Origin of the sequence: Enterococcus sp. AZ011, from assembly GCF_050548355.1 — a bacterium.
Classification (GTDB): Bacteria; Bacillota; Bacilli; order Lactobacillales; family Enterococcaceae; genus Enterococcus; species Enterococcus faecalis.
The window spans coordinates 2,335,001-2,392,671 of the sequence record NZ_CP172959.1 but is presented as its reverse complement, the minus strand read 5'-3'; the positions used below and the strand labels follow the sequence as shown (position 1 = coordinate 2,392,671).

Sequence of the window (57,671 nt, the reverse complement as noted above, 5' to 3'; positions counted from 1 at the left end):
AACAACCACTGTCACACCAAAAGACCCGTCTATCGCGAAGAAAATCCTTGAAGGCGATAAAGAAGTGGATTTGACCAGTGCCAAAGTGGGCGATGAAGTGACATTCAAATTAGATGTGCAAGTACCAAACACCAAAGATATGACTTCTTTAGTCATTCAAGATGATTTAGAAGATGTTTTAGAAGCGAATAAAGAAGTGAAAGTTACTCTTTCAGATGGGACAGATATTACGGATCAAGGAAAAATTAGTGTTGATGAAAAAACACAAAAAGTTTCTTGGGCTGCCAATGAACCAAACAAATTAAAAGAAAAACAATTGTTTGTGTACATTAAAGGGAAATTGAAAGACGCAGATTTTTCTCAATATGTCGATGATAAAGGGAATATTATGATTCCAAACGTGGCACAATTGGTGATTAATGATGAACCGACAGATTCTAACAAAGTGAATGTTACAACTCCACAAGAAAAACCAAAAGTATTGCCAAATACTAATATGGATTTTGGAACAAGTGCAGGTGTAGCTACAGTGATTGCAATTTCATTAATTGGTGTGGTCGTAGCAGTGAAACGACAAAAAGATAGCAAAGAGGGCTAATTAATGAAAAAATGGATTGAAAAAAACAAATATTTTGTTGGAGCAATTGGAGTTATTCTCATTGCTCTTTTTTCATTCCTTCTTTTTGAAAACCAACAAAAAGAAGAAGTGAAAGAAGCTATAAATACAGTGGTATCAAGTGGATTAGAGGAAGCGGAGAAGCCAAAAAAACATGTAGAGACAAAATCTAGTGAAACTGTTCAAAGTAATCAAGTAGATGTTATTACTGGTACGGAAGCACAAGAAGAAACACCTATTCCAACAGTGATTTCTTTAACCGAAGGCGAACGTCCGTCTGTTAAAACGATTCAAAATGCCCAAGAAAATTTTAATGAAGTGTCGGATTCTGTTTTAGGGTCTATTGAAATTGATTCTATTCAATTAAAATTACCTATTTTAATGGGTGATAGTTTTGACAATATGCTTTATGGAGCGTGTACTGTTTTATCAAAACAAACGATGGGAAAAGGAAATTATGCTTTAGCTTCTCACAATGCTGGGTATGAAGGATTACTTTTTACCTCGTTAAATAAAGTTTCTGTAGGAGATTTGGTCAAACTTAATGATCGTGAAGGACATTCGTTCATATATAAGGTAAAAGAGCAAAAGCATGTTGATATGACTGATACAACTATGTTGAATCTAACAAGAAAGCCAACATTAACTTTAATAACTTGTGACCAAGCCACAAAAACAACAGGAAGAATTATTGTGATTGCGGAATTAGTTTAGAGGAGGGAAAAAGTTGGTTGAAAAAATAAGGGAATTGTCAAAAGAAGAATTTGTCAATCAGTATATGTTTGATTTTAAGTCATTAATTTTCAAATCCAATAATCCTGAAAAAATAACAGCTAAACAAGAAAAACTCTTGGAATGTGAAAAGAAAATTGCTGTATTATTTTATGAAACATATAAACGAATGAAGGGGTATCCGCCTGATGAGAAAGAACTGGGTAGGATTGTTCAAAGAAATTTCCTTGACCGTTTAAAGTTATTTCGAGTGGAATATGATGTGATTAGTGAAGAAAAATTTTGTGGTCTACACGTAAAAATGGTCAAACAGCAAATGCCATTAGAAAAGTATCGATCCGATGATTTATCTTATATTTTAGGACGAGAAAAGAAGATAGCTATTAATTATTTTATCGCACATGATGATTTTCCTATGGGTTATGAAGAACTAATGATAAGTCGTTCTAAACAAGCAGTTACCCAAGGCTTGGAAGAGTTAAGGGGAGAATTTATGGAAAGATACCATAAATATTACAGAAAAATGGAAAGGAGTTGTATTTTATGAATCAACATATTATGCCAATTTTTAGAGAGCATAGTAAATTTTACCAAAGGTATTCAAATGTACCAGTTCCTGAAATGCTTCGCTTGCATGGATTCATAGTTGATGAAATGCCAATTGATGAAGCAGATATTGTTTATATGGAAAAATATAAAAATTCTTTATTTAAAATGGGGATTATTATTGATGAAGCGCCTTTTAAAAAGGAATTTGTTGCGCAATACGTTTTTCATGGTGGTATAACTAGTTTGATTGCAGAAGGTCAATACTTGAGAAAGCCTAACGGGGATAAAATGTACAATTCGTATTATTTTTATTTGTATAAAGAAGGCTTTCAAACACATAAGGGGCATGTTAGAGAGAGAGTTTATGTTGAAAAGGCGATTAAATCTACTTTTTTAAAAACGTTTGAAAGTTGTTTGGGCTTATTAAGAGTAGGAGGGGAATATGAATTTAAAGAAAATTAAAAAGAAAGAGAAGAAAGAAAAAACACCAAAGGTTAAAACTTTTTCTCAAAAGAAAGCGAATCGGGTTGTGTTAATTGGCGCTAGCGTTTTACTGGTGATGTCAGGAGTTGGTGCGCTTCGAGCCAATGTGATGGCAAGTAATGTAGATAATTTGTATTCAAAAGTGGATACATTAAGTGAACAATCAAAAAAGAATAAAGTTGATAGAGAGGAGCTTGATTATTCAGCCCTCTCTTTTTATGTCGAAAATTTTGCGAAAGAGTATTTGAATTATAACTCGAAAGCTAGTGATGAAGCGAAAAAGGCTCGTATTGATCGATTATCTAAATATTTATCATTAGATGTAAAAAATGTTGATGAAACAGAAAATCTACAAGGGAATGTCTTACGTACGTTTAAAAATACGTCTTTATCACGTATAGAGAAAATGGAAGATTGTTATTTGGTTTATCTAAATGTGAATTATGAATTAGAGAAAGATAAAAAGACTGAAAATGTGACACAGAATATGGTTTTACCAATTCAAGTAAAAGACAATTTGTTTTCAATTGTAGGACGTCCTTATTTTGTAGCAAGTAGTTTATCACAAGGAAAAACAGTACCTCTAAAACAGACAGAAAATTCAATAGATGTTGATGGGAAAGAAAAACAATCTATAGAGAAATTTTTAAAGATGTTTTTTACAAAATATTCAGTTGGGAACAAACAAGAATTAATGTTGTTAATGAAAAATCCAACAACGACAGCAGGTCAAGACTCATTTGTTTCAATAGATTCTGGTGATATGAAATTTTTTGATACAAAGCAGAAAGACGTAACAGGGGTTCAAGTATCGGTTACTTTTTCAGATAAAACAACAAAATTAACGCATACAGAGGATTTTTCGCTTTGGTTATCTAAAACGGAGAATTCTTATTTTATTAATACGATGAAACATTACTTTACAGAGAAAGAAGGAAATGACTAATGAATACAGGAAATTTGAGTAATTTTTTAAGTACAAGTTTTATTACAATTATGGCGGCTGGTGTAATTATTTTGATTCTAAAACACTGGAAAGGTGCTGAATGGGCAAAAATTGGTTCAGTAATTGTCATTGCCTTAATCTTACAGGATTTTGCGACGAATCAAGGAAAAAATATTTTTGCAGTTGTTAAATGGTTCCTAAGTTTAGTTGGAATTAAGATGTAGGTGAGTATATGAAATATTACGATTATTCGAGGGGCTTAAAAGCCCCTTATTCAATGCAAGTTATTAAGTCGCCTAAAGGACAAGTGGTGTGGGTATTTGCACAACCTGTTAGCCTATCCTATCTCCTAATTCTATTCTTAGGGATTGTGTTAACTGGCTTGTTTTGGAAAGAAGTACCATTACCACAAATTTTAGGAATTAACTTAAATTTGTTAATCATGGTGTTGGTGCCGAATAAAGTTGCTCGTTGGTATTCCGAAAAGGAATTCGAAGGAAAAACAGGCTTTGGTTTTTTAAAAGATGGTTTTGTCTATGTGAAAAATTATGTGTTAGATAGTAGACCAATTGTAGCTTTCGAACGAGTAAAAGAAATAGAAGAGTTTTCGTTTAAACGATAAAAAATAAAAAGGAGTGTGAATATGCAATTAGAATATCCATTAACGAATCATATGAAAGGAAATATTGTTTTAACACAAGAAAAAACAGCGATAGCTTACTATCGTGTTCGCTCTGAAACCGTAATGTTGACTGATGTTGAAAAGAAATTAAAAACGAAAAGGAAAGTTGCTCGTGCGTTAAATCGTTTAAAAGCAAATGATGGATTTGAAATTAACCTTTTGCCAGTTAATGCCGACATTCGAGGGAAAATGGGTGCTATGCGTTCTTTAATTGATTCTAGTAATTATGAAGTAGGCGTAGATAAATTGATGAAAACGGCAATGGTTTTAGAACAAGAAATGGGCATGGTTTACGAATATACATGGGTAATTGGTGTACCTTTAATCAAAAAAGACTTGGCTGTTGATTTAAAAGAAACCGTTACTAACTCAATTAGTAACGTATCGGAAAAGTTTGTCAAAGGCTTAGGTTTTGATGTAGAACTAGCAGAAGATTGGGAAAAAGATTATCGAGAGCAAGAATTAGAAGTTTACCAAAATCTATCTGAATTGTTAGTTGAACGATTAACAGAAGATGAATTGTATTATTACCAAGCGTACCAATTCTTGAAAAATATTCCTCATGAGCGACAAGATGTTCTTTCTAGTCAAAATTTAGATAATTTAATGGCAACAAAAATTAAACCATTATTTGGCGGGGGGCTTCATTTAAATTGTGATTATGGCGAAAGCTATATATCCTACCTTCCAATGGGAGATGTAGGTGTTTTTCTTGATGGTAATCATTTTTTAGAGGTCGTTCAAAAAATGCCTTTCCCAGTTGAAGTGAAGATTCAAGCGACTTTTGCAGAAAGTAAAGGGCAATTGGCACTGTCTGGGCGTTCGTCACGTGCAAGAACTCGCACTAAGAATATCATGCAGGAAGCACACTTAGCTGGTTCTAAACAAAAACGAAAGATTGTTGAAGGTCAATTATCACTAGACGATTTAGACCAAAAAATTGATGATGGTGTGGATATTATTGACTGGAAAGCAGTGGTTGTTGTTAGTGGTAGTACAAAAAAACAAATGCGTGCAAGAAAAAAATATTTAATCAATCGTTTTGATAGTTTAGATATTCCACTTATTAAAGCAACGTTTGATAATCCTTATTTATTTCAATCCACTTTGTTTGGTAATTTTATCCGCATGCAGACTTCTCGTTGGCAACACACGTCAACGATTGAATCGTTTGCCGAGTTGAATTTCTTTACTTCACTTCATGCAGATACGAAGTTAGGCTTTTACCTTGGACGAGTGGATACAACTTTGGAAGAAAAAGAAGATAGAAAATCTATTATTTCTAGTTCAAAAAATCTAATTTTTATGAACATGCTATTAGCGAATAAACAAAATGTTGATGGGAAGAAAACAAATAATCCCCACTGGGCTTTAACTGGCGATACTGGGAACGGAAAATCGGTTACAGCTAAAACATTGTTTATGCAAATGGCACTTTTAAAAGACAGAGTGTTATACATTGATCCGAAAAAAGAAATGCGAAAGCAATTTATGTATACAATCAATGCCCCTGAATATCAAAAGAAATATCCTTTAGATGTTGATTTTGTGAAGTCCTTTAATTTCGTCACTTTAGATGTTCGTGATACGAAAAATCATGGGGTACTGGACCCGATTGTTTTGTTTGATGAAACAGAAGCGATTGCAACAACTAAAGCAATGTTAACCAATATATACGAAGGAACATGGAACTTAAAGCAAAAAACAGAAATTAATGAAGCGATTGCGAAAGTTGTTTCGGAACGGAAAGAAGGAAAAAAGGTTGGATTTTGGCATGTAATTGAGCGATTAGTGGAAAGTGAAATTTCTGACGTGAAAGATATGGGTAGATTTATTTTGTCGACTGTTAAAGGTTCAGTTTTAGAATTGGCGTTTTCTCATGGAGAAGTGGAAGGTTTGTCATTCGATAGAAAAGTAACCATTTTGGAAATCGAGGACTTAGATTTACCAACTGATAAAAATGAAAAGTTAGATGAAAATAAACGTCTTTCTGTTACATTGATGTTTGCTTTAGGAACATTTTGTTCGAAGTTTGGTTCAAGAAATCCAAAAGAAGAAACAGTGACGTTCTTTGATGAATCTTGGATTTTTCAATCTTCGCCAGAAGGTAAAGCGATTTTAAAATCAATGAAACGTATTGGTCGTTCGTTTAATAATTTCTTAGTATTGATTACACAATCAACAAATGATTTGGATGATAGTGAAGATGGTACTGGTTTTGGTACAGTGATTTGTTTTGATGAATTTCAAAATCGAGAAGGGGTTTTGAAATATCTCAATTTACCAGTGAACGAAATTAACATGAAATGGGTCTCAAATATGGTTCAAGGTCAGTGTTTAATGAAGGATATGTTTGGTCAGACTAATCGAATTGTTGTTCATGTAATTTTTGAGGAATGGTTGGAACTGTTCAAAACCGTTGATGATACAGAAGCTTCTAAAATGGAGAACCGCTTTGTTGCATAGGAAGGAAGTGAGAAGATGCAGTATCTAATTGACAGTTATAGTGCGTATACGGTTGATGGTGGTTTGTTGGATAAAGGATGGCAAGTAGTGAATTGGTTCTTTGTAGATATATCATTCTTTATCTTACGAATGTTTGCTTCTTTTTTCCTTTTTTGTGAGAATGTCTTAAACCAATCTGGTTTCTTTGAAGGAAAACAAGAAACGGTATTGAATATGTCAAAAGATGTTTTAAGTGGCTTTGGTGGCAAGGGATTTAGAGGTGGTTCTTTACTTGCATTAGCGATTCTTATTAGTGCATATTATCTGCTTTATCATTTCTTTTCCAGTCGTAGAAGCTTTTCAAAAGTATTCCTTCATTATTTAGCAGTTGTTGTTTTGTTTGGTTTTTGGTTTGGCTCTGTATCAACGTCAACAGGCACAACAAGTGGCTCAACGTTCTTGATTCAATCAACTAACGCAATTGCTAAAGGAGTACAAAGTACATTTACTTCAAGTGCTAATTTAGGAACAGAAGGATCTAAAGATGGAGAAGTATATCAAAGTCCAATTTTTGATGCCACAGTAAAACAAACATTTAATTTTGTAAATAGTGGTTCACTTGATGGGAAAATGGAAAATGGTAAAAAGTTAGACGAAAGTAAACTACTAGAAAAACCTAAATTGTCTAAAAAAGAAAAAGCAAAGTTTGAGGATGAAAGAAGTACCTATATAAAAAATAATGAGAAAGATAATCCATACTTCGCACAGGACGGAGCAAAAACAATGGAAAAAGCTTTTGGCGTTGGTGTGGGTGTAGTCAATTTAGCAGTCTTAGCAGTGCCTGTCACGTATATTAATATTATGCTTAATGTAATTCAAATCATTGTTGATTTACTCATTCTTGTTTTTCCGATTATTGCGTTGGTGTCTTTCTTCCCTCGGTGTCAAATGATGATGTTTAAATTTTTTAAATCATTAATTGGCATTTTATTTTTACCTGTAGTTTTCGGTATCTTTTTGTCTGTGTTATTTTGGGTCAATAAGTTAATTGACCAAGCGTTTTTAGGATTGATGGATAAAGTAAGTAGTAGTTTATTAATGGTGATGTCTGGTGGTGTTTTTCTTTTAGGCACATTAATTGTTACTGCATTGGTGAAAATTATTTTGTATCGGAAAATTTGGAAAAGCAGATATAAAATATTATCATTCTTTTCTGATGGTCAAGTTCAACAACCTTCTTTTGAATCAAAAATGAATGAAAAAACAAAAGAAACGGTTGAACGTACAGGTGAAATTGGTGTTGGAGCAGTAAAAGCAGGAATAGGTGCTTCCGCTGGGAATTTAGCGTTGGCTGCTGATGGTGCTAGTCATTTAATGCCAAAACATGACAAGGCATTGAACTTAGCCAAAGACCATTTTATTGACGATAATGGGCAATTTGCTGGTGTTAAAACAGGATTGCATTCATTATTGAATCGTTTTACTCAAGAAGAACAACAACCATTTAAAGACGATATGTTGCCCGAAGAAGAAATTGCGGAAGTAGAAGAGCCAACCAATGTTGATAATGAGGAATTAGAAGAAATAGAAGATAAAGCTTTAACTGATGAAGTGGACAATTTTGAAGATTTAACAGATGATGAAGCGGATAATTCTTTAGAAGAAATTGATGTTCCGGTCTTAGATGAAACTGTATCTGATTCTGATACTTCTTTAGCTGATGAAAGTAATATTGAGTTAGAGAATGAACTTGATAGTTTAGATTCAAGTGTAGAATCAAGTGAAAATGATAGAGAGGTATTAAATCAAGAACTTGATAAGCAAGAAATAGCAGACAATTTGAATGTTAGGGTCGATAATTTCGATGAGCTGGCATTTGCTCGTGAAGAACGTGCATTTTTTGATGGTGGAGAAGATAGCGAATTAATCACAAACAACAATGATTCATTAAATAACGTTTATTCATTTTACCAAACAGAAGAAAACTTCAATAATTTAGAACAAACAGAGGAACAATTTTTTGGAAGTGTGGACACGGAAGAATATAATGTTGAGGTTGTAGAGGGCTGATGAAATGTTTATCAGTCTTCTTTTTTATTGAAAGGAGAGACCATGAAGAAATCAAATAAGGTTTTAATTGCTAGTTGCTTTGTCTTTATTCTTCCTTTTTTATTATTTTTAGGTGTATTTTCTTCTAGTGAAAGCGGAGATTCTTCCCAGTTTCAGCCTGCTACACCACAGGAAAAAGTAGCATTAGAAGTTTCTAACTACGTGACGTCACACGGTGGAACGTTGCAGTTTGCTTCCGCTTGGATTGGCAATATGGAACATGAAAGTGGATTAAATCCTGCTAGAATTCAAAGTGATTTGGCTTTTAATCCTTCTATTGCTTATAACGCTAGTTTAGGCGGTTATGGAATTGGATTAGGACAATGGGATTCAGGACGAAGAGTTAATTTATTAAATTTTGCAAAAAGTCAAAAAAAGGAATGGGAATCAGTAGCTTTACAAATGGATTTTGCGTGGAATAAGGATGGTTCTGATAGTGACTTACTTAAAAGAATGTCTAAATCAGAAGATGTGAATACACTTGCGGTAGATATTTTGAAGCTGTGGGAACGAGCTGGAACAAAAGATGATCCTGTAGAACAAGCAAAAAGAAAAACTAGTGCTAATAATTGGTATAAGCGACTTTCTACAGGTTCCATGGGCGGGGGTTCAGCCAATATTGGTGGAGGAGAAATTGATATTTTAGAAAAAGTACTAGGACAAACTATTAATGGTGGTCAATGTTATGGCTTATCTGCTTTTTTTGTTGAAAAACAAGGAGGTCTACAAATGATGGGTACGGGGCACATGTTTGCGAGTGAAATTGGTAATGATTATCCTTGGAGTTCAATTGGTTGGACAGTCATAAAGAATCCAAATTATTCAGATATTAAAGCAGGAGATGTCATTAATTTTGGTCAAGGTGGTGTGGCTACTAGTATTTATGGGCATACTGGTGTAGTGGCAAGTGTTGAAGGTAAAAACAAGTTTACTACTTATGAGCAAAACGCTGAACAAGGTCAAATTGTTGCTAAGTATTCTCGGACTTGGGGATTAGATTTTCCACATGTGACCAGCATAGTAAGGAAATAGGAGGAATTATGAATGACTTTGAGTAAGAAAAGTGGTTTAACTAATCGTCAGATAAAAGAAATCTGTTCGAAATTTAACTGTAGAAAAAATGAATTTGCAGTTCAAAAGTACCAAGATAGTTTTTTATTAGCTGTGAATAATAAAGAGTATCGTGTTAAATTTTCTGAGGGGATTTTTTCAAAGATTATGTATATTAAAGAAGTGCAACGCATTTCAAAGAAAGTAGGTAGAAAATGAAAAAGTTAAGTTTAGTAGTTTTAGTATTAGGTGTTGGATTAATATTTTCTGCTTGTAGAGGAAACACCAAAGGTCATGAAACGGAGGCTTCGTCAACAACTGAATTGGTGACTATGAAACCAGTTGATAATATAAATACTACGAAAAGAAGTGAAGTAACTGAAAAAAGTAGTACCAAGTCTATACAGAGTAAGGATAAATCAACGGAAGAAAAGGTATCTAACACTTACCAGTTGGTAGAGGACTTTGGAAATGCTTATGCTAATTTTTCTAGTATCAATGATCGTAACGAAAAATTGAAGAAATTAATGACTGCTGAATGTATAAAGAAAAATGGTATTGATGTGAAAACTGGTGCAAAATTGGAAAGTAAAGGTGAAGTAAGTTCAATATATCAAAATGATAAAAAGGAATACGCAGTCGTGCTTGATTGTGAACAAAACGGAACAAAAACAAGGGTACTTTTACTGGCAAAAGTGAAAGGGAATAAGATAGCAGAAATTACCTATAACTCAATGAAACAAGAGTATTAATTTTGATATACAATTTTTTGCTTTATTTAATAGTGTTACGTTTATATAAGTTAGGAGATGATAAAATGAAAAAGGCAGCTTCAATTGTGTTGATGGTTGTTGCAATTTTTATGATATCTGCCTGTGGTTCTAAATTAGATAAAACAGGTGAAGAATTTAAAGACTCTATAATTAAAGATTCTGCATATGGTGATGAGTATTCAGAAGATAGTTTTAGTTTTTTGATGTATAAAGATAAAGACACTAATCGTTATTTGGCTGATATTTGGGTTCCTGTTAAAGATGAGCCTAGTGCATTGGAGTATTTTTATTATTATGATGAAGATAAGCAGTTAGATAGTACAAAAAGCAAAGTAACTTTTGATGATATGAAAGCTAGTGGTAACTATGAAGTTATCTACAAGTCGGGTAAGTTTAAATAGAAATTCAATTTTAATGAACATTTGACATAGGGTAGTGCTAATTAAGTACTGCTTTTTTTTATGTAATTAAATAGAAGGAGATGGTATTATTAATGTTAAGTACTGTGACAAAAAAAGACATTATTAGCCTTGGATTTTCTCCATACCAATCACAACGTGTTATTCGTGAAGCCAAAGCTTTACTAGTAGAAAGAGGTTGCCACTTCTATAGTGGTAAGAAAATCTCTTGTGTTCCTGTGAGTGTAGTTGAAGAAATTTTAGGAATAGAGGTTAATAAAGGTGGCAAAGACATCAAATGTTTATAAAGACAAAAAGACAGGTAAGTATTATTTTGTTGCAAGTTTGGGTTTTGATTTAAAAGGGAAAAGAATACAAAAATTTAAGCGTGGATTTAAGACAGCAAAGGAGGCAAAAAAAGCTTATAATCAGTTTATGATTGATTATCAAGAAAAACGTGAAAAGATTACATTTGGTAATTTTTACGAAGAATATTATAAATGCTGGTACAAAAATCATGTTAAGGAAGGTACTTTTAAGACCAATACAGGTATAATTGAAAATCATTTATCTATCTTTAATGAGGTACAGATAAATGCTATTGAAACGGTTGATTTACAAAAATTGATTAATTATTTATCTGGTGAGTATAAAACTAAAACAGGTGAAAGTTTATCTCCAGAGTATATTAATTTAATCATTTGTAATATTCAATCCGTATTCGAGCGAGCTTTTATTTTTGGATTTATTGATGAAGATATATCAAAAAAAGTAAGTAGAGTTCGAGTTGAAGAGAAAGAAGTTAACATTTGGACTATAGATGATATGCAAAAAGTAATGCTGCTTAGTGATGAAAGCGATAGTTTATTGTTCTTTAAAAAAATGTTTTTTAGATTTTTATTCATGACAGGTCTTCGGCTAGGTGAAGCCTTAGCTTTGAATTGGGAAGATGTTGATTTTGACAGTAAAGTTGTTTATATTAATAAGACGATGCTTGTTAAAAATAAAAGAGAGTTTAGAACTACAACGCCAAAAACAAAAAGTAGTATTAGAACGGTATCTCTTGACGATGAAACGCTACGGCTTTTTGAAATATGGAGAGAACAGCAATCTCCTTTAAAAATAAACCTTATATTTTCTATAGATGGTGGAACATTGGCTAAGTCTACAACGCATGGCTGGCTTAAAAAACTTTGTGACTTAGCAGATGTGCCAGTGATTAAGATACACGCTTTAAGACATTCTCATGCTTCTATGTTAATTGCCCTTAAGGAAGATTCACTGGTTATTAAGGAAAGATTGGGTCATAGTCGTATAACAACCACTTTAGAAAAATATGGGCACCTTTATAATGGAAGAATGAATGATGTTTCTAAGAAATTAACTGATTTAAAAATTTAGAATAGTAATTGTTAGCTTTATTGTTAGCAAATATAATGAAAACTAATTGTAAGCTTTGTTTTAAAGCGATTTAGAAAGGGATTAATAGAAAGTGAAATATACAGAAATTATGGTTCGCTATGGCGAATTATCAACTAAAGGAAAAAATCGTAAAACGTTTATCATGCAGTTAGCACAAAATGTGAAACGTGCGTTAGCTGATTTTCCAGCATTGAAAATCCATGCAGATCGAGACAGAATGCATATTTTATTAAATGGGGAAGATAGTGAAGAAGTGATTCCAAAACTAAGTAAAGTGTTTGGAATTCAAAATTTTTCGCCAAGTATTCGTATTGAAAAAGAAATGCCAGCGATTCGTGCAATGGTTCAAGAGGTTGTTCGGGAAGTTTATACGCCAGGTAAGACGTTTAAAATTACTGCTAAACGTTCGGACCATTCATTTGAACTTGATTCAAATGGCTTGAATCAAGAATTAGGTGGGGCTGTTATTGAAGCCATTCCGGAAATTCAAGTACAAATGAAAAAGCCTGATATCAACTTAAGAATTGAAATTCGTAAAGATGCGGCGTATTTATCTTATGAAACGATTCGCGGTGCGGGTGGATTGCCAGTGGGCACCAGTGGTCGTGGCATGTTGATGTTGTCAGGAGGCATTGATTCACCAGTTGCTGGTTATTTAGCTATGAAACGTGGCGTGGAAGTAGAAGCTGTCCATTTTGCTAGTCCGCCTTATACAAGTGAACAAGCGTTACAAAAGGCTAAAGATTTAGCTGGAAAATTAGTCCCTTATGTAGGAACTATTCAATTTATTGAAGTGCCCTTTACAGAAATTCAAGAAGAAATAAAACGAGTTGTTCCCCAAGGCTACTTAATGACCATTACACGACGTTTAATGTTACGCTTAACAGATGCAATTCGTGAAATGCGGAAAGGTTTAGTCATTATTAATGGTGAATCGTTAGGACAAGTGGCTTCGCAAACACTTCAAAGTATGGTAGCAATTAATGAGGTTACCTCAACACCGATAATTCGACCCGTTGTTTCAATGGATAAGACAGAAATTATCGAAATTGCCGAAAAAATTGACACGTTTGAATTAGCCATCCAACCCTTCGAAGATTGTTGTACAATTTTTGCGCCACCGCAACCGAAAACACGACCTCGCTTGGATAAAGCGCAAGATTATGAAGCGCGCTTAGACTTAGAAGGTTTAATGGCTCGGGCCTTAGAAGGACTCAAAATTACAGAGATTTCAGCAGAAACAGCGAAAGATAAACAAGAAGACGAATTTGCAGATTTCCTATAAGAAATAAATACAGTGACGGTCGCTTAGACGTCACTGTATTTATTTTGTACTTATTTCACAAACAAGTTGCTCGGAGAGGGGAACCGTGATAAACTGAATATGTGAAGTAGGTAACAAGGAGGACAGAGGATGGAGAAAAAAATGCCTAAAGCAACGGCAAAACGTTTGCCGGTTTATTTACGTTATTTAAAAATGTTAGGGGATTCTGGTGTTAAACGCATTAAATCACGAGAGTTTAGTGAAATGATCCAGATTCCTTCTGCAACGATTCGGCGTGATTTTTCCCACGTTGGTGAACTGGGCCGAAGCGGTTATGGTTACGATGTGCCGTATTTAATTGAGGTATTTAGTAATATTTTAAATACGCAAGAAGAAAAAAGAATTGCTCTGATTGGTTGTGGCAATTTAGGCAAGGCATTATTAAAAAATAATTTTAGACGCAACGAGAATTTGAATATTGTCTGTGCTTTTGATAATGATTCGGCTTTAGTCGGCACCACGATTAATGGATTATTAGTTCATGATATGTCTGAGTTAGAAGCATTCGTTCGACAAGAAGGGGTCACGGTAGCCATTTCTACAGTACCAAGTCACCATGCCCAAAAAGCCATCGACAAAATTGTTCAAGCGGGTGTGACTGCGATTTTAAATTTTGCGCCAGACCGTGTCAGTGTGCCAGCCAACGTTAGTGTGCAGTATATTGATTTAACAACGGAACTGCAAACACTGATTTATTTTAATGAAACTTTTTCACTAGCAAATAGCCCAAAGCAATAAAATTGTCTTCATAAAAATCCTCTACTATACTTATTATTGAAAGTGGAAAAGGAGGATTTCAGAATGAATGTTACAAGAAAAGGGCACGTATTAGAATTGACAGGTGAACAGCCTAAAGTTGGCACAAAAGCCCCCGTCTTTTCTTTGAAAAATTTAAACAACCAAGAAATCAACTTGGCAGATTATAAAGGTAAAACGGTTTTAATTAGTGTGGTTCCTGATATCGACACACGTGTTTGTTCACTGCAAACGAAACGTTTCAATCAAGAAGCGGCGAAATTAGACGGTGTTCAGATTATCACGGTTTCCAATAACACAGTTGAAGAACAAGCAAATTGGTGTGCCGCTGAGGGTGTCGAAATGGAAATGCTTCATGATACTGAAGACTCATTTGGTGCAGCTTATGGTTTGTATATTCCAGAAATGGGCCGTTTAGCACGTGCTATTTTTGTGATTGACCCAGAAGGAACGTTAGTTTATGAAGAAATCGTCTCAGAAGTTTCGTCGGAACCCGATTATCAACAAGCGTTAGAAGCTGCAAAAAAAGTGTAATCCCTCTAGATTACAAATTGACTTTGCTTGCGCTTCATTGTAGAATGAAGCAAAGACAGCGAACAAGAGGAGTATCATTGGCGTCGTTTTAGAGAAAAAGTCGTTCAGGTGCAAGACTTTTACACAACCAGTGAGAAGGTAGCTTGTGAGTCAATGGTTTGAACACAGTACGTTAGTAGAACGATTCGTTTCGTGAACGTTATCTCACGAATGAGTGGCATTTGAATGAATTCAATTCAAATGCAATTTAGGTGGTACCGCGTAAATAAGATGAATCTACGCCCTAAAATACGAAAGTATTTTAGGGCGTATTTTAGTGTTTAGCCAAAAAAACTCATTTGTAAAATAATTACCGCTCCAAATCGCGTATTTTAAGAAAGAAGGGGAAAAAATGTCAGAAGAAAAAAACTTACCAACGAAATATCAACCGACAGAAATCGAAGCTGGCCGTTATCAAAAATGGCTAGATCAAGATTTATTTAAACCAAGTGGCGACAAAAAAGCGAAGCCCTATTCAATTGTTATTCCACCACCCAATGTAACAGGGAAACTACACTTAGGGCATGCTTGGGATACAACATTACAAGATATGATTATCCGCCAAAAAAGAATGCAAGGCTTTGATACGTTATGGCTGCCAGGAATGGACCATGCTGGAATTGCTACGCAAGCAAAAGTAGAAGAGAAACTAGCACAACAAGGAATTTCACGTTACGACTTAGGTCGTGAAAAATTTGTTGATCAAGTGTGGGAATGGAAAGAAGAATATGCTTCTCACATTCGTGAACAGTGGGCAAAAATGGGCCTTTCTTTAGATTACAGCCGTGAACGTTTTACTTTAGATGAAGGGCTATCTGAGGCCGTTCGTAAAGTGTTTGTCTCTCTTTACGAGAAAGATTTGATTTACCGTGGTGAATATATCATTAACTGGGATCCAAAAGCGAAAACAGCATTGTCTGATATTGAAGTAATCCATAAAGATATTGAAGGAGCTTTTTACCACATGAGCTACCCATTATCAGATGGTTCTGGCGTTGTTGAAATTGCGACAACGCGTCCTGAAACAATGTTGGGAGATACGGCGATTGCGGTCCATCCAGAAGATGAACGGTATCAGGAACTTATTGGTAAGACAGTTGTCTTGCCATTAGTAGATAAAGAAATTCCAATTATTGCAGATGACTATGTAGATATGGAATTTGGAACAGGGGTTGTAAAAATCACACCTGCTCATGATCCAAATGACTTTGAAGTCGGTAATCGTCATGACTTACCTCGAGTAAATGTTATGAACGAAGACGGCACGATGAATGAACTGGCTGGAAAATACGAAGGAATGGATCGTTTTGCTGCACGTAAAGCGATTGTCTCTGACTTGAAAGAACTAGGTCGCTTAATTAAGATCGAAACAATGAATCACAGCGTGGGCCATTCAGAACGAACAGGCGTTGTCGTGGAACCACGTTTATCGACCCAATGGTTTGTAAAAATGGGACCACTAGCTGAAAAAGCAATGAAAAATCAAGAAACAGAAGACGCTGTTGAATTTTATCCACCACGCTTCAATCAAACATTTTTACGTTGGATGGAAAATGTACATGACTGGGTTATTTCGCGACAATTATGGTGGGGCCACCAAATTCCTGCTTGGTATCACAAAGAAACGGGCGAGATGTATGTTGGGATGGAAGAGCCAGCCGACAGTGAAAACTGGGTTCAAGATAGTGATGTCTTAGATACATGGTTTAGTTCTGCTTTATGGCCATTTTCAACGATGGGTTGGCCGGACGAAGCAAGCGAAGATTATCAACGTTACTTCCCAACAAGCACATTAGTTACTGGCTATGACATCATCTTCTTCTGGGTAAGTCGTATGATTTTCCAAAGCTTAGAGTTTACAGGTGAACGTCCCTTCCAAAATGTCTTAATTCACGGATTAATTCGTGATGAGCAAGGACGCAAAATGAGTAAATCATTGGGGAATGGGATTGATCCAATGGATGTCATCGAAAAATATGGCGCAGATGCGTTACGTTGGTTCTTATCAAATGGTTCAGCACCTGGTCAAGATGTTCGTTTTAGTTATGAAAAAATGGATGCTTCTTGGAACTTTATCAATAAGATTTGGAATGCAAGTCGTTTCGTTATTATGAATGTAGAAGGTATGACTGCTGCAGATATTGACTTTAGTGGTGAAAAGACTGTCGCTGATCGTTGGATTTTAACGCGCTTAAACGAAACAGTCGCCCGTGTGACAGAATTATTTGATCGCTTTGAATTCGGTGAAGCAGGTCGCCAATTATACAACTTCATCTGGGATGATTTCTGTGATTGGTATATTGAAATGAGTAAAGAAATTCTTTACGGAGAAAATGAAGCAGCTAAACAAACAACACGGAGCATCTTGGTGTACACATTGGATCAAATCTTACGCTTATTGCATCCAATTATGCCGTTTGTAACAGAAGAAATTTGGGAAAAAATTCCGCATCAAGGTGAGTCATTGGTTGTGGCAGAGTACCCAGTTGTTCATGAAGAATTTAACGATGAAGCAGCAGCTCGAGGAATGGAAGTTCTGAAAGAAGTTATTCGTTCGGTTCGGAATATTCGAGCAGAAGTGAATACACCACTTTCTAAACCAATTACTTTGTTAATTAAAACAAACGATACAGAAGTAGAAGAATTTTTAACAGCTAATACTAGCTACTTGGAACGCTTCTGTAACCCAGAGGAATTAGTCATCAGTCGTGAAATAGAAGCGCCAGAATTAGCCATGTCCGCTGTATTAACAGGCGCAGAACTATTCCTACCATTAGCTGGGTTGATTAATATCGAGGAAGAAATTGCTCGCTTAGAAAAAGAATTAGACAAATGGACAAAAGAAGTCAAACGTGTGCAAGGCAAACTTTCAAATGAACGTTTTGTGTCAAATGCACCAGATGAGGTCGTGGAAGCAGAACGTGCAAAAGAAAAAGACTACCTTGAAAAACAAGAGGCTGTCAAAGAACGGATTGCCCAATTACGTTCAATCTAAAAAAGAAAAGACAACAAAACCAAACGTTGGTTGTAGTGACCCCAAAAAGTTAGACTTTTTATAGAGTGGATTTTTCCACTCTATTTTTATGCAGTTTTTTGATTGAATTGTCGAAATTCTACTGGGCTTTTCCAGTTAAGTTTTTCCTTGATTCGGTGATGATTGTAATAATAAATGTAGTTCTCAATTGCTTCTCTCAATTCATTTTGACTTTGATAGATTTTTCCATAGTACACTTCTTGTTTTAGGATACTGAAGAAATTCTCCATAGGAGAATTATCTAAACAGGTTCCTTTTCGAGACATACTTTGAAAGATATTGTTGTCCTTTAATGCTTGTATATAGACATTCATTTGATAAGCCCAGCCTTGATCAGAGTGAAAGGTGCGCCGATAGGGACAATCATTTGTTTGAGAAATTGCTTCTTTCAGACCTTCCATAACTGTTTTACCATTTGGTTGAGTAGAAAGGCTATAGCTTAGAATTTCACTATTATACATATCCATAAATGGATCTAAGTATAGTTTTTTCTGACGAAAGATGCCTACGTTATCTGCTTCAAAGTACTTAAATTCAGTTGTATCAGTTGTAATTTTTTGATGAGGAACAGAGGTTTTAAATCGGCGACGAATCAAATTTTTAGCGATTTTACCAACGGTTCCTTTATAGGAATTATATTTTCTGGATTTCTTAGTAAAAGCTTTGACTTGTAACTTTAACTTTTGTATTAATCGCTGGACTTTCTTTTTATTCACTTGAAATCCACGTCGTTTCAATTCTTGGGTCATCCTTCTATAGCCATAATGTTGATGTTTTTTACGAATCGCTTGAATTTCTTCTTCAATGATTTGTGTTGAAGCTGTTCTGTCGAGGCGTTTTTGCCAGTACATGTAAGTAGATTTTGGAAACCTTAGGGTTTCCAAAATATCTTTTAATCGAAAGTGTCTTCGGAGACTGTGAATGATTCGTGCGATTCGTTCATTTTTTGTTCGTCCTCTAAACGCAGTCTCCTCAATTCTTTTAAATAGGCATTCTCAATTTTTAACATTCTATTTTCTTTTTCTAGTTTCTCTACTTGAGATCGTTCACTTGGTAATGGTTGGCTTTCCTTTTGTTTCTTCTTAGGCATGGTAGGTGGACGTCCTTTCTGTTTAGAGAGTCCCTCTATACCAAACTTCTGATACGTTCTAAGCCAATTCGCAATCAATGATGGATTGTTCATTTTTAGAAGATTAGCTACTTCTTGATAGGACAACTCTGTTGTTAAATATAACTCTATCGCATCTAGCTTAAATTGAACAGAGTAATTCTTATTTTTTTGACTGCGAAGTAGGCCTTCTTCACCAAGTTCCTTATAGGCATTTATCCATTTGCTTATTTGAGAACTATCTTTAAACCCATACTTCTTTGCGAGAAACCTTAGACCTCCTTGACCAGATAAGTAGTCATGAACAAGTTTAAGTTTAAATTCAAAACTGTATTTTGCCATACAAAAAAACCTCCAAAAGTTAGATTTCTAGGTCTAACTTTTGGGGGTCGGCTCAGGTTTTGTTGTCTTTTTGTTATAATTTGCCAAATAATTGAAACAAATACAACATTAAATAGCTGTAAGTAGCCACAGACCAGAATTTCAATAAAAGAACAATTTTCATGAATTCCTTTAAAGAAATATCTGTAATTCCCGCCACTAAACAAACAATATCATCTGGAGCGAAGGGGACTAACATAGTAAAGATTAAAAGCTTTTTGACATTGTGTTCATTTTTGTCTAAAATCTCTTCAAATTTTTTGTATTTATTGGGTGAAAGGATTATTTTTACAAAGCTACGTCCATAGTAACGAACTAGTAAAAAGCCAATAAACTCACCAATAATCAATCCAAGATAGCTATACAAAAGTCCTTGCAAATTGCCAAACATCAACATTCCTGCAACAGAAGAGATTCCTCCAGGTAGAATAGGGATAATCACTTGGACGATTTGTAAAAGAATGAAACACAGAACCGCATAGTTACCAAACTGTTTAATAAAAGCTTGCAAGGAAGCAACAGAATGAAAAATTCCTCTGGAATATCCCCATAAAATTAAGCCGAAGAAAAGCACCAGTCCAACTAGGGGTAACCACCGAATGAGTCCATTTAAAAATTTTTTCTGATTAGTCATGAGTGGCCTCCTGACGTTTTCGACGGTATTTTTTAAAGCCAAGATAACCAGCCGTTCCCAGTAAAATCGTTCCGCTGACGGCAGTGCCGAGATAAATCATTCTTGGATGATAGGCAAAGGTTAACTGCTGTTTGCCAGCTGGAACTTCAACAGCTAAAAAGCCACCTAGAATGCGTTGTGTTTTTAAGGGTTCTTTTTGTAGCGACGATTTGACTTGCCAATCTTGGTCATAAGGAATGGACGTATACAGTAACTGAGTATCATTTCCAGGTACATTCAGTGCGCCATTTAAATGGCCTTTTTTAGTTGCATTCACGTGAAGAGCTTGTTGGCGTAATTTGTCAACCGCACGATTAAAGGCTGTTTGGTCTAAAGTTTGAAGTTGCCAATTGGTTAAATCAACCACTTGTTCAGCAGTTAGTGACAGGGTCACGGTAGTTCCTTTTTCAAAATGCCCTAAATTGAACAGTTGATTGGTTGCAATATAAATCGGCGTCGAGATAACTTGTTGGTTTACCTTCAATTGTGTAACCTTTTTCCATTTTAAATTCGGAATATAAAGATGCAAGTCACCAGTGCTATTCACTTTAAAGGTTGCTTCAATTGTTTCGTTGGTATGATGAGGTTCATTTATCAACGAAGCTGTTTTAAAGTAAGGTTTATCCGTCGGCATGAGCGTTTGCAGGAGTTCTTCTTGGGCATCTAAAGGATTATTTTTTGCTAATTTTAACTTGGTTAATGCGGTTGGCGCCAAAAAGCCCATACCGATCGCTTCATCATTTTCCATGATTTTCGTGGAACCAACTGTTTTTAGCAATTTTTCACTCGTAGGTTTTTCAATTGGTAAAAAGTCATATTTCACATTTAAAAGTAAATTAGTTAGTTGTGAATTATCCACATAAGCAATCCGGCGATCATTTTTTCGATATAAACCTAGCGCACTTAATGTGTCTTGGGTAGTGGCAGTTAAAGTCGAAGTATAGCTAGAAACGCCAGCATAGCCATAAAGTAAAGGATTATTGTAGCCGTTATTGATTTCACGGAACCCTGTTTCTTTGGAAGGAATGACTTGTTTCATGCGATAAAGTTCTGGTGCTGAGGCCATTTTTTCATCGATTAATTGGCTGTGTTTTCGGTAATCTTGGGCAAATGTTGCTTGGCTACCAAAGGGCATGTGTTTAAAAGAAATCCAGAAATTCGTTGTTAATTCTGTGCTGACCAGTAAGAATAAAGCCACGACTACATAGTTTCTTAAGGCCTTTTTGTGCGCTAAACGCAAGCAAAAGAAAATCAACCAGATAAAAAGTAAACTTAGCCATAAATAATTGATTGAAATTAAGAGATTCTTTTGTGGACCATAATACAAAGATCCGTAGCCAATGACTAACAGCAGACTAAAAATAATAGGTGCGGACCAAGGAATGGTCACTTTTTTTAGCCAAACTTCATAGGCAAAGACAATCAATAAAAAGCTAAAGATAAAGACATTTCGGTAAGGGAAACCAGCTGGGCTTTGAAACATGTGCCAGACAGTGTTAAAGGCTTCTAACCAAAAGCTTAAAAAGAGAATGAATAAAAGAATCGCTGAAGCTATTCTTTCTTTTAACGCAATTTGTTTCGTTTGAAAATAGGCAACACAGAGGAGTGTCACAAATAATCCAGCAAAAACGGTTGGTAAATGGTCTAAACGCAACTCATAATTAATAGAACCTAAGCCTAATTGCGAGAAGAACGAAGTGTTGAACTTAGGCGTTAAAAAGAACGTCGAGACATCAAAATCTGCTTTTTTTGTATAGAGCATCCCTTCTGCTGCAGGTAATAATAAAAAGCTAGTTGCGGTTCCTGTTAAAAAAGAAACGAGGATGAATAACGGACTTTGTTTAAAAAATTGCCGAATAGCATGGGCTTGGGTATTCTTTTTAAAGAACCAATAGATACTGTACAAAACAGCAAAGAGACAAATCATATAACCCATGTAGTAATTCGTCACAATCGCTAAAAACAGGGTGATACTGTATAAGCCCCATTTGCGTTGATCCCATAAACGTTGGAGTCCCAATAAGATAAGCGGGAATAGAATCAGTGCATCCAACCACATAAAGTTTTGGCTATAGACGGTGACAAAGCCACAGAAACTATAGGACGTTGAAAAAAGTAACGTGGTGCCATCAACTTTTTGATAGGTGTATTTTAAATAGCTAAACATCGTAGTGCCCATCAAGGCAAGTTTTAAGGTAATAATCCATAAAATTGCTATAGGTAATTGTTCATAAGGAAAAAAGAAAGCCAACACATTAAAAGGGCTCAGTAAGTAATAGGCTGCCAAAGGAACAATCGACTCACCAATCTCATTGGAAAAAGAGTAGAATGTAGTTATTCCCTCGTGAAAAGAGCGTTTTAAAAAACTCAAGAAAGGCATGTATTGCGTGCCTAAATCACTAACTAATAAGTTGTTGTCACCAAAAGGCGCAAGTTGTAATGTCATCCATACAAGCAACAGAAGTAAAAACGGCAAGAAAAAACTTCCTAACCATAAAAGCTTCGATTTGTTTTTCATCAAAATAAGTCCACCTTTATAAAAAAATCATGAATAAGCGTGTTGAACGCTCTAAAAATAGTTTTTAATTGGCTGGCTGGAACGAACCATCCAGAATGTTAGTTTACCATAAGTTCATTAATGTATCCGCTAATAACGCAAAATTATGAAAAATACAAAAAGTTTTCAAGAAAAAGTTTCAATTGGTTATTAGTGAAAAAGTCACCTAACTTAGTTATAATGTAGAAGAAGACAAGGAGTTGGACAAGATGCAATTAACAATAGAAGAAGCCATTGAATGGATTCATAGCCGGTTACCCTTTGGTTCAAGACCTGGTTTGGATCGGATTAATGCGTTATTAGAAAAAATTGATCATCCAGAAAACAAAGTGCCAACGATTCATATCGCAGGAACCAATGGTAAAGGCTCAACCGTGACATATTTACGCTGTCTATTAGAAGAAATGGGCTTGAAAGTCGGAACCTTTACCTCTCCTTATATTGAATCATTTAATGAAAGAATTGCGATAAATGGTCAACCAATTTCAGACGAACAATTGATTACCTATGTGGAAAAGTATCAACCAATCATTAAAGAATTAGACCAGATCACTGAAGTGGCTGGAATTACAGAATTCGAAACATTGACAGGAATGGCCTTGGACTATTTCGTGAATGAACAAGTGGATATCGCAGTTGTTGAAGTTGGCTTAGGTGGATTACTTGATAGCACCAATGTCGTGAAGCCATTATTGACGGGAATTACGACAATTGGGAAGGATCACACAGAAATTTTAGGTGAAACAATTGCTGAAATTGCCTATCAAAAAGCGGGTATTATTAAAGAAAAAGTCCCAGTAGTAACAGGCAATATTTGTGCTGATGCGCTAGCAGTCATTGAAAAAGTCGCACAAGAAAAACAGAGTCCAATTTTTCGTTTTGGCAAAGAGTATCAAGTGGAATATCTACATCCTGACACACAATGGGGGGAAGTATTTAATTTCTATGGAGAAATGGGCAAACTGACAAAGATTAAAGTTCCCTTGTTGGGGCGTCACCAAGTAGAAAACGCGGCGGTAGCTATTCAATTATTTGACAAGTATTGCCAACTACAACATTTGCCGTTTAAAGAACGAGACATTACTCAAGGGTTAGCTAAAGCGCAATGGCCAGCTCGAATGGAACGTCTTAGTGATGAACCGTTGATTGTTTTAGATGGTGCCCACAATGATCATGCAGTAAAACGCTTAGTTGAAAACTTGCGCAAAGAGTTTCCACAACACACGATTCATATTTTATTTTCAGCTTTAGCAACTAAAGATGTGGATGAGATGATTCAGGACTTAAAGCAAGTACCGAATGCGCATCTTTACTTAACTAGCTTTGATTACCCTAAAGCTATTGCACTTACAGAAATGGAAAAATATGAAGACGATTTAACAGAAATTGTGTCTTTATGGCAATTTGGCTTAGGCGAAATTTTAGAAAAAATGTCGACAGATGATTTATTATTAGTAACAGGTTCATTATATTTTGTTTCTCAAGTAAGAGAATTACTTTTAACTATAGGAGGAAATGATGAAGAAATTTGATGGCGTAATTTTTGATATGGATGGGTTGCTTTTTGATACGGAGTTGATTTACTATACATCTACTCAAAAAGTAGCAGATGCAATGGGGTTACCATATAGTAAAGAAGTCTATTTAGACTATGTTGGGATTTCTGATGAAGAAGTACAAGAGAATTACCGACGTATTTATGCATCCTATGGTCATGACACAGTGGAAGAATTTATCCGCCGTTCTTATGATGATACCCTGCAAGAGTTTCGATCTGGTAACGTACCTTTAAAACCAGGGGTGGTGGAATTCCTCGACTTTTTAGATGATCAAAAAATTCCTCGATTAGTTGCTTCAAGTAACGTCCGTCCAGCAATTGAAATGTTATTAAGCCATGCTGGGATTCAGGATCGTTTTGTAGGAATTGTTTCAGCAGAGGATGTTAAACGAGCAAAACCGGACCCAGAAATTTTTCAAAAAGCTCGTCAACTTTTAGGAACAGAAGCCCCGAAAACCTTGATTTTCGAAGACTCATTTCATGGGGTAAGTGCGGCTCATAGTGCGGGCATTCCAGTGATCATGGTACCTGATTTATTGCAACCAACTGAAGTTATCCAAGAGAAAACATTATATGTCTTGGAGAGTTTACATCAAGCGCCGCATTATTTAAAATAATAAAAACAACACTCCTTTGCGTAGTTTATTAATGACTAGCAAAGGAGGTTTTTTTATGCAAGTATCGGATCTGTTTATTCGCGAGATGCCGAGTGATTGTTTACCACGAGAACGGCTCTTAGCGATAGGAGAAAAAGCATTATCGAATCAAGAGTTGTTGGCGATTCTGTTACGAACTGGCTCAAAAGAAGCAGACGTGATGACTGTTGCCGCAACGCTGTTAAAACAGTTTAAGCAGCTTTCTTATTTGCAACAAGCCACGTTGAACGAGTTAATGGCTATTAAAGGCATTGGCCAAGTGAAAGCCATTGAATTACGTGCGGCCATTGAATTAGGGTGTCGAATTTATCAAAGTAGTCAAATCAAATTTGGCAAAGTTACGTCCAGTCAACAAGTCGCTCAACGATTACTCCAAGAGATGAAGGGGCTGCAACAAGAACATTTAATTTGTATTTACTTGAACACCAAGAATGACATTATCCAACAGAAAACGATTTTCAAAGGATCACTGAATCAAAGTATTGCTCATCCACGCGAAATTTTTCGGGAAGCGGTTAAATATTCTTCTGCTCGCATACTATTAGCTCATAATCATCCATCTGGCAATCCGACACCGTCTCCACAAGATATTCAATTTACCAAACGAATGGAAGAATGTGGCGAAATGATGGGGATTCAATTGTTGGATCATATTATTGTTGGTGATAGCGGATACATTAGTTTGAGAGAAGAGAATTTTTTTGCTTCAGAATGAGGACAATTCTTGCAAAAATATTTTATCACGTGTAAAATGAAAGGGTAATCTTGTTTGGAATTATGTAGACTTTTTAAATTTTTTTAAATATTCTATTGGAAGCGAGCAAAGTTACGACTATTTATGTGCAAATGCACGAGGAGGAACAAAAGAATGGAACAAGGAACAGTAAAATGGTTTAACGCAGAAAAAGGTTTTGGGTTTATCTCACGCGAAGACGGAAGCGACGTATTCGTACACTTCTCAGCTATCCAAGGTGATGGTTTCAAAACTTTAGAAGAAGGTCAAGCAGTGACTTTTGATGTTGAAGATTCAGACCGTGGCCCTCAAGCAGTTAACGTAGAAAAAAACTAATAAAAAATAATCCAAAAACACCTAACATGCGTTAGGTGTTTTTTTGTTAGAAAAAATAGAGAAGAAAAATGGACAAGCATTTTTCTTCTCTATTAAATGAGAGCTTTATTGATCACTAACTGTGGCAGTCATAATCATTGGCAGAATCATTGGATGACGTTCTGTTTGTTCAAACAAGAAAGGCTGTAAAGCGGTCGTCATGGCTTCGCCTAATTTTGCTTCGGTACAGTTTTTATCTTTCATTGCTTCACGTAGAGCATTGAATAAAAGACGTTGGCCTTCATGAATCATATCACCAGACTCACGCATGTAGACAAAACCACGGGAAAGAATGTCTGGACCAGCCATAATTTCTTTATTTTTAATATCAACTGTTGCTACCGCTAAAACTAAACCTTCTTCAGATAAGATACGACGATCCCGTAAAACAACATTCCCGATATCACCGACACCATTTCCATCAACGTACACGTCATTAGCGTTGAAGTGACCAGCAGGGCGTGCGCTATCAGCCGTTAAAGCTAAGACATCGCCGTTGCCCATGATAAAGCAATTTTCTTCAGGAACCCCTGTATCTTGAGCGAGCGAAGCATGGATTTTTAACATTCTAAATTCACCATGAACAGGCATGAAATATTTAGGCTTCATCAAACGAAGCATTAATTTTTGCTCTTCTTGTCCACCGTGACCAGAAGTATGGATATTATTGATTTTTCCGTGGATAACTTCTGCACCGGCTTCAGATAATAAGTTGATTAAACGGTTAACGCTTGTCGTATTCCCAGGAATTGGTGAACTTGAGAAAACAACCGTATCGCCTGGTTGAATACTAATTTGGCGATGTGTACCGTTAGCAATCCGACTAAGCGCGGCCATAGGTTCTCCTTGAGAGCCAGTACATAAAATCATTGTTTCATTTGCTGGCAATTGATTCAGTTCCGCCGCATCGACAAACGTTCCTTTTGGCACTTTGATGTAGCCTAAGCGTTCGCCATTGACAATGGCATTTTCCATGCTACGACCAAAAACAGCAATTTTGCGACCGGTTTTCACGGCTGCATCAGCAGCTTGTTGTAAACGGAAAATGTTTGAAGCAAAACTGGCAAAGATAATCCGACCATCAATTTTTTCAAAGATTTTTAAAATAGAGGTCCCAATTGTTTTTTCGGATTTTGTAAAGGTGGGTATTTCAGCATTGGTACTGTCTGAAAGAAGACAAAGGACGCCTTCTTCACCTAATTTCGCCATTCTGTGCAAGTTAGCTGGCTCGCCAACGGGTGTAAAGTCAAACTTAAAGTCACCTGTTGCGACAATGTTACCAGAAGGCGTTTTAACCACAACGCCCAAGGCATCAGGAATACTGTGAGTCGTCCGGAAAAAGCTAATCGCTGTTTTTCTAAAACGAATCACTGTATCTTCATTAATTTCGTGTAATTCCGCTTCTCGCAATAAACCATGTTCATCTAGTTTGTTGGTAATTAAAGCCAAGGCTAGTGGTCCCGCATAGATTGGGATATTCGCTTGACGTAAAAGATAAGGAACGCCACCAATATGGTCTTCATGACCGTGGGTAATAACGAGTGCTTTGACTTTATGCAAATTTTGAACGATGTAGCTATAATCTGGAATCACGTAGTCAATCCCAAGTAAATCATCTTCTGGGAATTTGATCCCAGCATCAATAATGATAATTTCATCTTGGAATTGTACCCCATATGTGTTTTTTCCAATTTCGCCTAAACCACCGATTGCAAAAACGCCAGTTTCGTTATTTTTTATGTTTACTTTCATGTTAAAACTCCGTTAGAGTGAAGTCCGCATGTTCTTGCTCGTAAGCAAGATGTTTTTCGTCTAATAATTGAACGTATTCGATATTGTATGGGGTATTTTCTTCAACTAATTGGCGCACGATTACATCGCTATCGGCTTCCATGTAAAGAGATTTTGTGTCTTCTCTTTTTGGGTTTCTGATTTTTGTTTCTTGATAGTATACTTTGTAAATCATCGATTCATTTCTCCTTCAGCTACTAATAGTAGCAATTTATAGTTTTTTTCATTTTAAGACAGAAAATTAAACACAACAAAACGAGGTGCTGATCACCTAAAAAAGAATGCTCATCAAAAACATCTGTTAATGATGAAATGAAGCCTCGACTTTGCTTCATTCTGGGTATTTGATTTTATGTGTTCTTTTTTCAACCGTCCCGTGTGTTGTGAATAACAACAATTAAGCTTATTTTATCATAGAATGATAAGGAAGTATAGAAACACTCACTGGACTTTTAAAAAAAACAAACTTCTTGTTTCACCTTATTCTTGATCAAGTTCGAGTGCCTTTTTTTTAGGACGCCAATACCAACTTAAGCCGATCACGTGGGCTAAATAAACAATCGCTAAAGTCGTAGTCATCAACGTATTTCGGACAATTAAACACGGAATGGCAAATAAAAGAAACATGGAAATAAATAGTTTCCATTTACCTTTACGAGTAATTTTTTTCTCAAAGAAGGCTTCTTGGATATATTTTTGATAATAAGAAGAAGCTAAAAATTTGTTATAAAGTTTATCTGAACTACGCATCCAAAAAAAGGCCGTTAATAAATAAAAACCAGTGGTGGGTAAAAGCGGCAAAAAGATTCCTAACGTGCCTAAAGCAAACGTACAGGAACCGAGAAAAATGAAGAATAATTTTTTCATTCAAAGGGTCCTTTCAGTTTTTCCCAATTATGGCACAATCAAAAGGAAGTAGCAATTTTAATCGTATAAGTAAATCATTAAAATTATCTATTTTTTAGAAAATCTAAAAGAGAAAGGATAGAAAGAGAAAGGCTGTTTTTTCTAGCCAGACAGCTTGTATTACCGATTTCTTTTTGATACAGTGGGGGTACTAGAAAATTTAAAGTAAGATAAGAAGGAGATGATTAATTGAAGTTAATGTGGCGTTACACAATGCGTTATAAGAAATTACTTTTTGCTGATTTTATTTGTGTGTTTGGTTTTATTTTGATTGAATTAGGCTTGCCGACCATTTTAGCGCGAATGATTGACAAAGGAATTATTCCTAAAGATATGGACTATATTTATCAGCAAGGGATTTGGATGGTTGTAATTACGATTATTGGTGTCGCAATGAATATTTTGCTGGGGTACTTTGGTGCCAGAATTACAACAAACATTGTTCGTGATATTCGTGATGATTTATTTGAAAAGATTCAAACTTTCTCACACAGTGAATATGAAAGTATTGGGGTTTCTTCCTTAATTACGCGAACTACCAATGATGCATACCAAATTATGCTCTTCATGGGAAATATTTTACGTCTTGGCTTTATGACGCCAGTGATGTTTATTGCCAGTCTTTACATGGTGATGCGAACGAGTCCGTCGTTAGGAATGTACGTTTTAGGTGCCTTACCTTTTCTGCTGTTAGCAGTTGTCGGAATTGCTCGTTTGTCAGAACCGTTATCTAAAAAGCAACAAAAGAACTTAGATGGAATCAATGGGATTTTAAGAGAAAATCTTTCTGGATTGCGGGTAATACGCGCATTTGTTAATGAAAAATTTGAAGAATCTCGTTTTAATAAAGTTAATGAAACTTACACTAAAAGTTCAAAAAGCCTGTTTCGTTTAATGGCAGCAGCCCAACCAGGGTTCTTTTTCTTATTTAATATTGTAATGGTCTTAATCATTTGGAGCGGGACTGTTCAAATCAGCCATGGGGATTTAGAAGTTGGGAATTTAATTGCTTTTATTGAATATATTTTTCATGCGCTGTTCTCGTTTATGTTATTTGCCAGTGTCTTTATGATGTATCCACGGGCTGCGGTTTCGGCTTCACGGATTCAAGAAGCCTTAGATATGGAACCAGCTATTCGTGAAGAAGAAGGCGTAACAGAAACAGCTACTAAAGGCTATCTAGAGTTTAAAAATGTAACCTTTGCCTATCCTGGACATGCGGAAAGCCCAGTTATCCGCAATGTAAGTTTTAAGGCATCACCTGGTGAAACAGTGGCCTTTATTGGGAGCACAGGTAGTGGAAAATCAACATTAATTCAATTGATTCCACGGTTTTATGATGTATCAGAAGGTGAAATTTTAATCGATGGAGTGAATGTAAAAGAGTACCAACTTAGTGCATTACGCAATAAGATCGGCTATATTCCACAAAAAGCGTTACTTTTTACTGGTACAATTGCTGATAACCTTCGCTACGGTAAGGAAGATGCGACGTTAGAAGAAATGGAACGAGCAATTGACATTGCTCAAGCTACAGAATTTGTTTCACAAAAACCGCAAGGCTATGATGAACCTCTTTCAGAAGGTGGCACGAACTTTTCTGGTGGTCAAAAACAACGTTTAGCTATCGCACGGGCGATTATTCGCAATCCGGAAATTTATATATTTGATGATAGTTTTTCTGCGTTAGATTATCAAACAGATGCAAATTTACGAGCGCGTCTGAAAAAAGAAACAACAGAATCCACTGTTTTAATTGTGGCACAACGTGTTGGAACAATTATGCATGCGGACCGCATTGTTGTTTTAAACGAAGGCGACGTGGTCGGAATTGGCACACATCGTGAATTACTTGAGACTTGTCCAATTTACTATGATATTGCGGCTTCTCAATTGTCAGAGGAGGAATTAGCATGAAACACGCCTTTTCTTCTATGAAACGAATCGGTCGCTATATTAAACCGTACCGAGTGACGTTTTATTTAGTTATTTTATTTACAATATTAACCGTTGCCTTTAATGCAGCGTTGCCTTATTTGACTGGATTACCAACGACAGAAATTAGCCGTAATATTGCGGCTGGCGAATCCATTAATTTTGATTATGTAATCCAATGTTTAATTTGGATTTTAGTTGTGGGAACAGGTTATTGTGTGGCACAATTTTTGTCAGGCTTTTTAATGACGAATGTCGTTCAACAATCCATGCGCGATTTACGTCGCGATATTGAAGAAAAAATCAATCGTTTGCCAGTTTCTTATTTTGATAAGAACCAACAAGGAAATATTTTGTCACGGGTGACGAACGATGTGGATGCTGTCAGCAATGCGATGCAACAAAGTTTTATCAATATTGTTTCAGCAGTCTTAGGTATTGTGATGGCGGTAGTAATGATGTTCTTAATCAATCCGCTGATGGCGATTTTTTCAGTGATTATGATTCCGTTGTCTCTGATTATTTCAAGAACAATTGTTAAAATCTCCCAGAAATATTTCCAAGGAATGCAAAATTCTTTAGGAGACTTAAATGGTTATGTCCAAGAAAATATGACTGGGTTCAGTGTTTTAAAACTATATGGTCGGGAAAAAGAAACCCTTGAAGGCTTTAAACAAGTTAATCATCGTTTAAATGGTTTTGGTTTCAAAGCATCCTTTATCTCAGGATTAATGTTGCCATTGGTTCAGATGACCGCTTATGGGACCTATATCGGGGTAGCTGTCCTTGGTAGTTACTATGTGGTTGCTGGTGTGATCGTAGTGGGGCAATTACAAGCGTTTATTCAATATATTTGGCAAATTAGCCAACCAATGGGGAATATTACGCAGTTGTCTGCAGCTTTACAAAGCGCTTCAGCTTCGACCATGCGGATTTTTGAAATCCTAGATGAACCAGAAGAAGAACTTAACGAACAAGATGTTCCTTTACCAGAACCTATTTTAGGCTCTGTTGAATTTGAAAATGTCAGCTTTAGTTATGACCCAGAAAAACCGTTAATTCGTAATTTGAACTTTAAAGTTGATGCGGGCCAAATGGTTGCGATTGTGGGACCAACTGGCGCTGGGAAAACAACCTTAATCAACTTACTGATGCGTTTTTATGATGTAACGGAAGGCGCCATTAAAATTGATGGTATTGACACGAAAAAAATGAACCGTAGTGATGTCCGTTCTGTATTTGGAATGGTATTGCAAGATGCTTGGTTGTATAAAGGTACCATTGCAGATAATATTCGTTTTGGGAAGTTGGATGCCACGGATTATGAAGTTGTGGATGCAGCGAAAACGGCCAATGTGGATCACTTCATTCGGACAATGCCAGACGGGTATGAAATGGAAATCAATTCTGAGGGAGATAACGTTTCCCTTGGTCAAAAACAATTGTTGACCATTGCCCGAGCGGTAATTTCTGATCCGAAAATTTTGATTTTAGATGAGGCGACTAGTTCAGTCGATACACGCTTGGAAGCCTTAATTCAAAAAGCAATGGATCGTGTTATGGAAGGACGAACGAGTTTCGTTATTGCCCACCGCCTATCAACTATTCGTGAAGCTGATTTAATTCTTGTTATGAAACAAGGAAAAATCATTGAAAAAGGTACGCATCATGAGTTGCTGAAACAAGGTGGCTTCTATGAAAAACTATACAATAGTCAATTTGCTGAAGAAGGCGACTATGAGGAATAAAAAGAGGTCGGGACAGAAGCGTTTAACTCCGAGAAATAAGAAGGAATTTCCGAAAATTGTTCTGTAATTTTTGGAGAATTCCGGCTTATTTCCGAAGGAGTTGCTTTTGTTCCCGCCGTTTATCAGTTTTTGAGCGTGGAGCAAAAATCCAAAGTGATTTTTGTCCCACGCTCTTTTCTTGTCTTTTTTACTATGAAAGTGAGGAATTCTTGTCTATACTTAATGAAAAGAGGTGACAGAGTTTGAAAAAAGAATATTTTATTGCTGCTAGTGCAGATGTCTATGGAAACGTACAACTAGCGAAGGATAGTAATATTTGGTTTCAGTCGGTCTTAAGAGGTGACAGTAACACAATTACCATTGGTGAAGGTAGTAATATTCAAGATGGCACGATTATTCATGTTGATGAAGATGCCCCGACAATTGTAGGCAAGTATGTAACGGTGGGCCATCAATGCATGTTACACGGTTGTAAAATCGGTGATGGTGCTTTGATTGGCATGGGTTCAACCATTCTAAATAACGCCATTATTGGAGAAAACAGCCTGATTGGTGCGGGCTCTTTAGTGACAGAAGGCAAAATTATCCCGCCAAATGTTTTAGCATTTGGTCGACCAGCGAAGGTTATCCGTCCGTTAACGGCAGCAGAAATAGCTAGTAATCATACGAACGCCTTACATTATATTCAACGAGCAGAAGAATTTCGCCAACAAAAATACCCGAAACTAACATAGAATTAGGAGGAAAATGATGAAGAAAATTAAAGTAATGACGGTTTTTGGAACACGGCCAGAAGCAATCAAAATGGCTCCCTTAATCAAAGTTTTAGAAGAGCAAAGTCAAGGATTTGACTCTGTAGTAGTCGTAACAGCGCAACATCGCCAAATGTTGGATCAAGTGTTAGAAGATTTTCAAATTACACCGAATCATGATTTAAATATCATGAAAGATGGGCAAACCTTAACAGATATTACAAGTCGTGTTTTGAATTTATTAACTGAGGTTCTTGTGACAGAACAGCCGGATATTGTCTTGGTTCATGGCGATACAACCACGTCATTTGCGGCTGCATTGGCTGCTTTTTATCAACAGATTCCGGTGGGACATGTGGAAGCAGGATTACGGACCTGGCAAAAATATTCTCCGTTTCCGGAAGAAATGAATCGTCAACTGGTAGATGTGTTAACTGATATTTATTTTGCCCCAACCACTCAAAGTAAGGACAATTTAATCAAAGAAAATCATCCAGAAGAACATATTTATGTAACTGGCAATACAGCGATTGACGCGATGGCGTACACTGTTGATGCCCACTATCAAAATGATTTATTGGAAAAAATCCCTACAGACCAGCGCATCGTGCTAATTACAATGCATCGTCGTGAAAATTTAGGCCTGCCAATGGCAAATGTGTTTAAAGCTGTTCGTCGACTTGTAATGGAACATCCAGAAATTGAAGTCATTTTCCCTATGCACAAAAATCCCAAAGTCCGTGAAATAGTAGCGGAACACTTAGGTGAATTAGCTCGTGTGCATTTAATTGAACCATTGGACGTCAAAGATTTTCAAAATTTTGCAGCGAAAAGTGCGTTAATTTTAACTGATTCTGGCGGTGTGCAAGAAGAAGCTCCTTCCTTAGGTGTGCCAGTTTTAGTTTTACGAGATACAACAGAACGTCCAGAAGGCGTAGCGGCAGGAACATTGAAATTGGTTGGTACAGACGAACAAGTAGTCTATCAAGAGGCGAAAACATTATTGACTGATTCTGATGCTTACCACGCGATGGCGCATGCACAAAATCCGTATGGGGATGGTCAAGCTAGCCGTCGAATCGTTGAAGCCATTGCCTATGAAATGCAGCAATCAGATAAAAAACCAGATACGTTTACAGCAAAATAAATAAAAAGGCAGAGAAGCGCTGAAAAATGTGCTTCTTTTGCGTATCTTATTTTGAAGAATCAATTAGACAAAAAATGCTAGAAAGTAGTGAAGTGAAGATGTATCAAACGATTTTATTTGATTTAGATGGCACAATTACGGATTCTGGTAGCGGCATTATGCGTTCTATTTTGTACGCAACAGAACAATTAGGCTGGCCAGCTCCTAGCGAGGAGACGTTACGTTCTTTCATAGGGCCGCCTTTATATGAGTCATTTTTGCACATGGCGCCTTCAGCTGAAGCAGCGCAACAAGCCGTGGGTCATTATCGAGCGTATTATCAGAGAAAAGGTATGTTTGAAAACCATGTGTATCCAGGGATTCCAGAAGTGTTAACAAGGTTAAAGGAAGCGGGAGCAAAGTTATACATTGCGACTTCCAAGCCAGAAGAATTTGCTAAAAAGATTATTACTCATTTTGATTTAGATCGTTATTTTACAGGCATCTATGGAGCGAGTATGGACGGTCATCGTTCTAAAAAAGCAGATGTGATTCAGTATGCATTAACGGAAGCTCAATTAGATCCAACCAAAGAAGCGATTATCATGGTTGGTGATCGTAATCATGACATTCTTGGTGCTCAAAAAAATGGCTTAGATAGTATAGGTGTCTTGTATGGATTTGGTGAAGAAACAGAATTACAAGAGGCGGGAGCAACATTCCTAGTACAATCGCCTAAAGACTTAGGTGCTATTTTGCTACAAAATTCTTAATAGAAAATGGATTTTCGATAAATTTAGGAGGATTTTAAGATTTATTATCGTTTCAATAGAAAAGCGCCATCATAGGCTTTAAACGTTGTCAATGATGAATTTTTTATCGGGGAATGACGGTCTTTTTATTAAAAACATTTAATTTTAAAGAGGTTTCATGTATAATAGTTTCAGTCATAAACGATAGAATAGTAAGGAGGGTTAGTTTTGGCTAATGATAACCAAAATAACCAAGATCCCAAATCTTCGCTTAGAGATCAAGTAACTGGGTCTTTAAAAGGTAGAAATGATGGCGATCAACCTGATTCCTCTGAAAAAAATGATAGGTCTCCCCAACCTTCATCTGATGAATCACAAGAAACAGCGAGCCGCACAACACAAACACGTGCAGGTTCTAGAGCTGCTCGAAGACGTGGGAAAGACAAGGCAACACAGACAGTTGAAGAGCCAACCCCGATTGAAACAGACGAAAAGCCAACAAATACAAAAAAACAAACACGTAAAAAAGAAGATCGTTTAGTCGGTCGTATCGTGTTAATTGTAGTTTCTGTATTGGTTTTAATGATGGCAATCTTTGGGTTTACTTTTTATAAATATGTAGATGCTGGGCTACAGCCACTAGACAAGAACAATAAGAAGCTTGTTCAAGTGCATATCCCAGAAGGATCTTCTAATAAGCAAATTGCTGCGGTTTTAGAAGAAAGCAACGTCATTAAAAGCGGAATGGTTTTTAACTACTACGTAAAATTTAAAAACTTAACAGATTTTCAAGCGGGCTATTATCAAATGTCTCCAAGCATGACACTCGATGAAATTGGTGAAATGCTAAAAGAAGGAGGCACGCCAGAACCAACTAAAATCGCAGATGGCAAAGTAACGATTCCTGAAGGCTACGATATAGATAAAATTGGCGAAGCTATTGAAAAAAATACAGATTTCAAGAAAGCAGATTTCATTGCATTAATGAAAAACGAAGACTTCTTCAATCAAATGAAGGCTAAGTATCCTGATTTACTTGAAAGTGCTGCAACCGCAGAAGGTGTTCGTTATCGCTTAGAAGGCTATTTGTTCCCGGCAACTTATGATTACTACAAAAAAGCAACACTTCCTGAATTTGTCGAACAGATGGTTGCTAAAATGAACACAGTAATGGAACAATATACGCCGACAATTCATGCAAAGAATTTAACCAATCAGCAAGTTTTAACGTTAGCTTCATTGGTTGAAAAAGAAGGAGTCAAAGAAGCAGACCGCAAACAAATTGCGCAAGTATTCTTTAACCGCTTGGCTGCCGATATGCCAATCCAATCAGATATTTCTATTTTGTATGCTCTAGGAGAACACAAAGAAACTGTAACGTATGCTGACTTGGAAGTGGACTCGTCTTATAACTTGTATAAAAATACTGGTTATGGACCAGGACCATTAGATAGCCCAAGTGAGGAGTCAATTAAAGCAGTCTTGAATCCGACACCAAGTGACTATTTATACTTTGTAGCAGATATTTCTACAGGAAAAGTCTACTTCTCAAAAACATATGAAGAACATCAAGTATTAGTAGATCAGTATGTCAATAATTCAAGTAGTGAATAAAATGAAAACATAAAAGAGCTTGGTGAATCAATTTTGTATGATTCACCAAGCTTTTAGATACTCAAAAAGTAATCTGTTTAACAGAGGGAAAGAGTAGCAACTAGAAATTTATATAAATAAAATTTAGCAAAATCACAAAAATTCAATAATTATATTTACAATTTAGAAAAAGCGTGGTACTCTTTTGTGGATTGAAAGCGGAATTTTTTTCAATAACCAACCAAGAACTACGTATCGTTAAGCGAAAAAGGAGAATTAACATGGTAGAAAAAGTATATCCAATGACTCTTGAAGGAAAAGAAAAATTAGAACAAGAGCTAGAAGAATTAAAAACAATTAAACGTAAAGAAATCGTAGAGCGTATTAAAATCGCTCGTAGCTTTGGGGATCTTTCAGAGAACTCAGAGTATGAATCAGCTAAAGATGAACAAGCTTTCGTTGAAGGACGTATTACAACGTTAGAAAATATGATTCGTTTTGCAGAAATCATCGATAATGATGGCGTGGACCAAGACGAAGTTTCCATCGGTAAAACAGTTACTTTCCAAGAATTGCCTGATGGAGAAGAAGAGGAATACACAATCGTAGGAAGTGCCGAAGCCGATCCATTTTCTGGTAAAATTTCTAACGATTCACCGATTGCGCAAGCCTTAATTGGTAAACAATTAGGCGACCAAGTGATTATTGCAACACCTGGTGGCGACATGACAGTTAAAATTACAAAAGTTGAAGCAAACTAAATAATTGAGTAGGGCAGGCAGCTTCCAAGGCCTGTCCTTTCGCAATCTAGGACATTTAGGGCTAAAGTCCTATGGTAACCTGAGGCGCAAACCACTATGATTAAATAAAATAAACGAGTAAAATAAATGACAGAGGGAGGAGGCAAATCTATGAATAACCCTTGGCGCTTTTTTATCGTCGCAGAAGCATTACTTTTTATTCTGGCGTTATGGCAAATTGTACATAATCCTGGATTAGCTGTTTTATTAACAATTGGCGTTTTACTTGTGGCCTACGTTTCCAGGAAAGCATCTAAAACACATTTTAACAACTTTCAATTCGTCCTCGGCGTTGTTTTTATTGTCATTGGTGCAATGAACAGCACGGCTGTTTGGTTTATGTTGATTTTTGGCGTACTCTTTATCGGCTTAAAAGGCTTTGAGATTTCAGGCGTGGATATAGCTGAGCGAGCACCTTGGCGAAAAAAACAAATGATTATGGTGGAGACGGCGGCAAAAGAACCTAAAAATGGCAAACGATTTAAACGCCGCTGGTTTGCCAACGAACGCATTGGTAACAATATCTATGAATGGGACGATATCAATATTGATTTAATCTCTGGGGACACCATTATTGATTTAGGTAATACGTTACTACCGAAAGAAGACAATATTATTATTATTCGTAAAGGTTTTGGCCGCACGCGAATTCTAGTGCCGTTAGGTGTAGCTATTTTGTTAGAACATTCAACTTTTTACGGAACGGTACGTTTTGAAGAAGAAAAATATCAATTGAAAAACGAATCATTAAAAATTTACAGCAATGATTATGATACCAATCTTCGTCGTTTGAAAATTATGACGAACACTTTAGTAGGAGATGTTGAGGTGATCCGTGTATGACCGATCGGATTTCAAGACGCATGATTTCATTATATGCGTCCCTTAGCACCTTTATTGTTATCTTAATTACATTGTTTTCATATTTTCATTCGATTAAACAAAACCGGTGGTTATTAGAGCTTCTTCAGAGAAAAGTCTTTTATTTACCACTAATTGTGCACATTGTTCTCATATCCTTACTAATAGGCTTATTGACCTTTTTACTGATTTCATTGGTTCAAAAAGGGCAATATGGACGGATTGAAGAAAAACTTCGGTTATTGGCCAACGGTAATTACGAAAGTCCAGTCTTAAACAAACCAACGACCAGTGAAAATCAAGACCATTATCTAACCGAAGTCGAACAAGATATTTGGTCGATTAAAAATAAATTATTAGAGATGTCTAAAGAATTGCAATTATTAAACAGTCGACCGCAATTAATGGATGGGCAAACAAAAGAAGAAATTTTAGAGAACGAGCGGCATCGTTTGGCGCGGGAGTTGCATGATTCAGTCAGTCAACAACTTTTTGCAGCCATGATGATGTTGTCTGCCTTAAATGAACAAGCACAACGAACAGAAACCCCGGAACCATATCGTAAACAACTAGCCATGGTGGCAGAAATCATTAATGCCTCCCAATCGGAAATGCGCGCGCTACTATTGCACTTGCGTCCTATCAGTCTAGAAGGAAAAAGTTTGCGTAAAGGTATTGAACAATTACTGAAAGAACTACAAACAAAAATTAAAATTGAATTGATTTGGGATGTTGAAGATGTTCATTTAAATAGCAGCATTGAGGATCATCTTTTCCGAATTGTGCAGGAGTTACTTTCAAATACCTTAAGACATGCCAAAGCAAAGGAATTAGAGGTATACTTACACCAAGTCGATAAAAACGTGTTATTGCGTATTGTTGATGATGGTGTCGGCTTTGATATGAAGGAACAAAGTAATAAAGCCGGTAGTTATGGCTTAAATAATATTCGAGAACGTGTTGTCGGCATGGGCGGTACAGTTAAAATTATTAGTTTTAAAGGGCAGGGAACCAGCGTTGAAATTAAAGTTCCTGTCATAAAGGAGGAAACTGCAAGTGATCAAAGTAATGTTAGTGGATGACCATGAAATGGTCCGTTTAGGCGTTTCATCATATTTATCTATTCAAGAGGATATAGAAGTCGTAGGCGAAGCAGAAAATGGTAAGATTGGCTATGAAAAAGCATTGGAACTACGTCCAGATGTTATTTTGATGGATTTGGTAATGGAAGAAATGGACGGCATTGATTCAACAAAAGCGATCTTGAAAGATTGGCCAGAAGCCAAGATTATTATTGTGACGAGTTTTATTGATGATGAAAAAGTGTATCCGGCGATTGAAGCTGGTGCAGCGGGCTACCTATTAAAAACATCAACAGCACATGAGATTGCTGATGCAATTCGGGCGACTTATCGCGGAGAGCGTGTGTTGGAACCTGAAGTGACACATAAGATGATGGAACGGTTAACAAAAAAACAAGAGCCGGTGTTGCACGAAGATTTGACAAACCGGGAACACGAAATTTTAATGTTGATTGCACAAGGTAAAAGTAATCAGGAAATAGCTGATGAACTCTTTATCACTTTGAAAACAGTTAAAACACATGTTTCAAACATTTTAGCAAAACTAGATGTGGATGATCGGACCCAAGCGGCGATTTATGCTTTTCAACATGGTTTAGCCAAATAAATATCAGATAAATCCATAAATAAATTCTAGGAAATCCTTCTAGGAATTTATTTATGGATTTGTTATACTAATTTTAACGAACAGACAGGAGCGGTCAGAAGAAATGAAACAAAATTTTGCAATTATTGGTTTAGGACGTTTTGGCGGCAGCATATGCCAAACTTTGGTGGAAGCTGGTCAAGAAGTTTTGGCCATTGACAGCAGTGAAGACCGTGTCAATGAATATATGAATATTGCAACGCATGCAGTGGTGGCTAACGCCCAAGATGAAATGACGTTGCGTTCTTTAGGAATTCGGAATTTTGATCACGTAGTGGTGGCAATTGGTGAAGATATTCAAGCGAGTATTTTAGTGACACTAATGGTTAAAGAGATGGGAGTTCCCAATGTCTTGGCCAAAGCAGTCAATGAATATCATGCCCGTGTCTTAGATAAAATTGGGGCAGACATGGTCGTTCACCCAGAGCGGGATATGGGTATTCGAATTGCTCACAAACTTGTTTCACGCAATATTTTAGATTATATTGAATTATCTAGCGAATTTTCATTAGCTGAGGTTCGGGTCACCAATCCTAAATTTTACAATAAAACCTTAGCAGAATTAAATTTCCGTCAGCGATTTGGTTTAACTGTGGTAGCGATCCGCCGCTCGAAAACAGAAGTAATTGCTTCGCCAGATGCTTCTGAAATTGTTCGAGAAAACGACAATTTATTAGTTATCGGTGATACCGCAGACGTTGATTTATTAGATGAAAAAATGAATGGCTAAGCACTTTATTCTCTAAAAGCACTGCGCTGTGCTACAATAAATGGCGACAGAGATGTGAAGGAGGAACAAAGAATGAAATTAGAAGTGACACCGAAAGCCCAACAATGGTTTAAAGAAGAAACCGGGGTTCAGCCTGAGACAGGCATTCGTTTTTTCGGAAAAATTTACGGAAAAACACCTGTTCATGATGGTTTTTCCATTGCGATGTCTGTAGAAGCGCCAGATGAGCCAATGATTAAAGAGAACCTAGATGGGATTACCTATTTTATTGAAGAAACAGATGATTGGTTCTTTAAAGGGTATGATTTGATTGTTGATTATGATGAAAAGAATGATGAACCGCGTTATCAATTTGAAGCAAACCAAGAAGATTTAACAAAATAATTTTAGTGCTAAACAAAAGAGGCTGAAGTAGTGCGTAGGACTATTTCTGTTGCTTTCGTTTAACCGCTAGTCAGCCTGAGAAAAAATCGTTTTGGATTTTTTCTCAGGTTCTTTCTATTTAAGTTATTTTTAGTTGGATATCGTTATTTAATAAGGCTATTATATGGTATAATGATAATTAACTGAAGTGTGGAGGAAATAAAATGTTATCAATTGTTGTCCCTTGTTATAATGAGGAAGCAGCGATTCCGCTGTTTTTTGAAGAAGTAGAAAAAATTAGCCAGCAACTGTCTCATTCAGTAGAATATATATTTGTGAATGATGGCTCAAAAGATAAGACGTTAGCTGTTTTAAGACAGCTTTATCGCGAACATCCAGAGAAGGTCCGTTATCTTTCTTTTTCACGAAATTTTGGGAAAGAAGCAGGCTTATACGCTGGTTTAAAAGAAGCAACAGGTGACTTAGTGACAGTCATGGACGTTGATTTACAAGACCCGCCTGAGTTATTACCTCAAATGATTGAGATGATTGAAACCAGTGCAGATTTAGATTGTGTTGGCACACGACGCATAACAAGAGACGGCGAACCGCCCATTCGTAGCTTTTTTGCACGGATGTTCTATAAACTCATTAATCGAATTGCTGAGACGGAAATGGTGGATGGTGCCCGTGACTTCCGTGTCATGACCCGACAAATGGTCGATGCGATTTTAGAGTTATCTGAGTATAATCGTTTTTCAAAAGGGATTTTTAGTTGGGTCGGCTTTAAAACAGAATATATTGAATTTAAAAATCGAGAACGAATTGCTGGAGAAACCTCTTGGTCTTTCTGGAGTCTATTAAGTTATTCAATTGACGGGATTGTCAATTTTTCGGAAACACCATTGAATATTGCTTCATACGTTGGCGCCTTTTCGTGTATTGGTTCTGCACTAGCAATGTTAGTGATTATCTTTCGAACATTAGTTAATGGTGATCCAACGAGCGGCTGGCCTTCAATGGTTTGTATTGTACTTTTTGTAGGTGGTTTGCAACTATTATGTTTAGGAATTATTGGCAAATATATCGGCAAAATTTTCTTAGAAACGAAAAAACGACCAATTTATATTGTAAAGGAATCAGAAAAAGATTCTAAAAAATAACCAAAAAAGCAGAGAAAAATTCTCTGTTTTTTTGTTGTGCATTAAAAAAAGTGTGAATAGACTTTTCAGAAAAACAACATTTTTTACATAAAAAATACATTAACTTTACCTATTTTTATCTTAATGAAACAGCTTTGCTCTCGCGGTTGTAAGAAATAAATGTTAAAATCAAAAGGTATGCTATTAAATGTTTTTTTGGAGGTTGGGTCATGATAGAAGTTATCGACTTGAAAAAAGTATTCGATAATGGGTTTGAAGCGTTAAAATCGGTCAATTTTACGATTGAGCAAGGGGACTTGGTTTGTTTGTTAGGACCAAGTGGGTGTGGGAAATCCACAATTTTAAACTTAATTGCAGGTTTATTACATCCAAGTGATGGAGATATTCAGTTTCGACAGCAATCGGTTGTCAAAACAGCACCAAAAGATCGGAACATCGGGTTCGTTTTTCAAAACTATGCCTTATATCCACATATGACTGTTCTAGAAAACGTAATGTTTCCTTTGACAGTAGGGAGCAAGAAAGTTCCTAAAACAGAGGCACAAGCTATTGCCGAAGAATATATGAAACTAACGAATATTGAAGAGTTAAGCCATAAAAAGCCAGGCACACTTTCTGGTGGTCAACAACAGCGTGTTGCGATTACCCGAGCGTTAGTTCAAAAACCAGATGTTTTATTATTAGATGAGCCCTTAAGTAACTTGGATGCACGTTTGCGTTTGAAAATTCGTGAAGAAATCCGCCGCTTGGTGAAAGAAGTAGGCATTACAACAATCTTTGTAACGCACGACCAAGAGGAAGCGCTATCAATCAGTGATAAAATTATTTTATTAAACGAAGGGGTTATTCAACAAAATGATGAACCTCAAAACCTTTACTTAGAACCAAATAACTTATTTGTTGCTCAGTTCATAGGTAACCCAATTATTAATTTATTGTCTGTTGAAGTGAAAGACGGAAAAATGTACCACGAAAGTTTTGAAATTCCGCTTGAGCGTTTTGAGCAAGCACGCTTTAAAATACCAATGACTGATGGGAAATATACGTTTGCTTCTCGTCCAGAAGATGTGGTACCAGCTGAAACAGGTCTCTTTACCACAACGACAGATTTAGTGGAATTGATTGGTCGAGAACGTATTTTACGATTTACATTAGGAAATGAACAAGTGAAATCAATTGTAAGTGTAGAAGAAGCGATTGAAGAAGGAGACACTTTATCTTTTGATTTTTCATATAAAAAAGTATTTATCTTTAACGAAGCGGGAGACCGGGTTTACTAATGAAAAAATACAATCCAGAAAATCAACCAAAAGCATGGCTCTTCCTTCTGCCATCATTAGGAATCATTTTACTGTTTAGCGTTTATCCGCTGTTTCGTTCTTTGTGGATGAGCTTCCAAAAAGGTTCCTTAATTAACCAACGCTACGCTGGTTTAGAAAATTATCAACGTGTATTGAATGATCCAATCTTCTATAAAGCGTTAAAAAATACAGCGCTCTATGCATTTGCTGTGGTACCGATTGCCTTGATAATTTCCCTAGCAATTGCTTGGATTATCTTTGAAAAAGTTAAACATAAGAGTTTCTTTGAAACGATTTTCTTTATGCCTTATGTAACGAGTACGATTGCCATTGGGATTGTCTTCCGTTACTTCTTTAATGGCGATTATGGAATTGTCAATTACGTCTTAGGCTTTTTCGGCATTCCTTCTGTCAACTGGCTAGATAATGTTCAAATGAGTATGCCAACATTGATTATTTTTGGGGTTTGGACGAGTTTAGCATTTAATATTATTATTTTGTTGGCTGGGTTGAGAAATATTGATGAAGAACATTTTAAAATTGCAAAAATGTTTGGCGCCTCAGACGGCGAAATTTTCCGACGTATTACGTTTCCGCAACTAGTCCCGACCATTGCCTTTTTATTAACGGTCAATTTAATTGGCGCCTTTAAAGTTTATACACAAGTTTATGCTTTATTCGGTGGTCGTGCGGGGATTGCCAATAGTGCCACAACCGCAGTGTACTATATTTATGACAAATTCCACATTGCAGGGCGTCCCGGAATTGCGATGGCCGCCACAGTGATTTTATTTGTGATTATTTTAGTGGTCACTTTCTTACAAAATAAACTCTTAAAGAAAGTGGGGCAATAAGCCAATGAAAAAAGTTTTAACGATTATCGCATTTGTTTTCTTAGGCATTTTAGCCGTTATTACGTTATTTCCATTTGTCTATATGATTTTAGCTGGTTTAATGAGTTACTCTGAAGCGACCAGCATGCCGCCAACTATGTTTCCAAAACAACCACAATGGCAAAACTACACAGAGGTCTTTCAAAAAGCACCCTTTCTTCGGTATTTCTTGAACACAGTCTTTGTTTCAGGCGTTACAACGATTGCTACGGTAGTCACCGCCGTTTTAGCTTCATTCGCGTTAACGAGTTTGAAGTTCCGTTTTAAAAATGTAGTCATTGCTTTGATGATTTCGTTATTAATGGTTCCGTATGAATCTATTATTTTTACCAATTATCAAACGATTGCGCAATTAGGTTTGTTAAATACTTACAGCGCCTTAATTATTCCATTTTTAACTAGTATTTTTTATATTTACTATTTAAACGGTTATTTAAAAGGTATTCCTGATACTTTTTACAAGGCTGCCAAGATTGATGGCGCTAGTGATTTAGAATATATTTGGCGTATTTTAGTACCAATGTCAAAACCAGCGTTGGTAACAGTAGGGATTTTAACATTCATTTCTAGTTGGAATTCTTTCTTGTGGCCATTGTTGGTGACGAACGAGAAAAAATACCGTCTATTGAATAATGGACTATCGGCCTTTGCGACAGAGAGCGGTAGTGACGTACATTTACAAATGGCTGCTGCAACATTAACCGTTATTCCAATTTTAATTATTTACTTGATTTTCAGAAAAGAAATTATCAGAGGAGTTGCAAAAAATGGAATCAAAGGCTAAAACAACTGTGACTTTTCACAGTGGCATTTTAACAATTGGAGGAACCGTGATTGAAGTGGCGTATAAAGATGCCCACATCTTCTTTGATTTTGGTACAGAATTTCGACCAGAATTAGATTTGCCCGATGATCACATTGAAACCTTAATTAATAATCGTTTAGTGCCAGAATTAAAAGACTTATATGATCCACGTTTAGGTTATGAATATCATGGTGCAGAAGACAAAGAGTATCAACACACCGCTGTTTTCTTATCTCATGCCCATTTAGATCATTCACGCATGATTAACTATTTAGACCCAGCTGTTCCGTTGTACACACTAAAAGAAACGAAAATGATTCTAAATAGTTTAAATCGCAAAGGTGATTTTTTGATTCCATCACCGTTTGAAGAAAAGAATTTTACCCGAGAAATGATTGGTCTTAATAAAAACGATGTGATTAAAGTTGGCGAAATTTCAGTGGAAATCGTACCTGTTGATCATGATGCGTACGGTGCTTCGGCATTACTGATTCGCACGCCTGACCATTTTATCACATACACAGGTGATTTGCGCTTACATGGCCATAATCGTGAAGAGACTTTAGCTTTTTGTGAAAAAGCCAAACATACTGAATTATTAATGATGGAAGGCGTAAGCATTAGCTTCCCAGAACGTGAACCAGATCCAGCCCAAATAGCGGTTGTCAGTGAAGAAGATCTTGTTCAGCACTTGGTTCGTTTAGAACTAGAAAACCCGAATCGACAAATTACCTTTAATGGTTATCCAGCAAACGTAGAACGTTTTGCTAAGATTATTGAAAAGTCACCACGTACAGTCGTTTTAGAAGCAAATATGGCTGCGTTGTTACTTGAAGTATTTGGAATAGAAGTTCGTTATTATTATGCTGAATCTGGTAAAATACCAGAATTGAATCCAGCGTTAGAAATCCCGTATGACACGTTACTAAAGGACAAAACAGACTATTTGTGGCAAGTTGTGAACCAGTTTGACAACCTCCAAGAAGGTAGTTTATACATTCACAGTGATGCGCAACCGTTAGGGGACTTTGATCCACAGTATCGCGTGTTTTTAGATTTGTTGGCTAAAAAAGACATTACTTTTGTCCGTTTAGCTTGTTCAGGACATGCAATTCCAGAAGATCTGGATAAAATTATTGCATTGATTGAACCTCAAGTATTGGTTCCAATCCATACGTTAAAACCAGAAAAACTGGAAAACCCGTATGGTGAAAGAATATTGCCAGAACGTGGCGAGCAAATTGTTTTATAAATTTTTTTAAGGGAGAGAAAAAAATGAAGTTCAAAACTCTAGCAACAACAGTGTTAGCAACCGCAGCTATTTTCGCATTGGGGGCTTGTGGTAACGGTAATGGGGCCAAAGAATCAAACGATATTGTGAAAGAAGTGAAGGAAGATACGACAATCACTTTCTGGCATGCAATGAATGGGGTTCAAGAAGAAGCGTTAACAAAATTAACGAAAGACTTCATGAAAGAAAATCCAAAAATTAAAGTGGAATTACAAAATCAATCTGCTTACCCTGATTTACAAGCCAAAATCAATTCGACTTTAACTTCACCAAAAGATTTACCAACAATTACGCAAGCGTACCCAGGCTGGTTATGGAATGCTGCACAAGATGAAATGTTAGTGGACTTAAAACCATATATGGATGATGACACAATCGGCTGGAAAGATGCAGAGCCAATTCGTGAAGTATTGTTAGACGGCGCCAAAATCGACGGCAAACAATACGGCATTCCATTTAATAAATCGACAGAAATGTTATTCTATAATGCTGATTTGTTGAAAGAATATGGTGTTGAAGTACCGAAAACATTAGAGGAATTAAAAGAAGCTTCTAAAACAATTTACGAAAAATCCAACAAAGAAGTCGTTGGTGCTGGTTTTGACTCGTTAAATAACTATTACGCAATTGGAATGAAAAACAAAGGCGTTGATTTTAATAAAGACTTAGATTTAACAAGCAAAGATTCACAAGAAGTCGTGGACTATTACCGTGATGGTATCGAAGCAGGTTACTTCCGCACAGCTGGTTCAGATAAATATTTATCTGGCCCATTTGCAAACAAAAAGGTAGCAATGTTTGTCGGTAGTATTGCTGGTGCTGGTTTTGTTCAAAAAGATGCTGAAGCTGGTGGCTATGAATACGGTGTTGCACCACGTCCTGAAAAAATCAACTTACAACAAGGAACAGATATTTATATGTTCGATAGTGCTACGCCAGAACAACGGACAGCGGCATTTGAATTCATGAAATTCTTAGCTACTCCTGATTCACAATTGTACTGGGCACAACAAACAGGTTATATGCCAATTTTAGAATCTGTTTTACACAGTGATGAGTACAAAAATTCTAAGACAACCAAAGTACCTGCACAACTTGAAAACGCAGTAAAAGATTTATTCGCTATCCCAGTAGAAGAAAATGCTGATTCAGCCTATAATGAAATGCGGACAATTATGGAAAGTATTTTTGCTTCATCAAATAAAGACACGAAAAAATTATTGAAAGATGCAACATCACAATTTGAACAAGCATGGAACCAATAATCAATAAATAAACAGACGTGGGAGGTTGGGATCTGAGTCGTTATGGCTCGTGTTCTAACCTTCCTGTTCTTTTGGGCGGAAGAAGGAGAGAAACAAAATGCAAATAAAAATTTTAGCAACAAGTGATATGCATGGGTATATTATGCCGACAAGTTATAGTGAAAAAAAGATGGATTTGCCTTTTGGAACCGCAAAAGCAGCAACCATGCTGAAAAAGTTACGGGCGTCTGCCAAAGGACCAGTTTTTCAAATTGAAAATGGGGATTTTATTCAAGGTTCGCCGCTTAGTTACTACGTAAGAAAAGCAGAAACACATTCAGTGGAAGCCATCACTAAAATCATTAATCAAATGAATTATGATGTTAGCATTTTAGGCAACCATGAATTTAATTACGGTTTAGATTATTTAAAGGAAACGATTGCCAGTTATCAACAGCCAGTTTTAGCTGCCAATATTCTTGGTAAAGATGGACAACCTTATTTCGGTCAGCCGTATGTCATCATAGAAAAACAAGGGATTAAAGTAGCCATCCTTGGCGTGACGACTCAATATATTCCTCATTGGGAACAGCCGGCAACAGTCAAAGATTTAACGTTTAAAAGTGTCGTTGAAACAGCGGCAGAATACGTGCCAAAACTGCGGGAAGAAGCGGATCTAGTTGTTGTCGCTTACCATGGCGGTTTTGAAAAAGATTTAGAAACAGGGGAACCCACGGAATTACTAACAGGAGAAAATGAAGGCTACGATTTATTGGAAAAAGTTCCTGGGATTGATGCCTTAGTCACTGGTCACCAACATCGAGAAATTGCTACAAAACTGAATGGAATACCTGTGATTCAACCAGGTTTTCGAGGAGCTTTTGTTGGAGAAATTACTTTAGAAATTGAACCTATGGCTAAAGGCTATCGCGTTATTGGAAGTGACGCAGCTATTCATCCTGTTGGAAACGAACAACCAGATGCAGAAGTTTTAGCTTTGACAACAGCGTTACATGACGAGGTAGAAGAGTGGCTTGATCAACCAGTGGGAAATGTGGAAGGGGATATGACGATTCAAAATCCGAATGCCGTACGCCTCAAAGAACATCCATATATAGAATTTATTAATAACGTCCAAATGGCTTCAAGCGGAACGGATATTTCAGGGACTGCACTTTTTAACAATGAAGGCAAAGGGTTTAATAACCAAATTACGATGCGCGATATCATTACCAACTACATTTATCCAAATACTTTGGCTGTATTGCGTGTCACTGGACAAGACCTCCGTGAAGCGTTAGAACAAAGCGCTACTTATTTTGTGTTAGAAAAAGGCCAACCAATTTTCAACCCGAAATATGTCGATCCAAAACCACAATACTATAATTATGATATGTATGAAGGCATTGAGTATACGCTTGATTTAAGACAACCGTTTGGTGAAAGAGTGACGAAACTTAATTATCATGGCAAAGCAGTGCAAGCAGAAGATGTTTTGGAAATCGTGACAAATCAATACCGAGCAGTCGGTGGCGGAAACTATCAAATGTTCCAACCTGAAAAAATTATTCGAGAAATTCAAATTGATATGACGGAACTGATTGCAGAATATTTAAAAAAACATCCAATCATTCAAGCGTCGACAAATGATAACTTCAAGGTTATCTGGTAAAAAATAGCAAAAAAAGCCTTCAACCATGCAATTACTTGAAAGATGGTTGAAGGCCTTTTTTGAGTTAATAGCCTTTTTTTAAGGAAACTTGGTTTTTGACGAGGGTCTGATCCGTCACAAATTGATTTAAGTTTGGAATAAAAATCGCCAGTAATTTTGATTTGAACTTCGGTGTCATGCCAGAAATATGAGGTGTTAATAAAACATTCTGCATCTCCCATAAAGGGCTATCTTCGGGAAGAGGTTCTTCTTCAAAGACATCCAAGGCAGCAAAAGCAATGGTTTTATTGTTTAAGGCAGTTATCAAATCGTTCGTTGCTACTGAGGCGCCTCGACCAACATTTACGAAAATTGTTTCAGGAGCCATTTTTTCAAAAAGTGCCTGATTGTATAAATGTTTTGTTGTTTCAGTCAAAGGAAGAATGTTCACAACAATGGACATTTCATGGATAATTTTACTCATATTCTTCTGTGAATAGCATTCAATGAAGCCTTCCGTCACATGTCCAGAGGTATTCACGCCATAAACTTGAAGATTTAAACCTTTAGCAAATTTAGCTAATTGTTGTCCGATTTGCCCGGTGCCTACGATTAACATTTTTTGCCCAGAAAGTTGTTGATAGGAAGGGGCTGTTTGATTCCATGTGTGTTGCATTTGTTGTTGGATACTTTCTTGCAGTCCGCGGGTATGTGCTAATAAAACGCCTAAAACATGTTCTGAGATAGAAACACTATGGATTCCGCTACCATTAGACAACAGAATGCCTTTTTCTCTTAATTTATCAAAATCCATATAATCAGCACCAGCAGAAATGAGCTGAATCCATTTTAGGTGACTAGTATCAGAGGCTAATAAACGCGGACCAATTTCTTTATGCCAGCCTAACATAATTTCGATTGCCTCTTCTTCAGCAGATGATAAATGATCGGTAGATGTTTTAACTAGATAATTGGGTGCCACAGCTTTGACTTGTTCCAGTTGTTCTTCGTTGAATACTTCATTTAAATAAATAATTGGTTGGTTCATCTTTCTTCCTCCTAGCACTTTTTATTGTATCAAAAATAAATTTAAAAGAGAAAAAGAAAGGCTTTTCAGTAAAGCAGAAAGCCAAGGACAAAAATCCGTTTTAGATTTTTGTCCTTGGCTTAAAAACTGCTAAAGTCCAGTGCTAACCTTATTTAGGTACACCGTTTTCAAATAAACTTGTACTATGAACTGGTTGACGTCGAGCATCGGGCCGTAAGTAATGTAAAGCATTATTTACGGCAGTAGGTGCCTCACCAAAGCCTGTAGCGATTAATTTCACTTTTCCCTCATAGGAACAAATATCCCCTACAGCGTATACACCAGGAATGTTAGTTGACATATCGGAATGAACATTAATAGCATTTCTAGAAACGTCTAATCCCCATTCTTTGAGGTGTGTTAAAGAAGAGGTGAAGCCATAATTGATAATTAAATCATCCAGAGGAAGATCCAATGTTTGGGCACCTTTTGTCTCCGTTAATTGGATGCCTGTGAACGTTTCGTTTTCCTTTAAAATATCACTAATGATATAAGGAGTTCTGATAGAAACGCTAGATTTTTCCAGTTGTTCCACGCTATGTTCGTGGCCGCGAAATTGTGGGCGACGATGGATAATAGATACTTCTTCTGCAACGTTTTCTAGCATTAAAGCCCAGTCAATTGCAGAATCGCCGCCACCAGCAATCGCAACTTTTTTGCCAGCGAATTTTTTCATGTCAGTCACATAATAATGGATTGACTCACCTTCAAAGGCTTCAACATTTTCGATAGCTAAACGTCGAGGTTGGAAAGCGCCGTTACCAATCGCAAAGATAACCGTTTTAGAATAATGTGTGCCTTTAGTTGTTTCTAAGCGCAGAAGTCCATCTGCTTCCTGTGCAAGGTGTGTGACCTCTTCTTCCAAGCAAACATCGTGCTGAAATGGCTGCATCTGTTTTTCCAAATTGGCAATTAACTCACCGGCTTTAATAGCAGGAAATCCAGGAATATCATAAATATATTTTTCGGGATACAGCATTGTTAGCTGACCACCTAATTGTGGCAGGCTATCAATGATTTTCGTTTTCGCTTTACGAATTCCCGCATAAAAAGCGGCAAATAATCCAACAGGACCGCCGCCGATAATCGTTAAATCATAAATATCTTTTTCATCAGACATTTGAAAATTCCTCCTAATTCATTTAGGGTTGAGACAACTATTGATCGTTTTGCGAACACTTCACAAAATAGCACGGCTTTTCGAAAAAAGCAAGTTTGGCTAACGAATCAAAGCATTCTTTAATCATTGGAAAAAGATCATAGCAATTTTCAGCATTTTTCGATATGATGGAACTATAAAATAATTATCTAGGAGGACATTCTCATGTCACAATTTCCACAATTAGATTTAGAAAATGCTAAAGGCCCAAAAGCGGTCATTAAAACAAACCGAGGCGACATCACTGTTCAATTATTCCCAGAACAAGCGCCTAAAACGGTTAAAAATTTTGTTGAATTAGCGAAAAAGGGCTACTATGATGGCGTTATTTTCCATCGTGTGATTCCTGATTTTATGATTCAAGGCGGTGACCCAACCGGAACAGGAATGGGCGGCGAAAGTATTTATGGAGAAGCATTTGAGGATGAATTTTCTCGGGATGTTTTCAATTTGCGTGGCGCATTGTCAATGGCAAATGCTGGTCCTAACACAAATGGCAGCCAATTCTTTGTTGTTACTAATCAAAATGTTCCAGCTCAAATGATGAGTCAGTTAGAAGATGCTGGTTTTCCAGAAGAAATTATTGAAGCTTACAAACAAGGCGGAACACCTTGGTTAGACTTCCGTCATACTGTTTTTGGTCATGTTGTTGATGGTATGGATGTAGTGGATGAAATTGGTGGAGTCCAACGGGATGCCCAAGACCGTCCAACATTTGACGTCGTGATGGACACAGTTGAAATCATTGGTGAATAAGTTTAACCAATTGAAAAAGAGAGTACCAACGAGGGACAAATTCGTTGGTACTCTTTATTTTTTTCTTAAAACGACTAACTTTTTTTTAAAAGCATCCAAATCGCTTCTTTTAATGAAGTCTTTATAGGATACTGAGTTAAAGAATAGAAGGAGAGGAAGCAAATTTGTTAGAAAAATACAGATATCCAATGGCCTTGGCTTTGTTTGCAGTAATACTCCCATTTATAGGAACGTTTTTTACGTATGTAGATCAGCAAGGAATCGTTCATGAACCAGGATTTTATACAATCATAATTGGAGAAATTTTACTTCTATTTTCAGGTATCTGGTTCGTCAGAGTTTATTTAGCTAAACGCAAAAGAAAGAATTAAAGACAGCTGTCCTAAAAACTAGGACAGCTGTTTTTAATTAAAGGCTTTTTTGATACGTAAAAGGCCTTCTTCGAGAGTTTCTTTTGAACAAGCTAAGTTTAAACGCATGTGTTGAGAACCTTGGGGACCAAAACTAATTCCTGGATTTAGAACCACTTTCCCCTTATGAATTAAGGTATCGCGAAGTTCTCGATCCGTTAGTGAATAAGAACTAAAGTCTAACCATAAAAGATAGGTTCCTTCAGGCTCCATTACACGAACGCTAGGCAGCTCTTCACGGAAAAAAGAAAGGGCAAAATCAATATTTTCTTTTAAATAATCAAGTAATGCCGTTAGCCATTCCTCCCCTGTTTGATAGGCAGCTGCCGTTCCCACGTAGCCAAAAGTATTGATGCCGCCTTGATGATTTTTGTCTTGTAAAGATACGAAAGATTGCCGTAGTTTTTCATTAGGAATGAACAGCATTGAATTTTTAATCCCCGCTAAATTAAAGGTTTTGGTTGCCGCTGTTAAGGTAACAGTGAATTCCTTAAACGCTTCATCAGCGACAGTGAAGGAAGTGAAGGTATGCGGTTTGAAAATCAAATCCTGATGAATTTCATCGCTAACCACAGTTACTTGGTGTTTTTGGCATAAACGGCCAATTGCTAGCAATTCTTCTTTTGTCCAAACACGTCCACCAGGATTATGGGGATTACAAAAAAGTAACAGTTTCACCTTTTCTTCGATTATCTGTTGTTCCATTTTAACCAAATCAACTTCATAATGTCCGTTAACTTCTAGTAAGGAATGTCGCACGAGTCTACGCTCATTTTGTTTTACCACATCTGCAAAAGGGGGGTAGACTGGATCACAAATCATGACAGAATCAGCAGGTGCTGTATACGCTTGAACGGCTGTGGCCAAACTGGGTACCACGCCACTATTAAACAAAATTTCTTCTTTTTCAACAATCAATTGATGGTGTTGACGTTGCCAATCTTGAATTGCTTGATACAGTTCATTAGGTGCAACCGCATATCCTAGAATGCCCTGTTCAATAACTTGTGACAAGGCATCAAGAATAGGCTGATGTACTTTGAAATCCATATCAGCAACCCATAAAGGTAGTAAATCTTTTTCGTGGTAACTCGTTTCAACGGTGTCCCATTTAACACAATTCGTGTGGCGACGATCAATGTTTTCATTAAAATTAAACATAAGATAACTCCTTTTCTTCTATATAAAGTCTTACTTCCTATAGTATAGTAGATTTTGCTTAAAAGATGAAACAATAGTTTTAACAACTAGGGAAGAAATAATGCACAAACGTTGAAAAAATGCTATTATTTTAAATGAGTAGAAACGGAAAAAGAAATTTATCGTATGAAAAGAGGAAATTTGATGAAGTACAAAATTGGTATGGTACTTTCTGGCACAATTACCGGACTTCAACCATATGGCGCATTTGTTTCTTTAGACGAAGAAACACAAGGACTGATTCATGTTTCGGAAGTACAAGCTGGCTTTACTAAAAATATCCATGGACTCTTAACCGTTGGACAAAAAGTAACCGTTCAAGTTATTGATGTTGATGAATATTCTCAAAAGATTAGCTTATCTTTACGAACCCTTGAAGACAAAGTTCATTCAGTGAACCATCGACGCAAAAAATATTTTACGGATAAGAATAAAAAAATTGGCTTTGCAACCTTAGACAAAGAACTTCCAGAATGGATTGATGAAGCAATGGATAAGTTGCTTGAAAAATAATTCTGTATTTTTTCAGAAAGTGTGTTACAATTTCTTTTGTTAGTGAATCTAAAAATTAATTGAGGTGGATGTCGTGTCTAACAAAAAAGTCGCTGGAACAATCATACTGAACTTAAACGATGGTAGTAAAAAATTTTTGATGCATCCAATAGGTGAAGCGATTGAGTTTGCGATGGCAAAAGTTTCTGATGAGATGACGGGTTTAGCTAGTATGCTACAATGGTTCAAAGAAGAGGTTCAATTGGACGTTACTTCAATTAGCTTAGTAGAATTAACTAACGCGCATATCAATAAAGAAAATGTTCCGCTGTTTGTCTTCGAGATGGATGAACAAGCACTTAAAAATGAAATGGATAAAGACTATACATGGGTAGCACCTGCAGAATTAAAAACGATTTGGTCAAAATATCATATTGAAGGTGTCCCAATGTTTTAAACAAAAAAGAAAGAATCTGTCGATAATCGAACAGATTCTTTCTTTTTTTATGTTGTACGTAAAAAAGTTAATCGAACTATTTCAAATATATGATTCAAATTGTTCGATTTTTAGTAAGGGATTAAACTATTTTGATAGACAATTAGGATTTAAAAAGTTTAAAAACGAAATAATTGAAAAGAATGAAAACAGATTGAAAACTTCTTTTAATTTTTTTGAAAAAAAGTGTTGACCAAACATCAAAATCTTGATATATTATTACATGTCGCAAGGCGAGTCACACAGCTGAGCGATTCAGAAATCAATAATTAAATAACAATTCTTGATTTCAAATCTCTCGAAAAAAGTTTGAAAAAACAACAAAAAAGTTGTTGACAAATAACGAACGAGATGATAAGATATAGAAGTTGTCACAACAGACAACAACAACCGAGCAAAACAACTTAAAAAACTTTTTAAAAAAGTTCTTGACATTCAAACGAAAGTTTGTTATGATATAAAAGTTGCTGCGAGGTAACGTAGACCTTTGAAAACTGAACAAAGAATAGACGAACCAAATGTGTAGGGCGTCTTGATTCAATTCAAGACAACAAACATTTTTAACAAGCAAGCAATATGCTAGCAAACAAATTGAGCTTAACAATCGCAAGATTGTTCTAACTTTTATTATGAGAGTTTGATCCTGGCTCAGGACGAACGCTGGCGGCGTGCCTAATACATGCAAGTCGAACGCTTCTTTCCTCCCGAGTGCTTGCACTCAATTGGAAAGAGGAGTGGCGGACGGGTGAGTAACACGTGGGTAACCTACCCATCAGAGGGGGATAACACTTGGAAACAGGTGCTAATACCGCATAACAGTTTATGCCGCATGGCATAAGAGTGAAAGGCGCTTTCGGGTGTCGCTGATGGATGGACCCGCGGTGCATTAGCTAGTTGGTGAGGTAACGGCTCACCAAGGCCACGATGCATAGCCGACCTGAGAGGGTGATCGGCCACACTGGGACTGAGACACGGCCCAGACTCCTACGGGAGGCAGCAGTAGGGAATCTTCGGCAATGGACGAAAGTCTGACCGAGCAACGCCGCGTGAGTGAAGAAGGTTTTCGGATCGTAAAACTCTGTTGTTAGAGAAGAACAAGGACGTTAGTAACTGAACGTCCCCTGACGGTATCTAACCAGAAAGCCACGGCTAACTACGTGCCAGCAGCCGCGGTAATACGTAGGTGGCAAGCGTTGTCCGGATTTATTGGGCGTAAAGCGAGCGCAGGCGGTTTCTTAAGTCTGATGTGAAAGCCCCCGGCTCAACCGGGGAGGGTCATTGGAAACTGGGAGACTTGAGTGCAGAAGAGGAGAGTGGAATTCCATGTGTAGCGGTGAAATGCGTAGATATATGGAGGAACACCAGTGGCGAAGGCGGCTCTCTGGTCTGTAACTGACGCTGAGGCTCGAAAGCGTGGGGAGCAAACAGGATTAGATACCCTGGTAGTCCACGCCGTAAACGATGAGTGCTAAGTGTTGGAGGGTTTCCGCCCTTCAGTGCTGCAGCAAACGCATTAAGCACTCCGCCTGGGGAGTACGACCGCAAGGTTGAAACTCAAAGGAATTGACGGGGGCCCGCACAAGCGGTGGAGCATGTGGTTTAATTCGAAGCAACGCGAAGAACCTTACCAGGTCTTGACATCCTTTGACCACTCTAGAGATAGAGCTTTCCCTTCGGGGACAAAGTGACAGGTGGTGCATGGTTGTCGTCAGCTCGTGTCGTGAGATGTTGGGTTAAGTCCCGCAACGAGCGCAACCCTTATTGTTAGTTGCCATCATTTAGTTGGGCACTCTAGCGAGACTGCCGGTGACAAACCGGAGGAAGGTGGGGATGACGTCAAATCATCATGCCCCTTATGACCTGGGCTACACACGTGCTACAATGGGAAGTACAACGAGTCGCTAGACCGCGAGGTCATGCAAATCTCTTAAAGCTTCTCTCAGTTCGGATTGCAGGCTGCAACTCGCCTGCATGAAGCCGGAATCGCTAGTAATCGCGGATCAGCACGCCGCGGTGAATACGTTCCCGGGCCTTGTACACACCGCCCGTCACACCACGAGAGTTTGTAACACCCGAAGTCGGTGAGGTAACCTTTTTGGAGCCAGCCGCCTAAGGTGGGATAGATGATTGGGGTGAAGTCGTAACAAGGTAGCCGTATCGGAAGGTGCGGCTGGATCACCTCCTTTCTAAGGAATATTACGGAAATACACATTTCGTCTTTACTTTGTTCAGTTTTGAGAGGTCTACTCTCAATCAAATAAGTTCGGGGCCTTAGCTCAGCTGGGAGAGCGCCTGCTTTGCACGCAGGAGGTCAGCGGTTCGATCCCGCTAGGCTCCATTGATAGCTTTTGCTATCAGATTCGTTCATTGAAAACTGGATATTGAAGTAAAAAGAATCAAAACAAACCGAGAACACCGCGTTGAATGAGTTTTTTAATAAGTTCAATTGCTTATTTATTGATTAACCTTCTATCGCTAGAAGAAGTGATCAAGACCCAACCGTAAGGTTGATAAGGTTAAGTGAATAAGGGCGCACGGTGGATGCCTTGGCACTAGGAGCCGATGAAGGACGGGACTAACACCGATATGCTTTGGGGAGCTGTAAGTAAGCTATGATCCAGAGATTTCCGAATGGGGGAACCCAATATCTTTTATAGGATATTACTTTTCAGTGAATACATAGCTGATTAGAGGTAGACGCAGAG

Annotated in this window: 55 protein-coding genes, 1 tRNA gene, 2 rRNA genes, 1 pseudogene and 1 other annotated feature (2 of these 60 running past the window's edge); of the genes and pseudogenes, 50 read left to right on the top strand and 9 right to left on the bottom strand. The window is 36.9% G+C overall.

What is annotated here, in order from left to right:
• The 19 genes from IGL36_RS11535 to IGL36_RS11445 form a co-directional block, all read left to right on the top strand.
• Positions 1-598, top strand: partial view of an isopeptide-forming domain-containing fimbrial protein gene (locus IGL36_RS11535; protein ID WP_174112993.1) — the final stretch only. The gene continues 1,400 nt to the left of window position 1, outside the view; only the last 598 of its 1,998 coding nucleotides appear in the window; its start codon lies beyond the left edge, outside the window; the stop codon is at positions 596-598.
• Between the two features lie 3 nt (positions 599-601).
• Entirely contained in the window at positions 602-1,330 is a 729-nt protein-coding gene (locus IGL36_RS11530; protein WP_002402326.1) for a class A sortase, read from the top strand.
• 13 nt (positions 1,331-1,343) lie between these two features.
• On the top strand, positions 1,344-1,895 hold the full coding sequence (locus IGL36_RS11525; RefSeq protein ID WP_016626360.1) for a hypothetical protein: 552 nt from the start codon (positions 1,344-1,346) through the stop codon (positions 1,893-1,895).
• Entirely contained in the window at positions 1,892-2,359 is a 468-nt protein-coding gene (locus IGL36_RS11520; RefSeq protein WP_100966729.1) for a hypothetical protein, read from the top strand. The genes IGL36_RS11525 and IGL36_RS11520 overlap by 4 nt, the downstream gene beginning before the upstream one ends.
• Positions 2,340-3,326 (top strand): conjugal transfer protein, encoded by a 987-nt coding sequence (locus IGL36_RS11515; RefSeq protein ID WP_100966728.1) that lies wholly within the window; start codon positions 2,340-2,342, stop codon positions 3,324-3,326. Before IGL36_RS11520 ends, IGL36_RS11515 begins: the two co-directional genes overlap by 20 nt.
• The gene (locus IGL36_RS11510; protein WP_002365201.1) at positions 3,326-3,550 is read left to right on the top strand and encodes a hypothetical protein; all 225 of its coding nucleotides are present in this window, start codon (positions 3,326-3,328) and stop codon (positions 3,548-3,550) included. The genes IGL36_RS11515 and IGL36_RS11510 overlap by 1 nt, the downstream gene beginning before the upstream one ends.
• 8 nt (positions 3,551-3,558) lie before the next feature.
• Entirely contained in the window at positions 3,559-3,948 is a 390-nt protein-coding gene (locus tag IGL36_RS11505) for a conjugal transfer protein (protein ID WP_002394253.1), read from the top strand.
• Positions 3,949-3,969: 21 nt separating this feature from the next.
• The gene (locus IGL36_RS11500) at positions 3,970-6,474 is read left to right on the top strand and encodes an ATP-binding protein (protein WP_430609054.1); all 2,505 of its coding nucleotides are present in this window, start codon (positions 3,970-3,972) and stop codon (positions 6,472-6,474) included.
• Between the two features lie 15 nt (positions 6,475-6,489).
• Positions 6,490-8,523: a hypothetical protein gene (locus IGL36_RS11495; protein ID WP_100966726.1), complete on the top strand. Its 2,034-nt coding sequence runs from the start codon at positions 6,490-6,492 to the stop codon at positions 8,521-8,523.
• 42 nt (positions 8,524-8,565) lie between these two features.
• Complete coding sequence (locus tag IGL36_RS11490; protein WP_010777924.1) at positions 8,566-9,594, top strand: phage tail tip lysozyme; 1,029 nt, start codon at positions 8,566-8,568, stop codon at positions 9,592-9,594.
• Between the two features lie 12 nt (positions 9,595-9,606).
• Positions 9,607-9,831: a hypothetical protein gene (locus tag IGL36_RS11485; protein ID WP_002365195.1), complete on the top strand. Its 225-nt coding sequence runs from the start codon at positions 9,607-9,609 to the stop codon at positions 9,829-9,831.
• Positions 9,828-10,364, top strand: a complete 537-nt coding sequence (locus IGL36_RS11480; RefSeq protein ID WP_100966725.1) for an EF0163 family protein — start codon at positions 9,828-9,830, stop codon at positions 10,362-10,364. The genes IGL36_RS11485 and IGL36_RS11480 overlap by 4 nt, the downstream gene beginning before the upstream one ends.
• A 65-nt stretch (positions 10,365-10,429) precedes the next feature.
• Positions 10,430-10,786 carry an LptM family lipoprotein gene (locus IGL36_RS11475; protein WP_010823197.1) on the top strand — a complete coding sequence of 119 codons (357 nt, stop codon included), beginning with the start codon at positions 10,430-10,432 and terminating at the stop codon, positions 10,784-10,786.
• 80 nt (positions 10,787-10,866) lie between these two features.
• Positions 10,867-11,091 carry a DUF3173 domain-containing protein gene (locus IGL36_RS11470; protein WP_002365191.1) on the top strand — a complete coding sequence of 75 codons (225 nt, stop codon included), beginning with the start codon at positions 10,867-10,869 and terminating at the stop codon, positions 11,089-11,091.
• Positions 11,066-12,184, top strand: a complete 1,119-nt coding sequence (locus IGL36_RS11465; RefSeq protein ID WP_002365190.1) for a site-specific integrase — start codon at positions 11,066-11,068, stop codon at positions 12,182-12,184. Before IGL36_RS11470 ends, IGL36_RS11465 begins: the two co-directional genes overlap by 26 nt.
• Positions 12,185-12,275: 91 nt before the next feature.
• Positions 12,276-13,490, top strand: coding sequence for a tRNA uracil 4-sulfurtransferase ThiI (gene thiI / locus IGL36_RS11460; protein ID WP_002371401.1), 1,215 nt, complete (start codon positions 12,276-12,278; stop codon positions 13,488-13,490).
• A gap of 129 nt (positions 13,491-13,619) precedes the next feature.
• Positions 13,620-14,267, top strand: coding sequence for a redox-sensing transcriptional repressor Rex (locus IGL36_RS11455; protein ID WP_002365189.1), 648 nt, complete (start codon positions 13,620-13,622; stop codon positions 14,265-14,267).
• Between the two features lie 63 nt (positions 14,268-14,330).
• Positions 14,331-14,819, top strand: a complete 489-nt coding sequence (gene tpx, locus IGL36_RS11450; protein WP_002361107.1) for a thiol peroxidase — start codon at positions 14,331-14,333, stop codon at positions 14,817-14,819.
• 49 nt (positions 14,820-14,868) lie between these two features.
• Positions 14,869-15,108: a binding site (T-box leader), on the top strand.
• A gap of 102 nt (positions 15,109-15,210) precedes the next feature.
• Positions 15,211-17,853 carry a valine--tRNA ligase gene (locus IGL36_RS11445; protein WP_002397611.1) on the top strand — a complete coding sequence of 881 codons (2,643 nt, stop codon included), beginning with the start codon at positions 15,211-15,213 and terminating at the stop codon, positions 17,851-17,853.
• 86 nt (positions 17,854-17,939) lie between these two features.
• Here the strand turns inward: IGL36_RS11445 and IGL36_RS11440 are convergent.
• The 3 genes and pseudogenes from IGL36_RS11440 to IGL36_RS11430 form a co-directional block, all read right to left on the bottom strand.
• A pseudogene (locus IGL36_RS11440) lies at positions 17,940-19,342 on the bottom strand (IS3 family transposase).
• 73 nt (positions 19,343-19,415) lie between these two features.
• Positions 19,416-20,015, bottom strand: coding sequence for a TVP38/TMEM64 family protein (locus IGL36_RS11435; protein WP_002355114.1), 600 nt, complete (start codon positions 20,013-20,015; stop codon positions 19,416-19,418).
• Entirely contained in the window at positions 20,008-22,572 is a 2,565-nt protein-coding gene (locus IGL36_RS11430; protein ID WP_002397640.1) for a YfhO family protein, read from the bottom strand. Before IGL36_RS11430 ends, IGL36_RS11435 begins: the two co-directional genes overlap by 8 nt.
• Positions 22,573-22,820: 248 nt before the next feature.
• Here IGL36_RS11430 and IGL36_RS11425 point away from each other — a divergent pair, with 248 nt between their 5' ends.
• The 4 genes from IGL36_RS11425 to IGL36_RS11410 all read left to right on the top strand — a co-directional run bounded on the left by IGL36_RS11425 (position 22,821) and on the right by IGL36_RS11410 (position 25,894).
• The gene (locus IGL36_RS11425; RefSeq protein WP_002355117.1) at positions 22,821-24,143 is read left to right on the top strand and encodes a bifunctional folylpolyglutamate synthase/dihydrofolate synthase; all 1,323 of its coding nucleotides are present in this window, start codon (positions 22,821-22,823) and stop codon (positions 24,141-24,143) included.
• Positions 24,127-24,786 carry an HAD family hydrolase gene (locus IGL36_RS11420; protein ID WP_002390719.1) on the top strand — a complete coding sequence of 220 codons (660 nt, stop codon included), beginning with the start codon at positions 24,127-24,129 and terminating at the stop codon, positions 24,784-24,786. The genes IGL36_RS11425 and IGL36_RS11420 overlap by 17 nt, the downstream gene beginning before the upstream one ends.
• 55 nt (positions 24,787-24,841) lie before the next feature.
• The gene (radC, locus tag IGL36_RS11415) at positions 24,842-25,540 is read left to right on the top strand and encodes a RadC family protein (RefSeq protein ID WP_002365188.1); all 699 of its coding nucleotides are present in this window, start codon (positions 24,842-24,844) and stop codon (positions 25,538-25,540) included.
• Positions 25,541-25,693: 153 nt separating this feature from the next.
• Positions 25,694-25,894: a cold-shock protein gene (locus IGL36_RS11410; RefSeq protein WP_002355121.1), complete on the top strand. Its 201-nt coding sequence runs from the start codon at positions 25,694-25,696 to the stop codon at positions 25,892-25,894.
• 105 nt (positions 25,895-25,999) lie between these two features.
• Here IGL36_RS11410 and rnjA read toward each other — a convergent pair whose 3' ends face one another.
• From rnjA to IGL36_RS11395, 3 genes are all read right to left on the bottom strand, one after another.
• Positions 26,000-27,685, bottom strand: coding sequence for a ribonuclease J1 (rnjA, locus tag IGL36_RS11405; protein ID WP_002355122.1), 1,686 nt, complete (start codon positions 27,683-27,685; stop codon positions 26,000-26,002).
• Position 27,686: 1 nt separating this feature from the next.
• The gene (locus IGL36_RS11400) at positions 27,687-27,899 is read right to left on the bottom strand and encodes a DNA-directed RNA polymerase subunit epsilon (RefSeq protein WP_002355123.1); all 213 of its coding nucleotides are present in this window, start codon (positions 27,897-27,899) and stop codon (positions 27,687-27,689) included.
• A gap of 305 nt (positions 27,900-28,204) precedes the next feature.
• Positions 28,205-28,591 (bottom strand): YbaN family protein, encoded by a 387-nt coding sequence (locus tag IGL36_RS11395; RefSeq protein WP_002355126.1) that lies wholly within the window; start codon positions 28,589-28,591, stop codon positions 28,205-28,207.
• A 228-nt stretch (positions 28,592-28,819) separates the two neighbouring features.
• On the opposite strand from IGL36_RS11395, the gene efrA reads away from it, so the two are divergent.
• The 19 genes from efrA to IGL36_RS11300 all read left to right on the top strand — a co-directional run bounded on the left by efrA (position 28,820) and on the right by IGL36_RS11300 (position 49,387).
• On the top strand, positions 28,820-30,547 hold the full coding sequence (gene efrA, locus IGL36_RS11390) for a multidrug efflux ABC transporter subunit EfrA (RefSeq protein ID WP_010717186.1): 1,728 nt from the start codon (positions 28,820-28,822) through the stop codon (positions 30,545-30,547).
• Positions 30,544-32,313, top strand: coding sequence for a multidrug efflux ABC transporter subunit EfrB (gene efrB / locus IGL36_RS11385; RefSeq protein WP_002397643.1), 1,770 nt, complete (start codon positions 30,544-30,546; stop codon positions 32,311-32,313). Before efrA ends, efrB begins: the two co-directional genes overlap by 4 nt.
• A 242-nt stretch (positions 32,314-32,555) precedes the next feature.
• Complete coding sequence (locus tag IGL36_RS11380; RefSeq protein WP_002355129.1) at positions 32,556-33,047, top strand: gamma carbonic anhydrase family protein; 492 nt, start codon at positions 32,556-32,558, stop codon at positions 33,045-33,047.
• 13 nt (positions 33,048-33,060) lie between these two features.
• Positions 33,061-34,212 (top strand): non-hydrolyzing UDP-N-acetylglucosamine 2-epimerase, encoded by a 1,152-nt coding sequence (gene wecB, locus IGL36_RS11375; protein ID WP_002402063.1) that lies wholly within the window; start codon positions 33,061-33,063, stop codon positions 34,210-34,212.
• A 74-nt stretch (positions 34,213-34,286) separates the two neighbouring features.
• Positions 34,287-34,964, top strand: a complete 678-nt coding sequence (locus tag IGL36_RS11370) for an HAD family hydrolase (RefSeq protein ID WP_025189665.1) — start codon at positions 34,287-34,289, stop codon at positions 34,962-34,964.
• Between the two features lie 207 nt (positions 34,965-35,171).
• Positions 35,172-36,557 carry an endolytic transglycosylase MltG gene (gene mltG / locus IGL36_RS11365; RefSeq protein ID WP_002397646.1) on the top strand — a complete coding sequence of 462 codons (1,386 nt, stop codon included), beginning with the start codon at positions 35,172-35,174 and terminating at the stop codon, positions 36,555-36,557.
• Between the two features lie 260 nt (positions 36,558-36,817).
• Positions 36,818-37,297, top strand: a complete 480-nt coding sequence (gene greA / locus IGL36_RS11360; protein WP_002355133.1) for a transcription elongation factor GreA — start codon at positions 36,818-36,820, stop codon at positions 37,295-37,297.
• 150 nt (positions 37,298-37,447) lie between these two features.
• Positions 37,448-38,179 (top strand): cell wall-active antibiotics response protein LiaF, encoded by a 732-nt coding sequence (gene liaF, locus IGL36_RS11355; protein ID WP_002381168.1) that lies wholly within the window; start codon positions 37,448-37,450, stop codon positions 38,177-38,179.
• Positions 38,176-39,279 (top strand): sensor histidine kinase, encoded by a 1,104-nt coding sequence (locus IGL36_RS11350; RefSeq protein ID WP_002365182.1) that lies wholly within the window; start codon positions 38,176-38,178, stop codon positions 39,277-39,279. The genes liaF and IGL36_RS11350 overlap by 4 nt, the downstream gene beginning before the upstream one ends.
• Positions 39,254-39,886 carry a response regulator gene (locus IGL36_RS11345; RefSeq protein WP_002355137.1) on the top strand — a complete coding sequence of 211 codons (633 nt, stop codon included), beginning with the start codon at positions 39,254-39,256 and terminating at the stop codon, positions 39,884-39,886. Before IGL36_RS11350 ends, IGL36_RS11345 begins: the two co-directional genes overlap by 26 nt.
• Before the next feature lie 103 nt (positions 39,887-39,989).
• Complete coding sequence (locus IGL36_RS11340) at positions 39,990-40,655, top strand: potassium channel family protein (RefSeq protein ID WP_002355139.1); 666 nt, start codon at positions 39,990-39,992, stop codon at positions 40,653-40,655.
• Between the two features lie 54 nt (positions 40,656-40,709).
• The gene (locus IGL36_RS11335) at positions 40,710-41,039 is read left to right on the top strand and encodes a HesB/YadR/YfhF family protein (RefSeq protein ID WP_002355140.1); all 330 of its coding nucleotides are present in this window, start codon (positions 40,710-40,712) and stop codon (positions 41,037-41,039) included.
• A 203-nt stretch (positions 41,040-41,242) separates the two neighbouring features.
• Positions 41,243-42,181, top strand: a complete 939-nt coding sequence (locus IGL36_RS11330; protein WP_002365181.1) for a glycosyltransferase family 2 protein — start codon at positions 41,243-41,245, stop codon at positions 42,179-42,181.
• Positions 42,182-42,390: 209 nt separating this feature from the next.
• On the top strand, positions 42,391-43,461 hold the full coding sequence (locus IGL36_RS11325) for an ABC transporter ATP-binding protein (RefSeq protein ID WP_002397648.1): 1,071 nt from the start codon (positions 42,391-42,393) through the stop codon (positions 43,459-43,461).
• The gene (locus tag IGL36_RS11320) at positions 43,461-44,336 is read left to right on the top strand and encodes a carbohydrate ABC transporter permease (RefSeq protein ID WP_002355143.1); all 876 of its coding nucleotides are present in this window, start codon (positions 43,461-43,463) and stop codon (positions 44,334-44,336) included. The genes IGL36_RS11325 and IGL36_RS11320 overlap by 1 nt, the downstream gene beginning before the upstream one ends.
• A gap of 4 nt (positions 44,337-44,340) precedes the next feature.
• Positions 44,341-45,159: a carbohydrate ABC transporter permease gene (locus IGL36_RS11315; RefSeq protein WP_002355144.1), complete on the top strand. Its 819-nt coding sequence runs from the start codon at positions 44,341-44,343 to the stop codon at positions 45,157-45,159.
• Positions 45,143-46,432 carry an MBL fold metallo-hydrolase gene (locus tag IGL36_RS11310; RefSeq protein ID WP_002359171.1) on the top strand — a complete coding sequence of 430 codons (1,290 nt, stop codon included), beginning with the start codon at positions 45,143-45,145 and terminating at the stop codon, positions 46,430-46,432. The genes IGL36_RS11315 and IGL36_RS11310 overlap by 17 nt, the downstream gene beginning before the upstream one ends.
• A gap of 23 nt (positions 46,433-46,455) precedes the next feature.
• Positions 46,456-47,736 (top strand): extracellular solute-binding protein, encoded by a 1,281-nt coding sequence (locus tag IGL36_RS11305; RefSeq protein ID WP_002359172.1) that lies wholly within the window; start codon positions 46,456-46,458, stop codon positions 47,734-47,736.
• A gap of 97 nt (positions 47,737-47,833) precedes the next feature.
• Positions 47,834-49,387: a bifunctional metallophosphatase/5'-nucleotidase gene (locus IGL36_RS11300; protein ID WP_002397650.1), complete on the top strand. Its 1,554-nt coding sequence runs from the start codon at positions 47,834-47,836 to the stop codon at positions 49,385-49,387.
• A gap of 64 nt (positions 49,388-49,451) precedes the next feature.
• Here IGL36_RS11300 and IGL36_RS11295 read toward each other — a convergent pair whose 3' ends face one another.
• Both IGL36_RS11295 and IGL36_RS11290 read right to left on the bottom strand, forming a co-directional pair.
• Positions 49,452-50,414, bottom strand: a complete 963-nt coding sequence (locus IGL36_RS11295) for a phosphoglycerate dehydrogenase (RefSeq protein ID WP_002355148.1) — start codon at positions 50,412-50,414, stop codon at positions 49,452-49,454.
• Between the two features lie 148 nt (positions 50,415-50,562).
• The gene (locus IGL36_RS11290) at positions 50,563-51,573 is read right to left on the bottom strand and encodes an NAD(P)/FAD-dependent oxidoreductase (protein WP_002397651.1); all 1,011 of its coding nucleotides are present in this window, start codon (positions 51,571-51,573) and stop codon (positions 50,563-50,565) included.
• Positions 51,574-51,777: 204 nt separating this feature from the next.
• On the opposite strand from IGL36_RS11290, the gene IGL36_RS11285 reads away from it, so the two are divergent.
• Together IGL36_RS11285 and IGL36_RS11280 are read left to right on the top strand one after the other, a co-directional pair.
• Positions 51,778-52,368, top strand: coding sequence for a peptidylprolyl isomerase (locus IGL36_RS11285; RefSeq protein ID WP_002355150.1), 591 nt, complete (start codon positions 51,778-51,780; stop codon positions 52,366-52,368).
• A gap of 164 nt (positions 52,369-52,532) precedes the next feature.
• Complete coding sequence (locus IGL36_RS11280; RefSeq protein ID WP_002355151.1) at positions 52,533-52,739, top strand: DUF3955 domain-containing protein; 207 nt, start codon at positions 52,533-52,535, stop codon at positions 52,737-52,739.
• Positions 52,740-52,772: 33 nt separating this feature from the next.
• Here IGL36_RS11280 and IGL36_RS11275 read toward each other — a convergent pair whose 3' ends face one another.
• Entirely contained in the window at positions 52,773-53,939 is a 1,167-nt protein-coding gene (locus tag IGL36_RS11275; protein ID WP_002397653.1) for a MalY/PatB family protein, read from the bottom strand.
• Between the two features lie 183 nt (positions 53,940-54,122).
• Here IGL36_RS11275 and IGL36_RS11270 point away from each other — a divergent pair, with 183 nt between their 5' ends.
• From IGL36_RS11270 to IGL36_RS11245, 6 genes are all read left to right on the top strand, one after another.
• Positions 54,123-54,491 carry a CvfD/Ygs/GSP13 family RNA-binding post-transcriptional regulator gene (locus IGL36_RS11270; RefSeq protein ID WP_002365178.1) on the top strand — a complete coding sequence of 123 codons (369 nt, stop codon included), beginning with the start codon at positions 54,123-54,125 and terminating at the stop codon, positions 54,489-54,491.
• Between the two features lie 64 nt (positions 54,492-54,555).
• Positions 54,556-54,927, top strand: coding sequence for a hypothetical protein (locus IGL36_RS11265; RefSeq protein WP_002385270.1), 372 nt, complete (start codon positions 54,556-54,558; stop codon positions 54,925-54,927).
• Complete coding sequence (locus tag IGL36_RS11260) at positions 54,911-55,159, top strand: hypothetical protein (RefSeq protein WP_002397654.1); 249 nt, start codon at positions 54,911-54,913, stop codon at positions 55,157-55,159. The genes IGL36_RS11265 and IGL36_RS11260 overlap by 17 nt, the downstream gene beginning before the upstream one ends.
• A gap of 432 nt (positions 55,160-55,591) precedes the next feature.
• Positions 55,592-57,152, top strand: a 16S ribosomal RNA gene (locus IGL36_RS11255).
• Positions 57,153-57,231: 79 nt separating this feature from the next.
• Positions 57,232-57,304 (top strand) — tRNA-Ala (locus IGL36_RS11250).
• A gap of 176 nt (positions 57,305-57,480) precedes the next feature.
• Positions 57,481-57,671 (top strand): 23S ribosomal RNA (locus tag IGL36_RS11245); it runs 2,722 nt beyond the window's last position.
• Together the 16S and 23S rRNA genes with 1 tRNA gene alongside form the textbook arrangement of a ribosomal RNA operon.

Excerpts from the sequence above, each read along its gene's own strand:
- IGL36_RS11530 (WP_002402326.1), top strand. The coding sequence starts at position 602 with ATGAAAAAATGGATTGAAAAAAACAAATATTTTGTTGGAGCAATTGGA.
- IGL36_RS11520 (WP_100966729.1), top strand. The coding sequence starts at position 1,892 with ATGAATCAACATATTATGCCAATTTTTAGAGAGCATAGTAAATTTTAC.
- IGL36_RS11515 (WP_100966728.1), top strand. The coding sequence starts at position 2,340 with ATGAATTTAAAGAAAATTAAAAAGAAAGAGAAGAAAGAAAAAACACCA.
- IGL36_RS11510 (WP_002365201.1), top strand. The coding sequence starts at position 3,326 with ATGAATACAGGAAATTTGAGTAATTTTTTAAGTACAAGTTTTATTACA.
- IGL36_RS11505 (WP_002394253.1), top strand. The coding sequence starts at position 3,559 with ATGAAATATTACGATTATTCGAGGGGCTTAAAAGCCCCTTATTCAATG.
- IGL36_RS11500 (WP_430609054.1), top strand. The coding sequence starts at position 3,970 with ATGCAATTAGAATATCCATTAACGAATCATATGAAAGGAAATATTGTT.
- IGL36_RS11495 (WP_100966726.1), top strand. The coding sequence starts at position 6,490 with ATGCAGTATCTAATTGACAGTTATAGTGCGTATACGGTTGATGGTGGT.
- IGL36_RS11490 (WP_010777924.1), top strand. The coding sequence starts at position 8,566 with ATGAAGAAATCAAATAAGGTTTTAATTGCTAGTTGCTTTGTCTTTATT.
- IGL36_RS11485 (WP_002365195.1), top strand. The coding sequence starts at position 9,607 with ATGACTTTGAGTAAGAAAAGTGGTTTAACTAATCGTCAGATAAAAGAA.
- IGL36_RS11480 (WP_100966725.1), top strand. The coding sequence starts at position 9,828 with ATGAAAAAGTTAAGTTTAGTAGTTTTAGTATTAGGTGTTGGATTAATA.
- IGL36_RS11475 (WP_010823197.1), top strand. The coding sequence starts at position 10,430 with ATGAAAAAGGCAGCTTCAATTGTGTTGATGGTTGTTGCAATTTTTATG.
- IGL36_RS11470 (WP_002365191.1), top strand. The coding sequence starts at position 10,867 with ATGGTATTATTAATGTTAAGTACTGTGACAAAAAAAGACATTATTAGC.
- IGL36_RS11455 (WP_002365189.1), top strand. The coding sequence starts at position 13,620 with ATGGAGAAAAAAATGCCTAAAGCAACGGCAAAACGTTTGCCGGTTTAT.
- tpx (WP_002361107.1), top strand. The coding sequence starts at position 14,331 with ATGAATGTTACAAGAAAAGGGCACGTATTAGAATTGACAGGTGAACAG.
- IGL36_RS11445 (WP_002397611.1), top strand. The coding sequence starts at position 15,211 with ATGTCAGAAGAAAAAAACTTACCAACGAAATATCAACCGACAGAAATC.
- IGL36_RS11435 (WP_002355114.1), bottom strand. The coding sequence starts at position 20,015 with ATGACTAATCAGAAAAAATTTTTAAATGGACTCATTCGGTGGTTACCC.
- IGL36_RS11430 (WP_002397640.1), bottom strand. The coding sequence starts at position 22,572 with ATGAAAAACAAATCGAAGCTTTTATGGTTAGGAAGTTTTTTCTTGCCG.
- IGL36_RS11425 (WP_002355117.1), top strand. The coding sequence starts at position 22,821 with ATGCAATTAACAATAGAAGAAGCCATTGAATGGATTCATAGCCGGTTA.
- IGL36_RS11420 (WP_002390719.1), top strand. The coding sequence starts at position 24,127 with ATGATGAAGAAATTTGATGGCGTAATTTTTGATATGGATGGGTTGCTT.
- radC (WP_002365188.1), top strand. The coding sequence starts at position 24,842 with ATGCAAGTATCGGATCTGTTTATTCGCGAGATGCCGAGTGATTGTTTA.
- IGL36_RS11410 (WP_002355121.1), top strand. The coding sequence starts at position 25,694 with ATGGAACAAGGAACAGTAAAATGGTTTAACGCAGAAAAAGGTTTTGGG.
- rnjA (WP_002355122.1), bottom strand. The coding sequence starts at position 27,685 with ATGAAAGTAAACATAAAAAATAACGAAACTGGCGTTTTTGCAATCGGT.
- IGL36_RS11400 (WP_002355123.1), bottom strand. The coding sequence starts at position 27,899 with ATGATTTACAAAGTATACTATCAAGAAACAAAAATCAGAAACCCAAAA.
- IGL36_RS11395 (WP_002355126.1), bottom strand. The coding sequence starts at position 28,591 with ATGAAAAAATTATTCTTCATTTTTCTCGGTTCCTGTACGTTTGCTTTA.
- efrB (WP_002397643.1), top strand. The coding sequence starts at position 30,544 with ATGAAACACGCCTTTTCTTCTATGAAACGAATCGGTCGCTATATTAAA.
- wecB (WP_002402063.1), top strand. The coding sequence starts at position 33,061 with ATGATGAAGAAAATTAAAGTAATGACGGTTTTTGGAACACGGCCAGAA.
- IGL36_RS11370 (WP_025189665.1), top strand. The coding sequence starts at position 34,287 with ATGCTAGAAAGTAGTGAAGTGAAGATGTATCAAACGATTTTATTTGAT.
- greA (WP_002355133.1), top strand. The coding sequence starts at position 36,818 with ATGGTAGAAAAAGTATATCCAATGACTCTTGAAGGAAAAGAAAAATTA.
- liaF (WP_002381168.1), top strand. The coding sequence starts at position 37,448 with ATGAATAACCCTTGGCGCTTTTTTATCGTCGCAGAAGCATTACTTTTT.
- IGL36_RS11350 (WP_002365182.1), top strand. The coding sequence starts at position 38,176 with ATGACCGATCGGATTTCAAGACGCATGATTTCATTATATGCGTCCCTT.
- IGL36_RS11340 (WP_002355139.1), top strand. The coding sequence starts at position 39,990 with ATGAAACAAAATTTTGCAATTATTGGTTTAGGACGTTTTGGCGGCAGC.
- IGL36_RS11330 (WP_002365181.1), top strand. The coding sequence starts at position 41,243 with ATGTTATCAATTGTTGTCCCTTGTTATAATGAGGAAGCAGCGATTCCG.
- IGL36_RS11325 (WP_002397648.1), top strand. The coding sequence starts at position 42,391 with ATGATAGAAGTTATCGACTTGAAAAAAGTATTCGATAATGGGTTTGAA.
- IGL36_RS11320 (WP_002355143.1), top strand. The coding sequence starts at position 43,461 with ATGAAAAAATACAATCCAGAAAATCAACCAAAAGCATGGCTCTTCCTT.
- IGL36_RS11315 (WP_002355144.1), top strand. The coding sequence starts at position 44,341 with ATGAAAAAAGTTTTAACGATTATCGCATTTGTTTTCTTAGGCATTTTA.
- IGL36_RS11310 (WP_002359171.1), top strand. The coding sequence starts at position 45,143 with ATGGAATCAAAGGCTAAAACAACTGTGACTTTTCACAGTGGCATTTTA.
- IGL36_RS11305 (WP_002359172.1), top strand. The coding sequence starts at position 46,456 with ATGAAGTTCAAAACTCTAGCAACAACAGTGTTAGCAACCGCAGCTATT.
- IGL36_RS11300 (WP_002397650.1), top strand. The coding sequence starts at position 47,834 with ATGCAAATAAAAATTTTAGCAACAAGTGATATGCATGGGTATATTATG.
- IGL36_RS11295 (WP_002355148.1), bottom strand. The coding sequence starts at position 50,414 with ATGAACCAACCAATTATTTATTTAAATGAAGTATTCAACGAAGAACAA.
- IGL36_RS11290 (WP_002397651.1), bottom strand. The coding sequence starts at position 51,573 with ATGTCTGATGAAAAAGATATTTATGATTTAACGATTATCGGCGGCGGT.
- IGL36_RS11285 (WP_002355150.1), top strand. The coding sequence starts at position 51,778 with ATGTCACAATTTCCACAATTAGATTTAGAAAATGCTAAAGGCCCAAAA.
- IGL36_RS11275 (WP_002397653.1), bottom strand. The coding sequence starts at position 53,939 with ATGTTTAATTTTAATGAAAACATTGATCGTCGCCACACGAATTGTGTT.
- IGL36_RS11270 (WP_002365178.1), top strand. The coding sequence starts at position 54,123 with ATGAAGTACAAAATTGGTATGGTACTTTCTGGCACAATTACCGGACTT.